Below are 57671 nucleotides of genomic sequence, written 5' to 3'. Positions count from 1 at the left end.
GGATGAGCGCCCAATCGAGCGGACCGTCCTGCGCCGCCGGCTCTTGGCTTTGCGACGGCCGGCCCACCGGTTGTCCTCAAAGCCTTGGCGATAGGCCTTTTCCAGCGCCCGGGCGATGGCGCCCGCCGTGTCGACGGCCATGCCGTATTTCCGGTCATGGCGGTCCTTGGCCACGATGTCGCGGGCCATCTCACGAAACCTGGCCTTGCGATAGGGATCAGCGGCGATTTGCGTTGATTTCTTGATCGCTTTCTTGATCACCGAGGTTCCCTTCGGGCAGGTCGCTGTCGCGCTGGCGTGTACGGATATGGGCCTAAGCCTGCGGGTGCGTGAGATGCCGATGCAATGGACAGCCTCGCTGTTTGGCTGCAAGCTGGCGCCGACTCGACTCTTCTGATTCAATCGCACAATTGAGCCATGGACAAGCTACTGAAACCAGATGGCGCGGAGTCCCATCAAGACCCGCAAGCCGCCCGGCGTCGCGACAACGGCCCGCCCGGCGAATTCGCAGGTCTGCCCGACATCGTCGATCTAGTCATGGAGATGGGACGCCCATCGCGGTCGCCGGCGCATCTCGAAGCGCTCGTCGAGACGGCAAAAGACTACGCCAAGGCCGCCAGCTCCGAAAACACGCGAGACGCCTACACCAAGGACTTTTCGCATTATTCGTCCTGGTGTCGCCGCAACGGTTTTGAGCCCTTGCCCCCAGAGGTACAAACAATCGGCCTCTATATCAGCGCCTGTGCCTCAGGCACCGCCGCCGGCGAGCCGAAACGCGGCATTCCCGCCCTTTCGGTCGCAACGATCGAGCGGCGCCTCTCCGGCCTGGCCTGGAATTTTACCCAGCGCGGATTTTCTCTCGACCGTGCCGATCGCCATATTGCCACCGTGCTCGCCGGTATCCGCAGAAAACACGCAAAGCCGCCGCGGCAGAAGGAGGCCGTCCTCGGCGATGACATCAAGGCAATGATCGCGACGCTCGGGCACGATCTGCGCGGGCTGCGCGACCGCGCTATTTTGCTCCTAGGCTTTGCCGGCGGGTTGCGGCGCTCGGAAATCGTCGGCCTCGACGTCGTGCGCGACCACAAGAGCGACGGCGCCGGCTGGATCGAGATTTTTGCCGACAAGGGCGTGCTGGTGACGCTGCGCGGCAAGACCGGTTGGCGTGAGGTCGAGGTCGGCCGCGGCTCCAGCGATTTTTCTTGCCCGGTTGTCGCGCTGGAAACCTGGATCAGGCTCGGAAGGATCGCGCGCGGTCCGCTGTTCCGGCGCATCTTCAAAGACAACAAGACCGTCGACGTCGAACGCCTTTCCGACAAGCATGTCGCCCGCCTGGTCAAGCAGACGGCGCTCGCCGCCGGCGTCCGCTCCGATCTTCCGGAAGCGGAGCGTGCGCTGCTGTTCTCAGGGCATTCGCTGCGCGCCGGCCTTGCCTCCTCCGCGGACATCGAGGAACGCTACGTACAGAAGCAGCTCGGCCACGCCTCGGCCGAGATGACCCGCAAATATCAGCGCCAGCGCGATCGGTTCCGGACCAATCTCACCAAGGCGAGCGGGCTGTAGGAACCATAAGTCCCCTGCCCTGCCGCTACTCAGTGCGTAGCAGCGGGAGTCTGCTTGTCGGAAGCTCGTCCTAGGACGACAGGGCACGGCCTCAGGCTCCCTACCTACGCGAGGCGGAGCGGCTTGCCGGCGAGGCCTGATGCTGCAAGAATCGAGGAGTTTGTGGCGCGAACGCAATACCCATCGCGCGCCCTGACCCTAGCCCGAATTGGCCAACAAATCGTAAACGCGGGAGCGCGCATCCATGGAAACCAGGATCATCGACAGCCGCAACGATTTCGCGCAATGGGCGATCGATAGGTCCAATGCGATCCTGATGGATCAGGGTTCGGAACTCGCCACCGCGGCCCGCAATGGAAACGAAGCCCAAATCGGTGAGACAGCACAGGCGCTCGGCCAGGCGATCGTCGATGCGCTGATCGAGGCCTTCGACGGTCTCGCAGGCGACGAATGAGCCACCGCTTGGCCCGCACGACTGGCTGCACCAATGGAAACGGCGGCCGGTACGCGGGCTCCCAGATCCACCAGCCATCATGAATTCGGACTGCGCTGAATCCGCTTCGGCGGCATCGCGAGAGGACCGCTCTTCGGGCGCATCTTCAAAAGACCGTCGATGTCGAGCGGCTCTGCGACAAGCACGTCGCTCGCCCGGTCAGGCAGACGCGCTCGCCGCCGGGGTCCGCTCCGATCTTCCGGAAGGGGAGCGCGCGCTGCTGTTCTCAGGGCACTCGCTGCGCGCCGGCCTTGCCTCTTGGGCCGACATCGAGGAGCGCTACGTCCAGAAGCAACTCGGCCATGCCTCGGCCGAAATCCAACCTCACCAAGGCGTCAGGGCTCTGAAAGCGCTCTCCCCTCCCCCGGTCGGGGCTGCCTCATGGTGCTCCGGGAGAGCAGGATTTTCACCTTAGCGCTTCAATTGAAATCGGGAAGTAAAACCGACAAGGTCTTCGGCGCGGGCGAGCGGCCCGATCAGGGTCTTCAGGGGCAGATCGGCGAATTCATAAGCCATTGATTCCTTTGTATCCGATTCGCGAAACGGAATCTATCTGGGCATTAACTTCCGTCACAGGCGATATCTTCCGCGGCAAAGCTAACTATCGATAATCCCCCCTTATCGATAGTGATTGAATAGTTCGCTGATTCGACTCTCAACCGCTCATATCAAGCGATTACTTCCATGTATCTGCTGCGCTATCCCCGTCCTGGCGATGGAGTGTCGCTCCTCACCTCCTCCACCACTCACCAGCCCGACGGGAATATCGCCCGCCAGCAGCTTCTCCTTGCTGAGCAGCGCGGCAACCTCAAGCGCCTCGAAATCGGGCAAATCCCGCAGGTGTGTCGAGGCCGAAGTGCAACAGGAAGGTCTTGGTCGTGACGTAGGTGTAAGGCGTGCCAAATTTGCGGGCTGGGCGGCCCGGAGGCGATAAAATCCTGCAACCGGAGCGCCCCGATCGGGTCGCGGCTGAACGCCTTCAGGGTCCAACACGGCCATTGCCGAAAGCGCAGCCTTGTGACCATCCGCCAGCATCGCTGCGACGATCGGCTCAAGCGGTTTCTGGTCGAGGGCTCTGATGACCTGTTTGGCAAGCCGCAACCCATGCGCTCGATCCCCCGTAGAGCTCGCGGTTTCCCTTTTCGAAGGTGCGCACGTATGGAGTTCGCATACTCCATCAAGGGTTAGGGTGATCGGACGCAAAGCCTTTTGGTGCTGGATTCTTGCGAGCGCTGGACCGGTCGCGGCGAAGCGGCCGCGCTTTTTTCAGCGGCCATGGTTCGCAGATCGGGCACTCAAGCGACCTCCGAATACAGCCTCTCGATTGGAGCCGACGGGCGGCTCCGCACAGGAACGCTCCCCCTTCGCGCTGCGGCCAGGTGCCATCGGAGAGCCCTCGAAACGGCCTTCATATACCATCGACGCAATCCTCTTCAGCCTGACATTGCCCGCTCAGTCTGAAGTTCTGAACGGGAGTGCTTCCGAAAAGGCATGCCCGGCAGGAGACTGAGCTCGCTGCCGGGCCGGGTACGCCTTGGGAGGTGGCGTAAGTCAATGATTCTCGCACAGTGGGAACCACTCAGTCCGCTCATTTTTCGGAAGCGTGCATGTACCGTGCCAAGGCAAAAAGCATTTAAAACGCCCGACAGTCAGCTTCCCTTACGTTGCGTACTCGACATTGTCGGCTATCGGACAATGCCGAACGTGCGTCGGCATCGACCGACGCCTGAACCAGAGCGCACCCGCAGGACGCTTCGCAGCCGTGTCGACCTGGCGAGCTGATGCGACCAAGTACTAGTTCCGAACTGTTCGACGGCTGACGCACAGGGCGGACTGTTACTTTGCAAAGAAGGAAATCTCTGTATCCGCCATTCATAAGGGCGCGGCCACGAGAGACGGCGCGGTGAATGCGGTCGCGCAGATGGTCGCGAGGATCCCTTCATTCGTCATCGACGCGGCGTTGACCAATCAGCGCTTCGGCGAGCTCGCGATGTGAGGCCCCGGCAAGCGATCCGTCGAGCGCACGAAGAACGAAGTTTAGACGGGGACCGCGTTTTTCCCGCGGAAACAAGCGGGCAGGCAGACGTTGACCCACACTTAGAGCATTGAGCCACTCGAGCGCCCTTAGGCGGTGCCTCAAAAGCTTCGCGGGCCAGATCGCCTCGGTTCGGAGACAGACAGGGTGCAAGATATCCGCGCCAGAGACGGCGAGCTGGAGCGTATGCTCGGCATTGCGAAGAAGAACATGTTGGCCCTTGCCGGGCGCCAGCAGGACCGTCGCACGACATGGCAATGCCAAGAGTTCGTACGGCGTTGTCTCCGACGATGCTGGCAGATGTTCTGCAATGACTGGCAACACATGGACGCACCAGAGCGGAGACCAGAAAACGATCGAATTTCGCCCATAAGACTCGGCGAACAGAACACCCCAGCGTAACAGGTCGCCGGCCGACGCGACCACGTCAAGCAAGGGTCGGTAAGACCAGCTATTGGCCTGCTGGCATGCAGCGGTCACATCACGCTGGAAGGCTGGCTTGCGGCGCAAAAACTCCCATGCCCTTTCGCGCGGCGTCATACCAGTGGTGTAGTCGTATGATCTTTCATCCCGCCAATCAGCCTCGACCGCGCCAGTCACGAGAACTGCAGGCACGACTGTGCCCCCTTGCCCGCCCCCACGGACGTCGAAACATCATGCCATTTGGCAAAGCACCGGCGCCGAAGCCACCAGACCTCGATGACGCCATTTCGTCGAAGCATGTGTCGTTGGCACTGTCCAGGGCAGAAGGCGCGCGTAAATAGAGACCAGGCTGTCGATCCCGCGCAGCGACAGCAAGCGCGGCCTGAGCACGCGAAGGGAGTCGCTTTGATAGGAGTGACCGGCTCCTGGGTTCCGTTCAGGACGTTCCCTGAAGACTCAGTGGCGTGGCGGTGGCTTCGACGCTGGTTGTGGGCAGGTTGTCGTAGCCCGGGCGCTATAAGCTTAGTCATCTGAGGTCTCCTGGGGGAAATTTCCGCCATTGGAGGCCAAGTTTCACGCTATGCCAGCCTGTATAGTTGTACAGGTGAAGCCGACTGGTCAGTGGACCGCAAACGAACGGGCGAGGCGCTTCTCTTTGGTGATGCTCGCGCCGCGCTTTCTTTGCGGACGGTATGGAGATGGAGCGCGGCTTGCCCCTGTAGCAGCCGATTTCACAACCAGACTTGCGCCCGCACTGCCCCTGTTGCTGCGGCATACCAATGCGTGGCGTCAGGAAGACATCGTCGACCATTAGCCGTCTCGCTGAGATACTACGCCGAGCCCGAGCTCCCCCTATCCTAGACCCTCGTATCGCATATCGGACGGCCCCACATCAGCCCAAGTTGCCATGGGGACCAGCCCCATGCGTTCGCCCGAATGCAGCTTCCTGGCTTGATCGACAGACTTCAAGGAATGCAATCAAGGGGACGGTGCAGGCCAGATTGCGGCAGGGCTTGGGCAACCATCAGGTCGCCCAAGCGGTGCCCCATCCTTCTCCTCAGAACTCCGCTGCTTCCAGCTGGCGGCTGAAACCCACAGGCGCAGCCAGCTTGGTCGCTAACCGCATCGATCGCCTCATGGTGTCTGCCATGAATCCGTGTGCGTGAAGCGCTCCAGAGCGAAGATGTTGGGCGTCAACCAAGTTCACCAATGAGCTTCACTGCTCGAGTTCTGCACGGTGTCACCGACTGGCGCCGGAGGTTGATCCGGTGATTAGGAGGAGCACTCGTTGTCGGATTCTCGACGATGTCGGACATGTGACACAACGCTTCCAGAGCGATCGCATTGTTCCGAAACGATTTTCCCAGTTGGCACGACGGTTGCGATCCTATGCGCAAAAGCCCTGCGATGCCGCACCGACTGGAAGAACTCATCAATGATCACGCTTTTCGAACATGTGGGCGCCGCTACCAACACTGAGCGTTCCCGAGCCGACGGAAGCCTCTATCCCTTCTTTCTGAAGGCTGTCCGGACATGAACGCATTTGATGTCCGTCCAACGCTGGATGCTCCCGACGACGATCCCTATCTCTGGCTTGAAGATGTAGAGGGCGAGCGGGCACTTGCCTGGGCCGCCGGCCAGTCGGCAAAGACCCTGAAGCACTTCGGTGGAACGCAGTTCGAGCGCGACCGGGCGGCTCTGACAGCCATTTTCGACAATCGCGACAACCTTCCCCTGATCGCGCGCCGTGGTCAGTACCTCTACAATTATTGGCGAGATGCCGGAAATCCACGCGGACTGTGGCGCCGGACCACCCTTGCCGCCTACATGAAGGCGGATCCCCAATGGGAGCTACTGCTCGATCTAGATGCTCTAGCGGCTAGCGACGGAGAGGATTGGATCTGGGACGGCGCGTCCGTCGAGCCGGAGAGACGGGAAAGAGCCGTTCTGCGCCTGTCGCGCGGCGGCAGCGACGCGGTCGTGCATCGCGAATTCGACCTGATCTCTCTGAGCTTTGTCGCCGACGGTTTCAATCTCCCCGAGGCCAAAGGGTACGTTAGTTGGCTGGACCCTGACACGCTTCTGCTTTCCAGTGCGCTTGGTAATGGCATGGCCACCCGCTCCGGCTATGCGCGCACCGTGCGACTGTGGAAGCGTGACGCGGATCCCCTCACCACGCCGGTAATCTTCGAGGCCGGGTTCGAGAGCCTCGAGGTGTCTGGTCATTCGGACCGCACCGGCCGCAGCGAGCGCCTTTGGTTCATTGAGAAACGGGCCTTCTACGAGAAGATCAGTTGGATCGGCGACAGGAGCGGGCCGAGGACGCAGATCGATCTTCCTCGCGACGCGTCGTGGCGGGTCTTCGGCGACTGGCTGGCGGTAAGGCCGCGCAAGCCCTGGACGGTGGGAGGCACCACCCATCCCGCCGACGCGCTGATCGTCATCTCGCTTTCCTCTTTCCTCGCAGGCGGACGCCGTTTTGAGACCCTGTTTCAACCAGGGGAAAGGCGCTCTCTGCAGTCATTCTTCTGGAATGACGAGAAGCTCATTATCTCTTACCTCGTCAATCTCGTACCGCGTTTCGAGATGTTCACTCCCGGCCACCAGGAATGGACGCGCCGAGTCCTGGACACCCTGCCCGCCGAAGGGACTGTCCACGTCTGGTCATTCGATGCGGCAGTTCACGAGACCAATGGAGAGGTCCTGGTCTGTGCTCAGGATCCGATCACGCCGCCGCAGCTCTTGCTATTCGATCTCAATGCCGCGCCGTCTCTCAGCGCTTCAGCAATCCTGAAGCGCAGCCCGGAGAATTTCGATGCATCCGGACTGGTGGTCACGCGCCACGAGGCAGTCTCTATCGATCATGAGCTGATCCCCTACACGCAGGTTGGTCCGGCGAACGGGAACGGAGATGCTCCGGTTCACCTTTCCGCTTATGGCGGGTTCGGCACATCACTCCTGCCCTACTACAACTCCCCGCTGGGCAAGCTGTGGCTCGAGCGCGGCGGCACGTGTGTGGAGGCGAACATCCGCGGCGGCGGCGAGTTCGGCACCCGCTGGCACGATGCCGGGCGCAGGGAGGGCAAGCGTCTCGCCCATGACGATTTCGCCGCCGTTGCCGCCGACCTCGTGCGAAGGGGCATCACCCTGCCGAGGCGGATTGCCGCTGAGGGCGGCTCAAATGGCGGCCTGCTGATCGCAAACATGCTGACCCGCTATCCTGAGCATTTCGGGGCTCTGTTCTGCACAGTTCCGCTTATCGACATGCGTCGCTACACCAAGCTCTTGGCGGGCGCGAGCTGGATCGACGAATATGGCGATCCGGACAAGGCTCACGATTGGGCTTTCCTGAAGGAAATCTCCGCCTATCACGCCGCGGCGCCGGGACAGCCCTATCCGCCTATCCTGATCGCCACCACGAAACGCGACGACCGCGTCCATCCGGGCCATGCGCGCAAGATGGCCGCAAAACTGCAGGCTCTTGGCTATCCCGCTTACTTCTACGAGGCCAGCGCAGGCGGGCACGGCTACGGCAAGGACAATCGGGAGCAAGCCGCATTCATCAGTCTAGGCACCAATTTTCTCCGCAGCGCAATCGGCTTCAACGATCACCTTCCGGAGATGGCGGAACGCGTTGCAACGCAAGAGGAGCGTTTGAGCTCCATCAACAATTCATTCGAGCAGGAGACGAAATAGTGCAGTGCATCCTTTCTGAACATCAAGGAGTGAATATCATGGCGAGAACGCGAATGGGCGTAGCGCGGGCAATAGCAGCGGCGGTGGCCCTGATCATCGTGGGACAGCAGGCCGTCGCCGCGGAGCCTGCGCAAACAGAGACCGTCCTGGCGGAGACGGGAGCCTCGGTCACCGAAGCGCCAAGCCCTTGGCAGGTCCGCCTGCGGGGGTTGGGCGTCGTTACGAAAGATCTGGGCTACGTTGATACGCTTCCCGGCTCCGGTCTTTCCTATTCGAACACGGTGACGCCGGAACTCGATATCTCGTATTTCTTCACCGACAACATCGCCGCCGAACTCATACTCGGTACCACCTATGCCAACATCGCGGGCCAAGGGACGATCGGTGGGTTGGGCAGCATCGGCAAAGTTTGGCTGCTGCCGCCGACGCTCACGTTGCGGTACCATTTTACCGATTTCGGCGCGTTCAAGCCCTATGTCGGCGCCGGCGTGAACTACACGGTTTTCTATAACCAGGACACCGGCAGCGCCGACGCTCTCAAGGTGAAGAATACGTTCGGCACGGCGCTGCAGGTCGGTTTCGACTACATGGTGGACGAGCACTGGGGCGTCAACTTCGACGTGAAGAAGCTTTTCCTGAAGCCGGACTTCGACGTCACGGTGGCCGGCGCGAAGCTGACGGGGAAGGCGGAGCTCGATCCCTGGCTGATAGGCGCAGGTGTCACCTACCGCTTTTGAATATCAGAGTGAAGTCTGCTTCCCGACTGCCGGTTTAAAATGAAGGGCGCCTCGCGCGCCCTTTTTTACGGTCGACACTGCAGCGCAAGACCTCATGAAGCTATGTCGGGCGGGGTTCTCTTCCGGCGGACCAAGAAGGTGCACTGGCCGACCGGCCTTGCGCCTGAGATGGAGCGCTTAGAAGCGCTTTGGATCGGGACGGGCTTTGGTATTGTGGGTGGAATGCTTCAGCCAGACTATTTGCCAGCATCGTCTCCCGGACGTCATGTCTGAGCTTCGTGTCAGCGCAAGGCGAACACGCGGCTCCTAGATGCCGACACGATGGCTGGTTCAGCCATGCTGCGACAGTTGCCTGTTTTTCCGTTCCTTTGCTGTTCGTGCGCTAGCCGCAACGCTCCATACTAGTCTCGCGTGCCTGTCCCCGTGGGGTGGGCGGCAGAATGCGATTAGCCCCGCTGAAAGCGGCGGGCCGCATCCGAAGGACCGTAACGAAGAGAAGGAGCTGAAGCGAGAGCGAAGGTTGCGGGAGGCCGCGGCGGGCCTAAAATGGGATGCCGACCAACCCCCACGCCCCAGGAAAGGCTGACAAAAACCGCAGCGGCCGACTGTCCAATAGGGTGCGCCCGCGCGAGGGCGAGCCAAATGGCAGGGGCTGCCGGGGGCCCTAAGAAAAGCGGGTTGGGTTCACGAGCCCCCGGCGCGCGCCATCAGGCCGCCAGCCACTTGGAGGGCTGGTGTATCAGGCCTGTTTGTCGGGCCGAACCAGATCCATGTGGCTGACGCCGAGGGACCAATGCCAGTTCATAGATCGTGATAATTGTCGGATTTCTTCGGCCTTTCTCCAAGCCGCTGATGTACTGCTGACCGAACCCGGAAATCTCCGCAAGCTGCTCCTGCGTCAGACGCTTCCTTTGCCTGATCCTCTGCACATTCCGTCCGACCAACTTGCGCATAACCGTCGCAATCCTTGTGGTCCTGGGCCTTCAACTTGCCTTCTCCGCGCGTGGATTCGCAGCAGACAAGCGTGATGACGCAGGCGGTCGGCATAATTGTGGATGCGCAGCATGCCGAAGCGTGACTCAACGGGCAGCTTGCGGCAGCAAGGGAGACCTTGCGGAACACTGGTTGAGTGTAGCCCGGCCGCGGGGTCCCCGGGCTGGTCTTGCCCAACGACCGAAAGCATTGCGCCACCTACCGCTCCCCATCAACCTGCGCCTTGTCAAGGAGATGCTGCTGGAGCTCGGCATTACCTTGTCCTGACGCCCGGCGAGCAAGATCTGGCTCGAACTTGGTAAAAAAGTCGTCACGTAGCGATATCTGCCATCCGACTTCGGCATTGTGACCGGTAAGTGGAGGTTCCCAAGTTTACCATTCAGAGAGGCGATTGCAGCTGACGCGCGGGGTTCACTACCACCGCGCTGTCGAGCGATGACTGACGGGCCGTTAGTGATCGCTCCGCCTGGAATGTCGCTAGAGCGTGTCTTCAGTTAGGGGATTCCCAAATCAGTGTTTGAGTGAATCATAGGTGGTCGGTTTGATTTGGGGAACCGGCCGATGCGGCGATACGGACTTCGTGACGACCAGTGGGATCGGGTCAAGGATTTCCTGCCCGCCCGTGAGGGCCATGTGGGCGGAACGGCGCAGGACAACCGGCTGTTTGTCGAAGCGGTGCTCTACCGCTACCGGGCGGGTATTCCCAGGCGCGACCTGCCACCGCGTTTCGGGGACTGGAAGATTGTCTGGCAACGCTTTGACCGGTGGGCCAAGAGTGGCGTTTTTGACCGTATCTTCAAGACTTTGGCCAGTGATCACGACAACGAGTACATGTGGCTGGACGCAACCATCGTGCGGGCGCACCAACACAGCGCCGGCGCCCAAAAAAGCGGCGAAAACCAAGCCATCGGACGCTCCCGAGGCGGACTGACCACCAAGATCCACGCCGTGGTCGACGCCTTGGGCAACCCCCTCGGCTTCTCTTTGACCCCGCCAAGCCTCCGATCTTGGCCAAGCTGGGCCGCTGCTCGACCAAGTCAACCCACAAGCCCTTCTTGCGGACGAGGCCTACGACGCCGACGCCCTCATCCAGACCCTCAAGGACCGCCGAATCACCCCGGTCATCCCACCCAAGGCCAACCGCCTCATCCCGCGCCAGACCGATTTCGCACTCTACCGCGAGCGCAATCTCGTCGAGCCGTTGTTCAACAAACTCAAACACTTCCGCGCCATCGCCACACGCTGTGACAAGACCGCGCGCAATTTCCTTGCCGCCGTCCAACTCGTCGCCATAACTTTCCTCCTCAACTGAGGACACGCCCTAGATCTTGCCGCAATCGAGCCGGTTTGCCGGCCACGGCATCGGCGGAAACGTCATTCATCGTCCCTGCGGATGAGCGCTACAGAGGGACCTACCAGCTGCACTCTTGAGCTATGATCCAACCTTGGTAATCGCTCGTCTCGCGTCACTCAGGTAGGTGTCATCGCTGATGGGCGCGGGCGCCCACTACGTCCGCAGGCTCAACAGAATCTCACACGGATCAGCGTCGAGGGCCGCAGTTACGTCGAGAAACTCAATGATATCGAGACGCCGCTCTCCACCCTCATATTTCGCCACGAAGGATTGCGGACGACCAAGCTTCTCAGCCACCTGCGCCTGCGTCAGCCCTTTGATCTTGCGCAGTGAGATCAACTGGGCCAGAAACCGCTGGTGGCGGGGAGATCGAAGAGATTTGGGCATTTAGGTGAACCGGTCAGGTAGAGACCGGCTCAGCGACTAATCCCCGTTTCGGATTATCCCATTTTGGGATATTCTGCCTTGGATCCAGCGATCAAGATGCGAGGTTCGCGGCAGACATGAATCGAACAACGGGAACAGATAGGACTCAAAGCTCAACACTGCTCGACGAAGTCCCTTGGTCAGACAGCATCACGAGCTACGACAGGCAGCATTCCACCATCTACCTGCGCATCCTCGACGCCTGCGCCGACAATGCGAGCGTAGAGGAAATGGCCGAACTGATTCTCGGCATCGACCCCGTCCTTGAACCGGTCCGGGCCCGTAAGGCTATCCGCAGCCATATAGACCGCGCGAACTGGATGATGACGACTGGCTACAAGGAACTGTTCGCCGGCTGACGCACGTAGATGGCCAGTCCTTTTCAGAGAAGAAGTCCCGGTACACGCCATTCACCACCGCGCGACACGGAGATGTCCCATGAAGCACAGCTTGGCCTCCTTGCCTTTACCTTTGCGAAGAGCCTGGCATCAGGATCGGTGGTCGAGCCATGTGTACCGTTCGACCGCTTCTGGCCATGGAAATCCGCTTCGGCGTTGCGCCCGCCGCCTTGAGCCGGCGGCTCGCCCGACGATGTCGCCCTCCAGCAACCGGTCGCGGTTATTGGAGAACACAGAATGATCTCAGGCCGCATCGTCAACGCCAATCCCGACGAACCAGCGGAACAGAAGGTCGTATTCCAGCAGCTCCATCAACAGCCGCTCCGAGCGGATCGAATAGAACGCCTGTAATGGCATCGCCCGCAGCAGCTTCTCCGGCGGGATCGCGATGGCCGTCCGATCGGCGAATACAGCACCGCGAATCCCGCTCTAGTGCCGAAGCGCTTCGCTCACGATTAACCGGATCGCCCGCAACGGATGATTGCGCCGCAGCCGCGCCTCAAGGTCGACATAGCTGAACAGTTCGCCAGTGCGATCGTCGCCGCCGCGCACTCGTCACCTCCGACCCCTTCGGTACCAGTGATGGAGTGGATGCCCCCACCCGACGGCATCGCAATGTGCCAAATTGGTGATGTCGGAATCATCCAACAAGGAGAGGGCATCCATGAAGGAAGTTAGCATTATCGCCGTTGACCTGGAAAAGCAGGCTTTTCAGATTCATGGCGCCGCGGCTGAGGGGTCGGTTGTCTTTCGCAAGAAGCAGTCGCGGTCGCAGTCTCTGGCGTTCCTGAGCCGGCAGCCGGCCTGCCTCGTGGCTATGGAAGCTTGCGTGACGTCGCATTACTGGGGACGCGAGACCATGAAGCTGGGGCACACCGTCCGGCTGATCCCGCCAATTTACGTGAAGCCTTCGTGAAGCGACACAAGAATGACGCGGCGGATGCCGAAGCCATTGCGGAAGCTGCATCGCGCCCGACCATGCGCTTTGTTGCCGTGAAGAGCGAGGAGCAGCAGGCCCGGGCGATGATCTTCCGCGCACGCGACCTGCTGGTGCGCCAACGCACGCAGTTGATCAATGCGCTACGCGTCATCTGGCCGAATTCGGCATCGTGGTGGCGAAGGGTCCCGTCCATCTCGAGAAGTTGAATGATGCGATCGATGAGTTGGAGACGGGACTGCCGCCGATGGTCCGCGGATCGGGCGGACCTATCTCGATCAAATTGCCGTCTACACTGAAGAGATCGCCGATCTTGAGAAGAAACTCCGTGCGGAAGCGGCAGGGGGTGAGGTGACGAAGCGGCTGCAGACTATGCCGGGGATCGGGCCGGTCACGGCCTTGGCCGTCGAAGCGTTTGCCCGCCGATGGAAAGCTTTCGACGCAGTCGCGACTTCTCCGCCTGGCTCGGGCTTGTGCCTCTGCAGAAGTCAACCGGCGGCAAGCAGATCCTTGGCAAGACCTCGAAATGGGTCAGCGCGACATCCGCAGACTGCTGATCGTCGGCGCCAGGGCCGTGGTGCGATGGACCGCCCGCCGCGGCGCGCCGAAGGGATCGTGGCTGGCCGGCATGATCGGTCGCAAGCCTCGCCTGGTGGTCGCCATCGCGCTGGCTAACAAGATGGCACGAGCTGTATGGGCCATGCTCACGAAGAAGGAGAATTATTGGAATCCGGTGGTGGCAGCCTGATCGGGCCAATCGTCCATCGGTGTTGCGAGGAGGTCGCGAACGGTAAGGGCAAATGATCGATCAGATCGGGATCAGGAAAGCCAGTGTGATTCACGGAGCCATGAGCTCGCCCACAGTGATTTGAAACCTGATCCGCGCATCTCCATACCTGCCCGCGGCCATGTCAACGAGCCGCAGTTGTGAGGCCTGACACATGACCGCACTCGATCGCATGCTCTGCGCTTCGAAACCAACTTGCAAAACCGGGGGCATCCACACATGAATCACCGCTGCGGTCCGCTGGCGAGTGCCTTCAGCCTGCTAGCGTTAAAGTGTAGTCTCCCACGTCAACAGCTTACATGTGTTGGCCTTCCGTAACAATCGGAGCTGCTGCAAGTCATTTGTAGGCTCCAGAGTATTCTACGGCCTTAAAGCTTCAATCTGAAGTGGCACCGGGCATCAAATCTTCTTATGGGGACAGAGCTTGATCGAGATCAGCTATAATATCCTCTGGCGTTTCCAGACCAATAGAAAGTCTAAACACTCCGTCCCCCGCCCACTTCCTGTATTCTTCCAATTCCGCACCGTGCATTTGCCAAGTCGTTTCATTGAGCTCATCTGTGGCCAACGAGCAAATAATGCTGCGCTGATGTCCGAGGGAAACAGAGTAGTGTATCACCTGTAGTCGCTTCGACAGCTGGATGCACGTATTTGTGAGATCCGCTGTCTGAAAGGAGATCATTCCGCCAAACACGTCCATTTGCCGCTTTGCGAGCTCGTGCTGCGGATGAGACTCCAGTCCCGGGTAGGTGACGGCAATAACCTTTTGATGCTCTGACAGAAACTCCGCGACTCGGAGCGCCGTGTTAGACATCATAGTTACACGCGGAAAAAGAGTATCAATACCGCGCAATATAAGCCAAGCATTTTGCGCGGAAAGTGTAGCTCCCAAATAGACGCCGCCGCTTTTGCGGATCTTTTCGACCAAATCCTTACGCCCAGATACTATACCTCCGAGTGCATCGCCGTGGCCATTCATATACTTGGTGAGTGAGTGGATAACCAGATCGGCGCCAAACGAAATAGGTCGTGTTGCGACAGGTGTGGCTATAGTAGAATCTACCACTAACATGATACCGTGGTTCCGTGCTACCTCTGAGACCGCCGCAAGGTCGGTTAGGCGTAGTATAGGATTACAGGGAACTTCAGCCAAAATTATCTTTGTATTTGGGCGTATGGCAGCCTTAAGGTCTTCAATCCTTGAAAGATTGACAGGTGTAGTTTCTACTCCGAACCTGGGCAGTTGACGTTGCGCCAGTTCGTTAGCTCCCGGATAGGAGACATCGCTGATGATAATATGATCACCGCTGCTCAGCAACGCGAAGTAGGTTGCTGCAATCGCTGCGATCCCAGTTGCAGTGGCGACAGAATCATCGGTTCCTTCGAGCGCTGCGACCCGTTTCTCAAGCTGCCTTACCGTAGGGTTCGTCCACCGAGAATACAAGTAAGGTAGCGCCGTTAAATCGTTATTTGCGCTAGCCGAAAAGTTCCCTTCCCCAGGAACCACTAAATGGTTTACCGACATCGAAATGTTGGGCCCAATGGCCCTCGTATCTGGGTCAGTGTTCAAGCCCGCGTGGAGCGCTAGGGTCTCCAGACCGAATTTTGCATTGTGACCTCTGTTTCGCTCAGACGGGGAACTTCCACCGATGGTCATATTGCGCCTCCTTTGCGTCGTGTCTAGTCACTCATCTTAATTCCGCATTGTGCGCCCTTGCCGCATTTTTTACCCCGCCTTTGCAGCAAATAGGCAATTAACATAAACTTTTGCGGTTAGATGGATGGAAAGATGAAAATGGCGCATTTTAGAAACTGTAGCAGCTGTGGTTGATTCTGAATGACCTGCTGCTCTGGTCCCTGAAAACAGAATGGTTCGAAAGTGGAATTCTCCGCGGCAACATCCCCTGGTTGGGAGGAGCGGAATACGATGAAGACATCGAAATTTTCGGACGCGCAGAAGGCGTTCATTCTGTGACCTGATGAGGTGGACGGCCTCCGCTCCCGGCATCGCAATGTGCCAAAGTGTGGCTGTCGAAAGTCACATGAGGGAGAGCCGTCCATGGAGAAGGTTAGCACAATCGGTCTGGATGTCGCCAAGCACGTGTTTCAGGTGCACGGCGTTGACGCGCAGGGCGCAGTGGTTGTCCGCCGGAAGTTGCGTCGCGACGATGTAGTCGCATTCTTTACGTCCTTGCCGGCGTGCTTGATCGGCATCGAAGCCTGCGCAACGAGCCATCACTGGGCTCGTGTCCTCACGGCTCTGGGGCATGAGGTTCGCCTGATGCCTGCGTCATACGTCAAGCCATACGTGAAGCGGCACAAGAATGATGCTTCGGATGCCGAGGCAATCTGCGAGGCGGTCACGCGACCGACGATGCGCTTTGTTCCGACAAAGAGCGAGGAGCAGCAGAGCGTGTTGATGCTGCATCGCGTCCGCGAGCTTTTGATCCGGCAGCGGACAATGCTGGTGAACGCCTTGCGCGGCCACTTGGCGGAGTTGGGCATCATCACTCGTCAGGGTGCTACAGGGCTGAGCATGCTCGTTGCGTTGGTTGAGGACGAGGGGCACGACCTCATTCCCCCGCTTGCCCGATCGGCCCTCCTTTTTTTGGTACAGCAATTGCGTGAGGTGCACGAGAAGGTCGGTGAGCTGGACCGACAGATTCACATCTGGCATCGTTCGCACGAGTTGAGCCGTCGCCTCGAAACGATCCCCGGCATCGGTCCGATCACCGCCAGCGCAATCGTTGCGACCGTGACAGATGCTTCCCTGTTCAAATCCGGCCGGCAACTCGCGGCTTGGCTTGGCCTGGTGCCGCGACAGAACTCATCCGGAGGGAAGGATCGGCTCGGGCTGATCAGCAAGCAAGGCGATCCCTACATCCGTCGCCTTCTTGTTGTGGGAGCCCATGCCGTGCTTCGCTTCTGTCGTAAGGCCAAAGCGGCACCCACTCGCTGGGCTGCCGAGCTTCTGGCGAAAAAGCCGTACAACGTCGTTGCGGTGGCCTTGGCAAACAAGATGGCCCGGATCGTCTGGGCGCTGATGACTACGGGCAAGCGCTTCGCGGATTCACCGGCGTAGTGACGTAGTCGCAGACCCGGAACCGCCGCCCACAGGCGAACTGGTCATGGACGAAGTCCAGCGACCAGCGCGCGTTCGGCTTCCTCAACCAGGATCGGCGCCCGCGTGCCGACCGCTCGTCACCGTGCCCGGCGCTTGCGCACCGTCAGTCCCTCCTCGCGGTAGAGCCGGTAGATGCGATTGACCCCTGATGCTCGCCCTCTCGCTGGAGCAGAATGAACAGGCGTCGATAGCCGAAGCGGCGGCGCTCGTTGGCGAGGTCGCGTAACGTTGTGCGCAGCTCCGTCTCCGGCGGACGCGGGGACCGATAGCGGACCATCTTGCGATCGGCACCGACGAAGGAACAGGCCGACGCTCCGACACGCCCATGACGCCTGCAGATGCGCGACGGCTTCGCGCTTGGCGGCGGGCCCTACCATTTTTTGAAAGAAGCTCGCGCAGTGCCGACGCTTCGAGCATCTGGCCGGCGAGCAGCTTCTTCAGCTTCGCGTCTCGTCTTCCAAGGCTTTCAGCCGTTTGGCATCGCAGACGTCCATCCCGCCATACTTCAGTTATACAGCGTCGCCTCGGAGATCCCATGCTTGCGCGCCAGGTCGCCCGCCTTTGCTCCCGCCTCATGCTCACGCAGAACCGCGATGATCTGCGTCTGTATTCGGTGTCCTCCAGTCAAGGCGTGACGTTCGATGCAGGTTCTTTGCTTCTGTTCGCGGTCGGCACGCAGCCGCCGGCATTATGGTCCGTGGGTCCGATCGGTTCAAAGCTCTTCGGCGTGCTCGGGAAGCGGCAACGACAGATCATGCGAACTCGTCCGGACCGCGCCCTGCATCGAGCGCTCGCTATTCCGTGGACAGCTCAGCCTAAGCTGCTGACCAACGGAAATCCTGTTCGTCAACCCACATGCGGTGAAGGGTGACTGCCATTCGTCAGCCAGGGCGACCTTCGCGCGTCGGGCACCCTGTCGATTGGCAATCTTCATTGCCCAAGCCTTCATGCTCGACCATCGGGTCGTCGGGCGCAGGATGACGTTGGCCGCCTCGAAAAAGGCCGTTCGCGTCTCACTGTCACCCACTTTGGTGATGCGACCGACCCTGTCGACTTCTCCAGACTGGTATCTTCGCGGTGTGAGGCCGAGATACGCACCGACCGACCTGGATCGGCGGAAGCGCTTGGGATCATCGATCGTTGCCCTGTAGGTGAGCGCGGTGACGGGTCCTATGCCAGGCATGGTCATGAGGCGACGGCAGATGGGATCCACTCGAACCGCTCTCAGGACGAGCCGGTGCAGATCCGCCAGGTTCTCGCGCAGACACCTGTGCATCCGCAAGAGCGGTTCAAAGATACCCAGCAACAGCCGATCCGCTCCGACCGGCTGTCGAACCCTTGCCTCGAAACGAACGCGCGTGACGGCGCCAATCTTTAGCCCCAGGGGACGCAACAAGCCTCGGATGACCTGCTCGTTGGCAGTGACCGCCCTGACGGCAGCCTTGCGCGCGGCGGTGAGCGTGCGCAGCCTCTGGCCGGCAGCGGACTTCAAATTAACTGCCTTGAACCAACCTGTGCGAACAATCTGTGCAATCCCCTGCGCGTCATTCCGGTCCGTCTTCACCGTCATCGCGCCCAGAGCCGCTTTGACATGTCGACTCTCGAGACACACGACAGGGAAGCCCTCGTCGACCAAGTGTCCGCCGATCCACTCCGATGTCGCACCGGCTTCCAAGCCAACGCGAACTAGATCGTCCCGCCATCGCTGAAGTGCAGCCGGCACAGCATCTCGCCGGTCTCGGCGATAACGCAAATAGCTACAGCGTCGAGTGAAGTATCCAGTCCTGCATAAACGCTCATGCCGATCTCCTCTTGCCAGGTCGGCTCTGAGCATCAGACAAACGTCATGATCCGAAAAGGGGCCAGGCGTTCAGCGAGCTGAACCGAATACCCCATCTCTTCCGTAAACCGCCTTCTCTTCATCAGCCCCTCCTTCAATCGAGGCCGGACTCTAATCTCAGATGGAGGAAATTACCCGTGGCAGGTCATCTGAAGCAGGGCGCGGACGGGATTCCGGTCGCGGAGATCAGTCGTCGGGCGGGGATCAGCCAGGCGACCTACCTCAACTGGAAAAAGAAATACGACGGACTGTTGCCGACGGAGATGAAGCGGCTGAAGCAGCTTGAGGACGAGAACGGCAAGCTCAGGAAGCTGGTGGCCGATCTCTCCTTGGACAAGGAGGTGCTGCATGACGTGATCCGCCTAAAACTGTGAGGCCTGGTCGCAACGCGAGCTGGTGGCGCAAACGCGTGGTGAGTGGGGCGTGTCGATCCGGCGGGCACGCCGCGTTCTCGAGTTCGACAGGTCGAGCTACCACTACAAGTCCCGCCGCCGCGATCAGGCCGGCATCGAGGCTCGGATCAAGGACATCTGCCAGACGCGGGTGCGCTATGGATACCGACGCGTGCACGTGATGCTCACCGCGCGAGGGGTGGGACATCAACATGAAGCGAACCTATCGCATTTGCAGGGACCTACGCCTGCAACTCAGGAACAAGACGCCGAAGCGACGTGTGAAAGCGAAGCTCCGGGACGACCGCCAGGAAGCCGTCGGCCCGAACGACGTTTGGGCGATGGACTTCGTCCACGATCAGCACGCGACAGGTAAGAAGATCCCCGTGCTGACGGTCGTGGACACGTTCTCACGCCACGTGGCCGTGCTCGATCCTCGGTTCAGTTACCGAGCCGAGGACGTGGTCCGAGCCCTGCAGCAGGTCTGTCCGCAGGCCGGTTATCCGAAGACGAGCCTAGCAACGAATTTGAGACGCTCGTCCATACGGTTGCACTCTGCCAAGGCACCTTTGCTCTCCTCGCAAAGGGCTAGAGTTGTAGTGCACCCCGATTCTGAGACACGAGAAGGACACCGAGTTCGTCTCGCGCGACCTCGACCTATGGGACTAAAGAAGTCAGGCTCTTTCGCAAACGAAGTCTGAATCGTCGGCATTGTGGATGTAGAAGTGGCCGACGAGGCGGCCTGCAGGGCCAAAGACAACCCAGCCGCGGCCACAGGCTGGGTCGTTCTCATCATGTCCCTCCCACTAGAATTCCGCGCAGGCTGAGCCATCGCGGGCCATATCGGACATCGAGGAAGCCCTTGAGGGCGCGAAGGGATCTCGCCATCCGCCAGACCTGTCAGACGCGTTCCGCGTCGTAGGCCTTGTCGGCGCCGATCGTGATCGCCTGTGGCCGCTCCGATCGAGGTTCGATCATGTGCAGTGCGGCCATCCGCTCAGCATGTCCGTCGGCCAGTGTCAGGCAGGCGTCGACCAGCAGGCCGTGGCGGTTCTCCATCAAGCCATGTCCCATAAAGCACAGCTTGGCCTCCTTACCTTTGCCCATGCGATAGAGCCGGGCATCTGGATCGGTGGTTGAGGCATGTGTGTCGTTCGAGCGCCTGTGGCCATGGAAGTCCGCTTCCGCGTTTCGCCCGTCCCTTCTGCCGGCGGCTCGCCCGAGCCGTCCTTCGGTTTGACGCTCTTCATCAATGCCCACGCCTCGATCAGTGTGCCATCCACCGAGAAGTGGTCCGTAGGAGACCAGCATGGCGGCGCGCTTTGAAGCGTCGGCGAAGACGGGCAAGGTCCGCAGGTTCAAGGAGTTCGTCGACGGCGCCGCCAGTTGGAGCCGCGTCGAGCGCATCATAGCGCGGGTCGAGGCCGCCGCCCAAAGTGCCGATACCCGCTTCATCGTAACCAACCTTGCAAGTGGCAAGGCCAAGGCGCTCTACGAGGATGTTTACTGCCGGCGCGGCGCTGCCCAGAACCTCATCAAGTCTTGGAAGACGCATCTCGCCGCCGACCGGACCTCCTGCACAAGAGCGAAGGCCAACCAGTTCCGGCTGTTCCTGCATGCCGGCGCCTACTGGCTCAAGTGGGGCTGCGCGCCGCGATCAGCTTCGGCGCCACTAGCGCTCCCGCTGCGCCTTCTCACCTCAAACTGGAGACCCAACCCCATGATGACCACACCCGAAACTGAACGCTGCCTGCGACAGCTGCGCCTGTCGGGCGTCCGCGACACGCTGCAGACGCGCGTGCTGCAGGCGCAGGGCGCAAACCAACTCTTCCTCGAGACCGGGAAATCCCACATCGCCAAGGCGATTGCCTATCAGGCGATCCTGCACAGCCACAGGTCCAGTATCTCGAGACCGATGACGTCTTCCACCGCCACGCTCTGAACGCCCCCGCGCAAAGCGAGGCCCGAATGCGAACAATCATCGACTGCGATCTCCTCGTGCTGGGCGATCTGTTCCTCGCACGCGCCATCTCCGAAGACGCCGGCGCATGGCTGCAAACCCTGATCCATCAGCGCTACAAACTATGGCGCAACAAACTGCGACGCGGCGTTATCGTCACTTCCAATCGGGTCGTGCAGGACTGGGGACTTATCTGCGAGGCAACACCATGAGCACGACGATACTCGATCAGCTGATGCATCATTGCCATCTGCTTGAGTTCGATGGACGCAGCTATCGCCTCAAAGAAGCCGCTGAAGCCCTTGCCCAGGGAAACAAAGTCAAATCAACATGCGGTGGCTCGATCGAGGGCTTCCTTTTCACCGAGACTAGCGATCCGACCTACCCTGCCCGATTTCCGAGTTCACTCAGCATACGAGCGACAAAGGCAGGACGCCCGCTTCGCCGCGGCTGAGCGACCACGAACTACACCTGTCAAGAACAGGACGGCGTAGTGCGCAAGCGGCTCGCACGATGGCATCGAACGGCTACTTGTCGTTTTTCGGCGACCGACAAAATGGCATCAGAATGGGCAAAGTGCCTAGCGGTTTGATCTGTCTGCTACGTTCACGTCCTCTGTTCGTCACTCCATCATAGCAACACCCAAATTGCTTGTAGGATCGTCATGACGGTTTACAAAATTGCTCTTATTGGCTTTGGCGGCGTGAACCGGGCCTTGGCAGGGCTTATCGCGACAAAAAATCCGCAGTGGGATCGCCAGCTTGGCTTCCGTTTAAATATCGTCGCTGTCAGTGATCTCTACCTGGGCTCGGTGATATCACCCAACGGGCTTGATCCGCGGATGCTCAATGAGGCCAATTTCACCAAAGGTGGATTTGGGCAGCTTTCCGGCGGCAATTCTGAGGCTGACAATGAAACTGTCATCAAGCTGGCGCCAGCAGACATTGTGGTCGAAGCGACGTTCACCAACCCGAATGACGGGGAGCCGGCTGTCAGCCATTGCCGTTGGGCGCTTCAAGCGGGGAAACATGTCGTCACCACCAACAAGGGTCCGGTAGCTCTTGCCGCCCAGGAGCTCAAGACATTGGCCAAATCTCGCGGAGTGCGCTTCGAGTTTGAGGGCGCGGTCATGAGCGGAACTCCGGTAATACGACTGGCCGCCAAAACACTTGTCGGGGCCGAACTAAAGGGCTTTGAGGGCATTCTCAACGGCACCTCGAATTTCGTGTTGGGACGCATGGAGGAGGGGCTGGACTTCTCCTCTGCCGTCAAGGAAGCCCAGGCCCTTGGATATGCCGAAGCCGATCCGACAGCGGATGTTGAGGGCCATGACGTTCGACTCAAAGTCGTGATCCTTGCAAATGAGTTGCTGGGGGCAGACCTCAAGCCCGAGGATGTCAGCTGCGAAGGGATCTCGCGATTGTCTCCTCACGACATTGAAGCGGCCGCCAAAGAGAATTGCCGGTGGAAGCTCATCGGATCCGCGGCGCGTGGCCAAGATGGGATTGTAGTTGGCAGTGTTGCTCCAAAGAGGCTAGCCCAGGAGCACCCGCTTGCAGGAGTTGGTGGCGCAACGAACGCAGTTTCGCTCAACACTGCGCTGCTTGGATCCGTGACGATAACAGGACCAGGTGCTGGAAGGGTCGAGACTGCATACGTCGTTCTGTCCGATATTGTTGCCATCCACACTGCTCAGCCGTCGAAAGATGCAAAGGAGGCTGCATAATGCGCGGCGCTGCCCTGAGCGAAATGCCCTCGACTCAAGACATCATCGTGAGAAGTCCTTTCGATGGGACCGTTGTCGGAAGAGTGCGCGAGACCAGTGCTGCTGGTGTGGGCGCACTTCTGCAACGGGCAAAGCAGGGAGCCCAGATTGCAAGAACCCTGCCGCGACATAAGCGCTCTGCTATCTTGGAAAGGGCTGCTGAGGCAATCGAGGCCAACCTGGAAGAATTCTCGCTGCTCATCGTTAACGAAGCGGGGAAAACGATCGTGCAGGCGCGCAAGGAGGCAACTCGGTGCGTCAACACTCTCAAACTTTCGGCAGATGAAGCAAAACGAAATTCGGGCGAGGTAATACCGTTCGATTCCTACCTAGGGTCGGAATCGCGCCAGGGCTGGTATACCCGGGAGCCTTTGGGAATTGTCGCCGCGATTACTCCCTACAACGATCCGCTGAACCTCGTGGCCCACAAACTTGGCCCGGCCATCGCCGGCGGCAATGCTGTGCTCTTGAAGCCGTCAGAGCTCACGCCACTTTCCGCACTCGAGCTGGTCGACACCCTGATCACAAGCGGCTTGCCTGAGGAGATCGTGACCGTTGCCATCGGTGGTCCCGAGCTCGGGAAGGCGCTGGTTTCTGCGCGCGACGTGCGCATGGTATCTTTCACAGGCGGGTTCAACACCGGCGAGGCTATTGCAAAGACAGCAGGCATCAAGAAGCTTGCAATGGATCTGGGCGGCAACGCTCCCGTCATCGTAATGGAAAATAGTGATTTCGATGCCGCCGTCGATGCTTGCGTTTCCGGGGCCTATTGGGCAGCTGGCCAAAACTGCATAGGCACGCAGAGAATTCTCATACAGAGCGCCATCTACGAACGGTTTAGGTCAACCTTTGTCGACGCCACCACAAGATTAAAGGCCGGAAATCCCCTGAATGAAACGACCGACATCGGCCCGATGATCTCGGAAAGAGCGATCTTGAGAGCTACTGCAACGGTCGATCAAGCAATCTCGGCGGGAGCCACTTTGCTCTGTGGTCATCACCGGCACGGGAATCTTTACTCGCCTACCGTCCTGGAGAATGTCCCCGCGCAGTGTGCTGTCTGGTCTGAAGAAGTGTTTGCACCGATTGTCATCCTGCAACCTTTTGGTGAGCTGACGGATGCCATCGCAATGGCTAACGAGCCCGAGTATAGTCTCCATGCAGGGATATTTACGAACGATCTGGCACACGCCCTCGATGCAGCCAGCGGAATTGATGCAGCTGGCGTGATGATCAACGACTCCTCGGACTATCGTTTCGACGCGATGCCCTTCGGCGGCTTCAAATATGGCAGCATGGGACGAGAAGGCGTTCGGTTCGCCTATGAGGAAATGACCCAGCCCAAGGTCGTTTGCATAAACAGGTTGAAACGATAGCTGGTGTCTTGCAGCTAACACCCGATTGCAATTGTTGACCGAGAGAAGGTGTAGATGGTCAAAGGTTCTATCACGGCACTTGTTACATCGTTCAACGACGGCCACGTCGATGAGGTCGCATTGGGCGACTTCATTGAGTGGCAAATCGCTGAAGGGTCATCCGGTCTGGTACCATGTGGCACGACCGGAGAAAGTCCAACACTTACCCATGCCGAACACAAGAGGGTGGTGGAAATCACCATAGACACGGCCGCCGGTCGTGTACCGATCATGGCAGGGGCCGACTTCAATAGCACAGAAGAAGCTCTTGACTCTGTGCGTCATGCTCAAGACGCCGGCGCCGACGGACTGCTCATTGTCTCTCCCTATTACAACAAGCACACGCAAGAGGGGATCTACCAGCATTTCAAGCGATTGACGCTGTCAGTAAAGTTCCAATAATTGCTTACAATGTACCAGATCGCAGCGTCGTCGATAACGAAGGAGCTCTGATGGAGAAGAAGCGACGACGACAGGTTGTTGAAGACGAGGGTATTTTATCTAACATCCAGATCGATCAGATATTTGGAAGCGCTGATAGCCTTTCCTAATCACCGATTAAGTCTTAGGATCGGCCGGCAACAGGAATGGCTGTATTCACCGAGCTCGCCGACGAGGACCGTGACGCTATTACGTCGGCTTACGGAATCGCATCGCTGTTATCTGGCATCGGCATCGCTGATGGAGACAGAGAGACAACGTATCTTTTCAGATCAAAAGACGATGAGCTTATTGTCACTTTGTTCGAAAACGGCGCTGAACCGTCTGATTTGGAGCGAGCATTTGAAACCATGGAGAGGCTCCACAAAAACGGAGTCCCGTGCCCGAAGCCAATTCGAAGCCTGCAAGGAAACGCCACTTCTCGAGCAGCTGGCAAACTCGTGGCGCTCGTAAGCTTCGTGCCTGGGTCGTCGACGTCCGATCCCGGGATACGTAAGTGTCATAGCCTAGGGAGGACCATGGCAAGGATTCACTCCATCTTGCAGCCGAAACCGAATAAATCGCCCTTTGAGCTGCCGACAGGACCGGTTCACGGAGCCCTGGTTCATCCGAACGTTTTCTTTCTCGACGACAAGGTCAGCGGTATCATCAATTTTTCGACTTCGCCATGATGATGCGCTCATTTCGGAAGTTGCAGATGTGCTTGTCGACTGGACAATTATGTCGAATGGAGACCTGGACAACGGCAGGGCTCAAGCACTCCTGGGCGGATACCAGAGTGTTAGAAGTTTGTCGAGCGCTGAGCGAGATGCGCTACCTGCCTTTGTCATGGCGGCGACGGCTAGGCGCTATGGGAGAAAAGGAGATAACGTGCATCTCCCCGATATTGCCGTAAACGCATATCGATCGGCTATCAGGATAACGCAATCAGAACTGGTTGGCTCGGCCCCCCATGAAATACCTGCTTGACCGAACGGACGAACAAATCCTGAACGAATTGAAGAACAACGCACGCATATCGCATGCTGAATTGTCCAGCAAAGTCAACTTGTCGCGAAACGCCGTTCGTGTCCGCATCGAACGGCTTGAACGGGAGGGCTTCATCAAGGGCTACACGATCGTGTCCGGTAAAGGTTTGAGCAGTGAGGCTCTCACGACTGCAATGATGTTTGTTTACAGACATGATCGGATGAGGGGTGGCGATGTCATACACGCATTGCGGCGTATTCCGGAGGTTGTTTCGTGTGACGTGATGACCGGGGACTTCGATCTTTTGGTGCGGGTCGAGTCTGTTGAGGCTGACCGTATTCGGCAAATCTGGCAGCAGATCTCCGAATTGCCAGGAGTACGAGATACCCTTACAGCGTTTGCTTTATCATCCGTCATTCGAAAATAGCACATGGGCTCTGGGGAGGCCAACTTAGGTAACATTCTCGATTGTCCGGTCCATCTTCTTTCGTGTGAGTGTCAGTGCCGGAGCAATACTCCCCATATCCAATGGAGATGCCGAAGGCGATGTCGTGCAAGCGGGTCATGCCGCGCCAGACGACCGATGTTGCCGGGGAGGCGGATCATGTGTAACCGCTGTTCTCAGGCCACGGCCTTGAGCGGCATAGGTCTGTAGGCCCAAGGCAGCAGATCGTCGATCTGGCTTCGTGGATGGCCGGCGACGATCCGGGCGATCACGTCAGCGAGGTAGGTGTGAGGCTCGACGCCGTTGAGCTTGCATGTCTCGATCAGCGAAGCGATCGTTGCCCAATGCTCGGCGCCGCCGTCGGAGCCGGCGAAGAGCGCATTCTTGCGGTTCAGCGCAATCTCGGGTTCATTCTGCCCATATTGGGCAGGAGGTCGAAGTCCATTATCGCTGGCATCCGTATTTCGGACGCCGGCTTCGCTGCGAGAACAGCGAAGAACGCGCCAACGGTCGGATCATTCATCTCGTCATCGTGCCTGGGCATGTCATTACCGCTCCGGCCTGGATGATAGATCCCGTGGCGTGCGCAGCAATGCATCTGGGATCCCCGCGCGCGTCGCTTGCATTGCTTGAACTGAACAAAGCTCTCGATCCTGCGCCGTTTCCGGCGAGGCTCTCCGGATGGTTTCATCATCGGGGAGACGCAAAATGAGAACCTTGCCGCCACCGACACTCGTGATCGTTCGTCAGCTCAGCATGCCGCTCGACTCGCACAAGCTGGTCGGGCTGAGCGCAGCGCAACGAACGATCGTGATCGCCCGGCTCGCCAATCTGCTGATGGCCGCCGCCGGCATCGTGACGGAGGAGAGCCGCGGTGACGAGCAGTAATCTGATTCCGGCCACCATCCTCAAGCGCAAGGCCGTCGTCTATGTAGGTCAGTCCACTCAGGCGCAAGTGCAGCCCAATCTTGAGAGCCAGCGTCGGCAATATGAGCTGGTCGACGTCGCGCGGCGCTGGGGATTCCGCAAGGTTGAGGTGATCGACGAGGACTTGGGACGCACCGCCAGTGGAGCTGTGGAACGTCCCGGTTTCGAACGCCTGGTCGACGATCTGTGCACCGGTCATGTGGGCGCCGTGCTTTGCCTGGAAGCGTCCCGCCTGTCTCGCAACGGACCGGACTGGCATCGGCTGCTCGAGTTGTGCGGCGAAGTCGATGCAAGGTGATCGATCTGGACGGAGTCTACGATCCGGGGCTGCCGAACGATCGCCTGCTGCTCGGCATGAAGGGGAGCATAAGCGAGTTCGAACTCGGGGTGCTGCGTGCTCGCATATACGAAGCTGCCCGCGCCAAGGCACAGCGCGGCGAACTGCGCATATCTGTGCCCTTCGGCTACGTCTAGCACCGGGATTACGGTCTAGGGTTCGATCCCGATATACGCCTGCAGGAGACCAGTCGCCTGATATTCGCGCGTTTCCGCGAACTCGGCAGTGCGCGCCAGGTCCTGACCTCGATGATTGACGATGGCGTGCATTTCCCGAGACCCTCCGACGGCAAGAAGATGGTGTCTTTCGCCTGGGTTCCGATCCGCTACCGCAACGTGATCTCCGTCCTGGAGAACCCGTTCTACGCCGGCGCTTATGTCTATGGTAAGAGCGAGAAGCGCACCGAGATCGTAGATGGCCGCGTCCGCAAGAGTTATGGTCATTACAAGCCGGCCAGCGATTGGGCGGTGGTGCTCAAGGAGCATCACGAAGGCTATATTGGATGGAGCGAGTACGAACGGAACCAGGAACTTCTCGCCGCCAACGCCTATGGCAAAGCCGGCGGCGTCAAGTCGGGCCGCGGTGGTCGCGCGTTGCTCCCGGGTCTTCTCTCCTGTGGTCGATGCGGACGAAGACTGGTTGTCACGTATGCCGGACGTGGCCAAGGCTACCCGGTCTATCGTTGCGAGCGGGGCAACACCATGATGGCGCAGGCGCGGCGCATGTCGTTCAACGGCTTTCGCACCGACGCGGTGGTGGCCCGCGAAGCCTTGGAGGCGGTTGCGCCGATGGCGATCGAGGGGGCGTTGGAGGCTGACACAGATGCAGCTGGAGAGCGAAGCCAGGCGGCGGCAGATGATCGAGATGGACCTGCAGCAGGCACGCTATGAGGCATCGCTCGCCGAGCGCCGCTATGCCGCCTGCGACCCGGAGAACCGGCTTATAGCGGCCCAGCTCGAGAGGAACTGGGAAGCTACGCTCAGGCGCGTGGAGACCTGTGAGGCCCGGCTGAGCGAAGTCCAGCGTATGGAGCCTGTCGACGCGAACCCTGACTTCACCGGCCTCGCCCAGATCTCGAAGCCGCCTGGAATGCGCCGGGTGTCGATATGCGCTGCCGTCAGCAACTGCTGCGCGCGCTCATCAAGGACATTGTGGCGGACGTCGATGACGACGCGCGCGATGTGATCCTGACCATCCATTGGCATGGGGGCCAGCATTCCCAGGTAAGGGTTCGCAAGCCCAAATCCGGAGAGTGGCCAGAGTACGCCTGAGGAGGCTCTGGCGGTCATGCGATCCATGGCAACCCGGTGGTCGGATGCCGAAATCGCCGCCACGCTCAACCGCATGGGCATGAAGACGGGTCAGGGAAAGACCTGAACGGCGCGACGCGTCCAATCGCTGCGCACGGTGCACAAGATCAGCGGCTATCGCTCTTCCGACAAGAACGGCGAGTGGCTCACCATGTCGGACGCGGCCGCGAAGCTTGGCGTGTCGCACGTCAAATCCGCCGGTTCGTCAGGGACGGCATATTGCCAGCTGAGCAGGTCATGCGCGGCGCGCCCTACCAGATCCGCGCCAGCGACCTTGAAGATGAACGGATCAAGGCCGATTTGGCGCGCAAATCTCCGCGTATCATCAACGACGATAATCAGAAATCGCTGTTTCCCGCCATTTAAAAAGGGGGTGCATAATGAATCAGTCTTCGCAATGGGACGGATGGTGCGTGTTTCGGTAATTCCCGGACACCCTTTTCGCTAAATCCCGGACAGTGATTTCGGTAATTCGCGGCAGCGATTCCGCTAAATCCCGGACAGTTTCGGGAGCGGATTTAGTGGTCGGTTCTTGGCTGCGCCGTTCTGGCAGTTTGGCCTCTGACGATGATGTTGAGAGGGGCCATGCCGAGATGGAAGCAAGCGAGACGAACGAGGTGAGGGATATCCAAGCGATCTTGCGCCTGACCCATGAGCAGGGTCTTTCGGTGCGTGAGGTGTCGGAACGGCTCAAGATCAGCAAGACGACAGTATCGACCTATTTGCTACGGGCTGGAGGCCGGGCTGTCATGCTGGCCACTGCCGCCGGGCCACGACGACGCGATGCTTGAGCGGCTGCTGTTTGGCCGTGCCGGTCGTCCGCCGCAAGCGAACCGGACTTTGCGCTGATCGCCAGGGAGCTGAAGCGCAAGGGGGTGACGCTGACGCTGTTGTGGCAGGAAGTATCGCGCCTCCATCCCGACGGCTACGGCTACACCTGGTTCTGCGAGCACTTCGCCGCTTTCGAACGCCGGACGAGCGCGACATTCCGCAATCGGCATGCGGCGGGCGCGGTGATGCAGACGGACTATGCCGGGCAGACGGTGCCGGTGATCGATCCGGCGACTGGCGTCATTTACCCGGCGCAGATTTTTGTGGCGGTGCTGGGCGCCTCCAATCTGACCTTCGCCTTTGCCAGCTCCAGCCAGAAGCTGCCGGACTGGATCGAGGGCCAGGTGCGGGCGCTCGCCTTCTTCGGCGGCGTCACCAGAGCGATCGTGTGCGACAACCTGAAGGCCGGTGTCGTCAAGGCGCTGTGGTTCGGGCCGACGCTCAACGCGACCTTTGCGGCGATGGCCGAGCATTACGACACCACCATCCTGCCGACCCGCAGCCGCAAGCCGCGCGACAAGGCCAAGGTCGAAGGCGCGGTGCTGATTGTCGAGCGCTGGATTATGGCGCGGCTGAGGAATCGATCCTTCTTCTCGATCGCCGAGCTCAACGCGACGATCGCCGAACTGCTCGAGGAGCTGAACAACCGGCCGATGCGCCATGTCGGCCAAAGCCGCCGCGAACTGTTCGAGGAGATCGAGCGGGCTGCCTTGAAGCCGCTGCCGGCGGCACCGTTCGAATACGCCGAGTGGAAGTCGGCGAAGGTCCATCCTGACTACCACGTCGAGGTCGACAAGACCTTCTAATCGGTGCCGCACCGGCTGATCGGGCGCACCGTCGAGGTGCGGCTCACGCATCGAGTGGTCGAGATCTTCCACGATCACCAGCGTGTCGCCAGCCATGTGGCCGATGCTTCGCCGCAGGCTTCGGAGGCGCTGCCGTCACCACCGCCGGCACGAACATGGATTCCGATATCGCTGCCTCACCCAACTCAAAGGCCTCGAACATCGTCCCTTACATCCACGCGCGAAAGGTGCCGCCGCTGTCAAGGTTTGGAACGTGAGGACCCGGCCGATCGAGAGGTCGGCTGTTCATTCTGATGATCGCGCATGGGTGGAGGCGGAACTGAAGGACGTCGGTGATCAAGCTCTGATGCGCGGATTGGTTACCGCATTCCCGATTGTGCGTCCGGGGCTGTTCCTATCTTCTGCGGGCGTCGGTCGATTTGCCGGCCACAAAGCGTCTGACGGGCATTCCCTGCCGTGGTCCCGCCCCCGCCCATGAGCGAGGATGTGTGTCGCGTGCAGCGACTAGATCAGGTTGCGTGCGCCTCCCTGGCAACAGCCCACATGAAGCCGACCAGTTCGCGGGCTATCGCCGTGCAGACCACTGTCGTCTTCTTGCCTCGTCCGCGCTCAACATTCGATAGCGGGCCGTCAGTCGGGCCTGCGCCTTCCAGGCGATCTCTCTCACCCCTGGCGGCGCCTGCTCCAGTCGATACAGCTTCTTCGCGCCTACTTTCGGTGCATGCCTATAGGTCCATGCGCTCTCGACCAGCATATGACGAACGCGGCCATTCCTTGCCTTGGTGATACCGCCCCGTCTGACTGTCTCTCCGGTCGACCGCTCACCAGGAACAAGGCCAAGATAGCATGAGCTGGCGCGGGCTTTCGAAACGGCGCACGTCGCCAATCTCGGTAGCAAACGTCACGGCAACGATCAGATCCACACCACGTAATGTCTGCAGCGCCCGCACGATCGGCGCCAGCGACCAGGCTGGAACGAACTCCTCGATCACACGCTCAAGCCGCTCGGCCCGCTCTTCCGAGATGCGAACCGCCTCGACCATCTCCTGGAGCGCGATCTGATGTGCGGGATGATGGAACTGCTGCGCCCGCAGCCAGCAGAGATAGCGCATAGTCCAGCCCTTTTTGCGCGGAAAGATACGTCCGTGCTTGAGCATGAAGGCGCCCACCTGTTGGCGATGGACCCGCAGCGTCTCGACCGCGGCCGCCCGCTCGCGAACGAGATCGCGCATGGCTTCGTGGTCTTCATCGGGGACGCATACCGCCGTCAGTTCGCCGGCGCGCAGCAGCCTTGCCAATGAAAGCGCATCCCGGCGGTTCGTCTTCACCCGATCGCCAGGCTTCCTTGGAATCAGCGACGGCGCAACTACGGTGCATTCGTGACCCAGCGAACGGATCAGCCGATAGCGACTATAGCCGGTCGGGCCAGCCTCGTAGCAGAAATGGACGCGATCGAACCTGTTGGCGATCCGCTGGATAACTCGGCGCATGCTCTCATCAGAGGCGTCGACCTAGCCGATAAAGCGAACTTCTCCCTCCCGGCCGGCATCCGCAATCGCGATGGCGTTCCTAAGCTTTGCGACATCGATCCCGACAAATGCTTCCCTAAAATCTGACACGGCTCGTCCTCGTGTGATGAGGATCGGGCTCGGCCCGCCCGAGCAACCCTCGAACGCGCAGTGTAGGGCGAGCCACCTCACCGGCAGAAGCGGACATACGGTCTTACAATGCATCAGCACCCCGCACAAGCTCAGCACGTTGGGCTGCCCGGCCTTGTAGCGTCCGGCCGTGATGGTTTTGGTGAATTCCGATTTTGCCTGGCTGCGCGCGGCTGTAGATAAATTCGGTCGTGTCCTGCAGGATAAGGATCGGACTTTCGCTCGCCGCAACGCGCGCCGCAGTCGCGGCGAAATGGCCGGCGAGAACGCTATGTTCGGTCACACGCGGATTGTCAAAGAAGCGGTAGGCCGCCTTCGCCGCCGCCCAGTCGCCGCAGGCCGCCGGGATTGGCTTGCCCGGCGCAGCTGACATCTGATCCAGCAACTGTTGCAGCCGGCGGACCAGACGCTTGTCGGGAAGGGCCGCCGCTCAAAGCTCTTCCTGCCAAGCGGCTTCGCGGCTGCTGGTCTGTCCCGCATCCAGTCGCCTCCGTCATTCCGCGTTACGGACAGCATCACAGCAGATTCATACGGGGCAATAGGCCCGCCGCCGACGCGGGCAATCGAAAGCCGATGAAGTCCGGTCAAGGCCGCCTTGCGAGGTTAAGGCGAACAGCGGAAGTGGAGTAGTCCTATGACGAAGCATCCGATGACGTCATCACGTCTGTTGGGCGCCCTCGGCGCTGGTCTCGCGAGGATAAGGATCGGCTCGTTGAAGCCTGCCTTGAGCCAGGGGCGGGCTCTCCGAAATTGCTCGCGCGGCTGGCATCCATGTCAGCCAGCTCTTTCGGTGGCGCAAGGAATCTGCCGGATGTAAGAGCCATCGGCGCAGACGGCGAATACGCTGGTTCCTGTGATCGTGTCCGAGGCCGTCCCTGCGAGGATGCTCCTACATCGACAGGTCTCAAGCGTCTAACTTTAGGTACTTTTTGTTCGCAAGTCATCTGGGGTAACCTCTGGTGGAATAGGGCAGCTATAGGGATGGCCGCCTGTGCGCCTTCTTAGTTCCGCCTTTGCACGTGTGATGATTTCAGGGTTGCGCAGGCAATCAGCCGCTGAAGTGGCCATGGCCTTTGCAGCTAATACCATCCCCTTGTGGGCTGCCGGCAGGTTGCCTTGAGTAACCATTTGCCAACTATGGAACATTGTACCGATTGCAAAGCAGGCTGCAAAACACTGAACGGTTGGCACAATCCAACTCACGTCGCCAACGTCTGTCGAGCCCATCGCCAACTGCTCACCACTTGATAGCGGAAGCAGCTCATCATGTAGGATCTTGTCCTTAAGCGAGATATCGAAGGGCTCAACGGTCGCCAAAACATCGTCGTCGGTCAGCGCCGCCTTCCGGAGTTCTCTTGCGAACTTGTAATCATCGGTTTCGAAGGGGGGCGGTCCAATACGGCGCATATTCTCATACATGACTCCCTGCAGCACCCTATTATTGAGAACGTTTGAACAGGCCTCAACGATTCGCACATTTACGGATGTTTCAGTCATCATGGCCGCCGCTTCAGCAATCTTACTTACACGAGCAAGCAGGCGCTCAGCGTCTCTTAGCTGCGGCGAGCGTATGGAGTACACCGACTCCGCAAAGGCCTGCACAACATTGGGCGCCTCACCGCCAGCGTTTGTAATTGCATAATGCACGCGCGCATGGACGGGCATGTGTTCTCGCATGTAGTTAACGCCTACATTCATCAATTCGACCGCATCAAGCGCGCTACGCCCTAGATGAGGATCGGTCGCCGCGTGCGCCGCGCGACCAGTGAAGCGAAAGCGAGCGCCGATAGCAGCGTTATCAGCGGTGTTCATAACCTCGTTGACCACGTAAGGGTGCCAGCAGAAGGCTACATCGAGATCGTCAAAAACGCCTGCGCGCGCCATGAAGGTTTTTCCACCGCCAGCTTCCTCTGCAGGACAACCGTAGTAACGCACTGTACCCGCGATGTCTTCTTGCGCGAGCGCGTTTTTCAATGCAGCTGCGGCAAGTGCTGAGCCGGCACCGAGAAGATTGTGACCGCAGCCGTGGCCGGGCGCACCTTTCTGGGTCGGCTCAGGTTGTAGCTTGCCGGACACTTGACCTAGATGGGGAAGTGCGTCGTATTCCCCCAAGATGCCAATGACTGGACCACCTTCACCGTATTCCGCCACGAAGGCGGTGGCAATTCCTCCGACTTGAGATGTAATTCGGAAGCCTTCGCGCTCCAGCATGGCTATTTGCTCTGAAGCAGCAAAGTGCTCGTTGAAGGCTAACTCTGGCTTTTCCCAAATCCGGTCACTCAAAGCGCAATAGTCGGCAGCCTTCGCATTGATATGCTGTACAATTTCGTTAAGACTGAGAGCGTCATTTTCCATACCTGTGCCAGCCTCCAAAGAAACTACTAAACGGGTCCGAACGGTAACTCCATTACAGAACTAAGGCTGTTAACGCTGAATCAAGCTCATGCCTTAGGCATGAACGCGCGATTCAGAGCATCGGCCAAGATCCGAGTCATATGCGCACGACGAAATTCCCACGAGCCAAGCTGTCTAAATGCTATGCCAAGAAGCGCTGCGAGATTAACGTCACTCATTCGTTCCCTAGGTTTTTAAGTTTTGTTCTGACCCATGGTAGCAGGCAAGCGTGCAGCTCAGCCGCGCAATTTCGTGCTAAGTGGTTTTTTTGCGCAAATATTGAGCTTTTTTGCGCTCTGACGTATCGTCGTTTGGAAATCCTGCGTTGCTTATGAGGCTATTGGCAGATCGAGTCCGCACCACAGTACATCTGGCGCTTTATGAGTTTCAGTCGCTTGATCTGTCCCTTCGCTTGTCCATTGGACCAACGAGAGATGATGACGTTTTAGCAGGCCGTTGAAGAAGTGTCCCGTGTGGCCTTGAGGATTGCCTCGTCGCCGCTGTGATAGACGAAGGTGATCTCGATGGAGCCGTCGTCGAGCAGTTCAGCATGGCCGTCGCCTGTGACCTCGTACATTTCGTCGAATCCGACCCATGTGAAGAAGACCATCGACGGGCCGTAGCCGAGTTCGAAGTTGCCTGCATGGCGCCGAAGGCGATCTCGCCGTGGTTGCCGGCGCCGATGGTGATCGTGGCGGGTCCATCGAGGTCGAGATAATCGCGATCCCACAGATCGACCTCGACGATGCGCCAGCGGCCGATCAGTTGGCAGCCTGGGGGCGTGGTCATATCGGCACCACCAACAACTTCGGCATTGTAGGGGCGGCCGCGAAGGAAAGGCCCAGCCGACGCGGTCGCGGCCACGGAACCGGGATTTGTCCTGTCCGGCGACCGTCTTGGTCCAGCCGAACGCCTCTTCGATCCGCTTTCTGATCCGCTGGCTGACGGCAAAGCCGCCATGGCGCGTGGTGCGCCCGTCAATTGCCGAACGACGTCCGCTCGTGTTCTGCGCCACATGCGGCGTCACCTTGATCGAGCGCAGTTCGTTGACGAAGTCTTCCGCATCATAAGCCTTGTCGGCGCCGAGCGTGATGGCCGGCGGCCGGTCCGCATGCGGCTCGATCATGTGCAGTGCCGCCACCCGCTCGGCATGGCCGAAGCACAGCTTCGCCTCCTTTCCTTTCCCTTCTTGTAGAGCCTGGCATCCGGATCGGTGGTCGAGGCATGCGTCTCGTCCGTCCGCTTCTGGCCATGGAAATCGGCTTCCGCATTGCGGCTGCCGCCATTTTCCGGCGGCTCGCCCGCCCCATCCCCCGGCTTGACACTCTTCATCGATGGCCAGGCCTCAATGAGAGTGCCGTCGACCGAGAAGTGATCGAGAGAAGCTTTTTCACTCTGGGCTGCGCCAGCACCGCGCCTAAGAACTTCGCCGCGATGTCGCCTTCCAGCAGCCGGTCCCGGTTCTTCGAAAACACCGAGTGATCCCACGCCGGCATCATCCGCGCCGATGCCGACAAACCAGCGGAACAGGAGATCGTATTCCAGCCGCTCCATCAGAAGCCGTTCCGAACCGAACAGAACGCCTGCAGAAGCATCGCCCGCAACAACTTCTCCGGCGGGATCGACGGTCGCCCGATCGGCGAGTAAAGCGCCGCAAAATCGTCCGCCAGTGACAAAAGCGCCTCGTTCACCATATGGCGGATCGTGCGCAACGGATGGTTCTGGCGAACCCGCACTTCCAGATCCACATAGCTGAAAAGCGAGCCGGTCCGCTCGTCGTTGCCCCGCATGCGCCATCCTCCGAATCCCTTCGGAGGAAATGAATCATGATCGTCACCCGACGGCGAGCGACTTTTTCAACGGCGTGTTAGCTGGCGTCAATATTTTTCTCGACATTGTTGGCAGCCAAATCGTTGTTTCCTTCGCTGCTTCGATCTGAACATCTAGTTTAAAAGGCTATGGAACAAGCGTAGCTGTTTTCAGATATTCTTGATTGGTCAAGAAACAGAACTTGATCATTCACGTGGGAGAAGGCGCTCATTGCCCGCGACATCCCGCGGCTGTGCCGGGCCCTTGCTGATATTGCGGGGAGCAGCGACGATCGTCTCAATGAATTGGTGCGGGTGCTGGTACGAGAAGTGCAAACGGACTTGGCCGAACTGACCAACGCATTGCATCCTATGATCGGCGGGTTCGGAGCTCTTTCGCAACACCGAACTATCTAGATTGTGTATTGGACTGCCTCAGTTGCTAGGTTATCATGCCGCCTTATTTTGTCGCCAACATATTTGCATGAGGTCCCAATGGAGCCCTTAGATACTTTCGATCGTGACATCCTGGCGATCGTCCAGCGCAATTGCCAAATTAAGGCGGAAGCGGTTGCAAGCATAGTTGGCCTATCGGCCTCCTCTGTTCAGCGTCGCCTAAAACGAATGCGTGACGACGGAACCATCGTGGCAGAATTGGCGGTTGTTGATCGAAAGGCAGCAGGACTCATAATGATGTTCATCGCCGGTATGGAGATAGAGAGAGAACACTACGACTCTCTCTCAAAATTTAAGGCATGGGCCTTTAAGCATGACAACATCCAGCAGGTTTATTACGTGACCGGAACCGTTGACATCGTCGCAATAATCTTAGCCAGGGACGCTGTCCATTATGACGAGATTGCGCTCCAGATCATGAGCGAGAATCCACAAATAAAAAGAATTACCACAAACGTGGTGTTGCGGGATGTAAAAATTGGGACCTACATTCCTGTGGAATCAAATATCGCTTAGCAGTAAACGCGAACGATACGTTGTTGATTTGCGTTGAGAGTGGACCCAGGAAGGCAGGAATTATTACTGAGAAGTGACTCTGACGCGTACATGGACCCCGCCCGATTGCAACAGGTCGGCTGGGTCAAGATCGTCGGTCACAACTGCTGACGTATATCCGGCTTCCTGATGCGGCTGGACCGCGCGGCGCCGCGAGCCCCGATGGATTTTCGCGCACTCCTAGATCGCATCAACAATCATGTCATGCGGCGACTTGGCGCCAGTCGCCGGCATGTCTTCGCGAAGGTCGAACGCGCGCGCTCGCAAGCCTGCCCGCCGAGCATTACGAGTTCGCCGAATGGCGGTTTGCCCGTGTCTCGACGGATTATATTATCATATCGAGTTCAAGTGCTTCTTCTACTCTGTCCCACACGCTCTCATCCGCCAGCAGGTCGATGTCCGGGCGACCGCTCGGATGATCGAGATATTCCATCGCGGCAAACGCGTCGCTGCGCATCAGCGCCGATATGCTGGGCCGCGCTATGGAACGGACCCCGCACATATGCCGAGCTCGCACCGGCGCTATGCCGAGTGGACGCCGGATCGCTTCCGGCGTTGGGCGCATCCATCGGTCCGCAGACCGTAGGGCTAATCACTGCCATCCTCGCGAGTCGGCCGCACCCCGAACAGGCTTCAGAACAGGTCTCGGGATGCTGCGCCTTTACCGCGACACCAGCGCCATAGCTTGCTGATGGTCGGGCCTGCCGGCGAAGGCCAGTCCAACAGCCGCGGCGTCGGCTGGGAATTCGTCCACGTCGCCATCGACGACGCCTCGCGCATCGCCTTCTCGCAGATACTGCCGGATGAAAGGAAGCAGAGCGCCGTCGCCTTCCTCGAGGCGGCGCTCTGCTATTATGCCGCTCTCTCGGTCGCCGTCGCTCCTTCATTCCGTAGGTGCTACGGTTCCTGCTACAGATCCAGGGTCTTTGCCAAGGCTTGCCGCAAGCACGGCCTCAAGCACGTCAGGACCAAACCCTATACCCCGAAAACCAACGGCAAGGCCGAGCGCTTCATCCAGACCGCGCTCCGCGAGTGGCCTATGCCATCGCCTATCCAACCTCAGATCACCGCGCGGCCCAACTGCCCGTTTGGCTGCACCGCTACAATTGGCACAGACCGCACGGCAGCCTAAAATCCAAAACACCAATCAGTCGCCTCAGTCTGACAATGGACAACCTGTTGAGACTCCACATCTAGGGCACAAGGCATGCCGCGAGGATTTCTCTGTCGCCTACCATCGCGTCCCCACAGGCTGTTCGCCACCCTCGCACTCGCACGCAGCGATGGTCGATATCCGAAGATCGTGAAGCTCTGGCCAGAACCAACCTGCTTATCCTCGACGATTGGGGCCCGGAGAAGCTTAGCGACGAGCAACGCCGCGATCTCTTGGAAATCGTCGAGGATCGGTACGAGAAGCGATCCACCATCGTAACCGGCCAAGTGCCTGTGGAGCATTGGTACGACATGATCGGCAATCCTACCATTGCCGACGCCTCCTCGACCGGCTCGCGTCCACAATGCTACCGCATCGAACTCACCGGCGAGAGCATGCGAATACAGAAAGCCGTGATCGCCGAGTAAATAACCCTGGCTTGACCGCGAAGCGGGTTCAAGTCAAAAAACCTAACGACCAAGAGGCACAACAGCTGTCCGGCTTCAGATCGGAATCATGTCCGGCAATTGATCGGAATGGGCGTCGGGCTTCACGTTGCAATAGCCGTTCGGCTTCATCTGAATACGCAGACAGTGTCGGCGACACATTTTGGTTTAGCGAGCAGCGCGACCTGCGGCGGCCAAGCGCTTCTTCAGAAAGGCGCTGGAGCGTCATGGCCGACCGGATCGCGTCGTCATCGACGGGAGCCAGACCAACCACGAGGCGATCGTTTCCTGCGACACCACAAATCGCTTGCAGGATCTCGCCCAGCGCCGGCTGAAGCCGATCCGGATCCGCCGGAGCGTATTTGAACAATCGGAGCGAACAGGACCATCGGCGCATCAAGCGCCGAGTCCGGCCGATGCTCGGCTTCAAATCGACGGCCACCGCCTCCACCATCCTTTCCGCCATCGAAATGATTCACATGATTGCGTAAGCAACAGGCGGGGTTCGCCGTCAATCCGAATCCATTCCTGGCCGAGCAGTTCCAAATCCTCGCCGCCTAATCAGGGCCTCTCTGTGCCCCTATTCAGCCGTTGCAACAAAACCTCTCGTGCCTCAAACGCGCTTACGGTCTGGCCCGCTGCACCTGGCGCGGTCTCGATCACTTCAAGGCTTACGTCTGGTCCTCGGTCTTGGCCTACAATCTCGTCCTCTTCACCCGCTCAAGCTGACCTGAACTGACCCCGGCATCGCAGATAGCCCGCGCCGACCCATGCCGGCAGCCATCCGCATGCCCATGATCGCGCCGATGACACTATTTTGGCGACAAACAGCGCTCTTCGACCCGTCCGTGGCCGCCAAAGGCGCTTTCAGTCGGGCACAAATCATTGTAAACGCTGCAAAACACCTACGTTTATGGACGGAAACAAGCTAGCGCCGCCGCACCGCGCCGCGTCGGCGGAGCCACCACCGGGCGGCCACCATCGCTCCACGGCAAGTCCGCCTGCGATGTACAGCATCTCGGTCGTGCCGTCACCTCCATCCGGAGCCACGCCGAAGATCCGCTCGATAAAATCCATGTTTATCTCCTTTTGGAATGAAAAATCACTACGCGTTTGTGTGTCCTCTGGGACCCACCTAAAAGCCTTACCGATACCGAGCAACTCAACGCCGGCGCTCTTGAGCGCGACGTTGAGCGCATGGACTTCTTCCTTTACAAGCGCGTCTAGCCATTTGAGCTCCAGGTCCACTTTCGACGCAATCTCGTCGGCAACCAGCTTGGCTTGCAGCGTGGGCGGCGGCGTCCGCAATGGCCACCACGTTGATAAGGTCCTTCAGCTTATCGTCCAAGCCAGGAGGATTGCGTTCATCGCTGGGCGTCCCCCGCGTCGCATCAATCAGCACTCGCTCGATCGATTCCAACTGCTCCACCAACGCTTGCATACACTGACCGAAGGACCTGTCACTATCCTGAGGCCGCTTCTGTAAACCGGTAAGCTGCCGCGCCGCAGTCCAGATAACGGCGCTCAGGCCGTCCGTCCTCAAACTCCACGGCGGCATCGATGCCAAACGCTGAGGTGCCGGATCCCAGCCGTCGAGCCTATGCCAACCCAGTAGTTGACCTTGGTCCGCACCGTCGACCGCGGGGTCACCAGATTCACATGCTTCTGATCAGCTGCCAACTCGCGCAACGGCGTGACGTCGTCGAGCATCCAAAAGGACCTCCCATGGGTGCCGGCGACAAGGTCGCTTGCCTTGATCTTGAGATCGTAGATCGGAACCACGGGGGGTTACTGGCCAAAGGAAACCAGTGCAGACCGTCGTCGAGAGTGAAGAAGACACCGGTCTCGGTGCCAGCGAAAAGCAGGCCTAGCCGCACCGGATCGGCGCGCACCACACGGGTGATCTCGCCCTTCGGAAAGTCACCAACGATCGACTCCCAGCTCTTGCCGCCATCCTTTGAGACAGGGCTGATAGTCGGCGAGCTTGTAACGCGTGGCGGCTAAATAAACCGTGTGGGCGTCATGTGGTGAGATTTCGAGGCAGCCGACATAGGCGAGCTCGGGCATGGCTTTCGGCGTGACGTTCTTCCACTGGGCTCCGTCGTTCCGCATCACATGGACGAGGCCGTCATCGGTAGACGCCCAGATCTCGCCCTTCCTGCGGGGATTCCACACCGAGGCGCAGCACCTCGGCGCCGGAATCGTCGTGAGTGAGGACGCCACCTGAATAGTCCTGTCGAGCCGGGTCGTTAAGGCTTAGATCGGGCGAGATCAAATCCAGCTCGATCCTCGTCGCGGGTGCGGAAAACATGGTTGCCCCCGACATAGAGTGTACCTGATGATGCGGCGAGAAGGTGATCGGGAAGGTCAAGGCGAAGCGGTAGCGCATATTCTTCGACGCCATACCGCTCGTCTTTTCCGGCCAGACATTGACAAGGCGAATCTGCCGGGTGCGGTGATCGTAGCGCTGCAGAGCTCCACAGTCGGCCGGCTGAAGCCAATCGCGCCGCAATAGACGATGTCGGAATCCTTGGGACTGACGACGATGAAGCCGCTCTCGCCGGTGCCCGGATAGGTGCAGTCGCAAAGGGGGATGACGCCCCATTCCGAGGCGCTCGGAACCGAGATCGAAGTGTTGTCCTGCTGGGTGGCGTAGACCCGATAGGGATAGCGGTCGTCGACGTCGATGCGATAGAACTGTGCTGTGTTCTGATTGTAGATCGACGACCAGCTCCTCCCGCCATTGAAGGTTACGCAGGCGCCGCCGTCGTTGCCTTCGACCATTCTTTTGGGATCGACCGTGTCAATCCAGAGATCGTGGTTATCCTCATGCGGCGACGTCACCTCGGTGAAGTTCGCCCCACCATCGGTTGACTTCCACAACCGTAAGTTAGTAACGTAGACCGTATCCACGTGTTGGGGGTCGGCGAAGACATGAGTGTAGTAGAAGGGGCGGTGCATCAGATCGCGGTTCTGCGAGATTTGGACCCAGCGGTCGCCATAATCGTCGGTGCGATAAAACCCGATCTTGTCTCCTTCCGCCTCAAGGAGAGCATAGACGCGCCCGCACTGCGCCTCGGAGACGGAAACGCCGATCTTGCCAAGCGCTCCGCGTGGCAACCCGTTTAGTCCGGACAACTCTTCCCAGGTGTCGCCACCATCCATCGACCGGAACATTCCGCTTCCCGGCCCGCCGCTACTGAGATTCCAAAAGCTGCGCCTCGTCTGCCAGAATGCAGCGAAGAGGATGCGTGGATTGTTAGGATGATCCATGGAGATGTCGACGGCGCAGCATCGGGATCGCGGTAGAGAACCTTCTGCCAAGTCTTACCGCCATTCCTTGGCGCGGTTCCTCGCTCGGCCCGAACACGTCGCCCAGCGCCGCGACATAAAGGATATTGGGATCGTGCGGATGAATGCAGATCCTGCCGATATGGCGGGTCTCTTTCAGTCCCAGATGAGTCCAGCTTCTACCGGCATCGGTCGACCCGTATACACCATCGCCGTAAGATACGTCGCCTCGGATCGTCGACTCACCCATGGCGGCATAGATGACGTTGGAGTCGGACCGGGCGACCGCGAGCGGGCCGACGCTGGCGCTCGTGACGAAATCGTCGGGAATGCAGCGCGAATAGACCCCGCCATCGATCGTCTTCCATACCCACCCGCGCAGGCGCCGAAATAGAACACCATAGGGTCCTCAAAATCGCCCGCGACCGACACAACACGGCCGCCTCTTGCGGGTCCAATGCAGCGCCATTTTAAAGCGTCAAGGGCTTTGGGATCAGTCAAACTAATCTGCGTCACAACTGTTATCGCTCATTGCTCGTGTTACTGCGTACTGAGTTCCTGAAGAGTCTCGAGAACTCCGCCTCCTCGCTGCTTCGGCCCTTGACTTTCCCTACGAAAAGGGCACCCTTGATATTTAGGGCGTCGACGGCGAACAATCTGTTGTGCGCGGCTCGTCATTGATCCTCTCTTAGGACGAACTCAAAGTAACCTATGACCTAGCCGCCGATCTAAGCTTACGCACCCCTCCACGTCATTGTGACGAGCCAGGCCTCAGCGTTATGACTCCAACACCGTTCTCGATGACGATTTCGGTGCCAAACGGCTTCGAGAGTTCCTGTAGACGATGCAGAATGGCCGTCGCTTGGGAAGCATGGGCCAAACGCGGGATACCCCGGTTGGCTAATCTTTCCGAGCGACCTAACTCGATGGGATAAAGCCGCAATTCAACAAGTTGATTGTGCTCAAATCGGCTGACGGCGATGACACTTTCGTAAAATATCGGGCCAGTAACCACGCATATGTACTCACCTCCCACGGGGTAGCCTTGTGATTCTTCGTCCGCAGTCACCTCAGCATCCGTGTCCACGCTCGGATCTTTGCCGTACGCTTCGAACATGTCAGCGCCCGCAGGCGTACGAAGGGCGTCTTGGAAGAAATTCGCCAGGCTATAAAAGATCGGCCGCCCTTTATAAATTTCAATACCTCGCAATAGATGCGGCCCATGACCAATATATGCGTCGGCTCCGGCATCGATCATTTTCCGCGCAAAAGATTGCTCATAGTCCGCCGGTTCGTCGCTGACCTTGTCGGGCCAATTAGGCTCGTGGCCGTGATTGGTTACAATACAAAAATCGGAAAACTGCTTGCCGCGACGAACATTCCGCAGGATATTAGCGACATCGCCTGGATAGGGTTCATAGCTATATCCAGCTTTTTCAGCCGCTTTATATGTCGTTCCGGCCAGCACTACTCGATTTGGGTCACCATTGCCGGGCGGACCGCCGGGTAGTGCGTCACGCACCTGCCTTAATGCTTCAAGCATCATGGGCGGAACCAGTATATTTTCTGTCAAACGAAGAGGGTTGAGCCCTGGCCTTCCGGGCGCCTCGCCAGCCGGGTCGCAGGCACGAGACATAGGTGCAAAACTAGTAGCCAACGACACCAACCCTACGCGACCACGCCGTGTTTCTAGGAATCGAGCTGCACCGGCTTGCGCCAAATTTTCGCCCACACCTGCATGAATGATTCCGCTCTCATCGAGAATCCGACTCGTTTCGCGCATCCCTTCAAGGCCCCAATCCAACGTATGATTAGTTGCACGACTCACTAAGTTGAACCCCATAGCTTTTAAATCAGGGCCGAGTTCTGGCTGGCTTACAAAATAGCAGCCTCCGTGCTCAACCTGCGGGCTACCTTTAAACGACCTGATATCGAAAATGAGGCTTTCCATATTGCCGAAAGTTACATCCGCATTGCGCAGGATCTTCACGATGTCATCAAAACCGGGATGTTGAAATTTCGTAAGCGGTCGGGAAAGCATGAGGTCACCAACTGCTATCATCGTGAAGCCATCGGCAACATTGGTTGCAACTGACCCGACCGTGTCAAAGTCTTCACCTTGCCGATCCAGGCGAAAACCAATTTCCTTTGAGTGTTGCTCCATGGGCTTTTCCATTGCTCTCTTTCTTGCGGTAATTTTCAAGGTTGTTTCATTTTGGGGTAACGTTCGAGATTTCCGTCTGAGTTAAGGGATCTCTGATAAGTGGGTTGCCGGACTGAAAAATCGCTGCCAAACCGGCTTCCCCGGAATCTCGCTTGCCGGAGCGCGCACATGACATGCGACGACGCGGCCGTCTGCCATCGGCACCAGGGCTGGTACGTCGATCCGGCAACGCTCGACCGCGAGCGGACAACGCGGGTGGAACGCGCAGCCACTTGGCGGATTAATCGGGCTCGGCACCTCACCTTCGACAGGCGCCTCCAGCCGAACACGTGTGGGATCCGGCACAGGTGCAGCGGCGATCAGGGCTTCCGTGTATGGATGAACTGGCTTGGCAAAGAGAGCTTCGCATGTGGCCAGTTCCACGATCCGCCCGAGGTACATGACGGCGACGCGGTGGCCGATATGCTCCACGACGCCGAGGTCATGCGAGATGAAGACGAAGGCGATGCCCATCTGCTGCTGCAGATCCAGGAGTAGGTTCAGGATCTGGGCCTGCACGGAGACGTCGAGCGCTGACACGGCCTCGTCGGCGATGATGAGCGAGGGGTTGAGCGCCAGGGCGCGCGCGATGCCGAGCCGCTGGCGCTGTCCGCCCGACAGCTCGGAGGGCAGCCTGTGCATCATCTCGGGCGACATTCCGACCTTTCGCAGGAGGTCCGCGGCAAGCGCCTGGCGCTGCCGTCGGCCGAGGCGCTCAAAGTTCTCGACAGGCTCAGTAATGATCTGTCCGGCGGTGAGACGCGGGTTCAGCGACGAGTAAGGGTCCTGAAAGACCATCTGCATCCGACGGCGCCAAGCATGAAGAGCATGCTTCTTGAGACCTGCAACGTCGGTTCCGTCGATCAGCACGCGCCCGCCCGTCGGCTCCACGAGCCGCATCAAGAGCCGCGCGATGGTGGACTTGCCGCAGCCGGATTCGCCGACGATGCAGAGCGTCTCGCCGGCCTCAACGCTAAAGGTTACATCCTCCACCGCCCGGATCACTGGGACTGTCTTCTTGAGGATACCCGAACCAAGGGGATAGTGCTTGGTCAGATTCTCGACTTTCAGTAGAGGACCGTTCATGCACCCATCACCTCTTCGGCGCGCCAGCAAGCTGCGGCGTGGCTCGACCCGACATCACGCAGGGGGGGCGTCTTCTCGCGGCAAATGTCGATCGCGAACGGGCAGCGAGGCGCAAAGCTGCAGCCGACGATGGGCTCGCGCAGGCTTGGCACGATGCCGGGAATTTCTGGAAGGCGGCGCTGTCTGCCACGCCGCGGATCAGGCATCGATCGCATCAGGCCCTGGGTGTAGGGATGCGCCGGACGCGCGAACAGATCGATTACGGTCGCCTGCTCGACGATCCGGCCAGCGTACATGACAATCACGCGTTGGCATGTCTCGGCTACAACGCCCAGATCATGCGTGATGAACATGACGGCCGTTCCCGTGCGCTCCTTTAGATCGACGATAAGCCGCAGGATCTGCGCCTGGATGGTGACGTCGAGCGCCGTCGTCGGCTCGTCGGCAATCAACAGTTCCGGCGAGCAGGCCAGAGCCATGGCAATCATGGCGCGCTGGCGCATGCCGCCCGACATTTCGTGAGGATAGTTGCTGACGCGCCGTTCCGGGTCCGCGATGCAGACGAACCGCAGCATCTCTTCGGCCTTTTTCATGGCCACCGATCGGGAAGCCTTGGTGTGGATCTGCACCGCCTCGGCGATCTGGCGGCCGACCGTATAGACCGGGTTCAGGCTCGTCATCGGCTCCTGAAAGATCATGGCGATCTGGTCGCCGCGTATCTGTCGCATCTCCCGATCAGACAGTCCAAGGACGTCGCGTCCGCGAAAACTGATCTTGCCGCCGACGATCCTGGCGGTCAGCTTCGGAAGCAGTCGAAGGATGGAGAGAGCGGTGACGCTCTTGCCGCATCCCGATTCGCCAACAATGCCGAGGGTCTCGCCTTTCTTCACCTGGAAGCTGATGCCACCCAGCGCGCGGGTGACGCTCTCTTCGCCGTAAAAGTGCGTCTCAAGATCTTGTACATCAAGAAGCACGTCATTTTCTGCCATTTGATGCATCTGCATGTCAGCGCCTCCGCTTCGCGCGGGGATCGAATAAGTCGCGCAAACCGTCCCCGAGCAGGTTGACGGCAAGGACCGTGACCGCAAGACAGATACCCGGCGCAAAGATCGTCATCGGCGCGATGGCCAGATACAGGCGCGAACTGGCGATCATATTGCCCCAGCTCGGTATCTCTGGCGGCACGCCCACGCCAAGGAAACTCAGCCCCGCCTCCGTCAGGATTGCGCTGGCGCAGACAGTTGCGCTCTGGACCATGAGCCCCGGAATAGTGCTCGGCAGGATATGCCGCCACAGCACCTTGGGCAGGCGCGCACCACCACAGAGAGCGGCCTCCACATAGGGACGCTCGCGGACACTCAGAACCACTGAACGAACGAGCCGGGCGACGGCTGGCGTCTCGGGGATCGCGATGGCAACGACGAGGATGCCGATGCCAGGCCCTGTCAGAGAAATGAGCGCAATCGCCAGCAGAATCGTCGGTATCGACATCAGGCCATCCATGACCCGCATGGCGACGTTGTCGAAGTTGCGGCTGTAGCCGGCGACAACTCCGATCAGAAGCCCGACTACGGCCGCGCTCGCCGCTGACAGCAGCCCTACAAGCAGGGAGATGCGGGCACCGAATACCGTTCGAGCAAATACGTCTCTTCCCAAATTATCGCTGCCAAACCACATTTTGGCGGAACTCGGCTGGAGGCGCTTGAACGGATCCATATTCACTGGGTCGCCGGCGTAAAGCGGGGCAGCGAGCGCCAGGACGATCAGGAGCATCAGGAGACCGCCGCCGATCAGGACAAGCGGGTGCCGCCTTGCCAGACGGGGAACGTCGGATAAGTGCAGCCGACCCATCGGCACGGCTTCAACTGGTGCGGAGAGGAGGGTCATATTAGTACCGGATGCGGGGATCGATCAGCGTATAGGTAAGATCGACCATGAGATTGATAACGACGTACAGACCCGAAGTCAGGATGAGGACACTCTGAATGATGGGATAGTCGCGATTGCTGATCGCATCCACGACCAGCCGACCTACACCGGGTATGTTGAACACCGTTTCCGTGAGGACGACTCCGCCAATCAGATAGGCAAAGCTTATGCCGATGACCGTCAAAATCGGGACGCCCGCATTCTTCAGAGCGTGGTGGAAAAGCATAGAATAGGACGAGGCGCCCTTGGCGGCGGCCGTTCGCATATAGTCTTCCGACAGGACCTCCAGCATGCTTGCCCGCGTGACCCGGGCGATGAAAGCAACGAAGCCAACACCTAAGGCCACGGTGGGAAGGATCAGGTGCACAAACCAAGGCCCCAGACCCTCAACGATCGGGAAATATCCCTGGACCGGTAGCCAGTGTGCCCTGATGGCGAAGAAGTATATGAAGAAGTAGCCGATGACAAAAACCGGGACGCAATAGCCGACTGCCGAAAACGCCGCGAGGAGGCGATCGAGCAGTCCGCCAGTTCTCCACGCGGCAAGCATACCAAATGTGACTCCGAGCGATACCGAAAGGATCATCGTCAGGATGGAGAGAGAGAGAGTCGGCTCAAGCCGCTGTGAAATGAGTTCGAGGACAGGCCGTCCCGCGAAGATCGAAGTGCCGAAATCGCCGCGGGCCATGTCGCGGACCCAGCGCAAGAACTGAATTGGCATAGGATCGTTTAGGCCCAGCCGTTCGCGGATGCTAACAATCATCTCTGCAGTGGCCGCCTTGCCGGCAATCATCGCCGCCGGATCGCCCGGTGCCAGCCTGAGAAGCATGAAGACGAAAATCCCAACCATCGCCATGACGGCGATGGTCGAAACCAGTCGGCGCAGAATGTAAACAGCCATCGCTCAGGCTCTTTTCATGTTCCACATCGGGATGACTTCGGGCATCCCAATCAACCCGGTTAGCGACTTTCGGCGCGCGATTGGCTGAAAAAATTGGCCTAGCAGCACCGTGCCGACATTGTCCCAGTATGTTTTTTGCATGCTTCGGGCTAGCGCTTGGCGCTCTTCGAGAGTTTCAAGGTTCGGCCATTTGGCTCGAAGAGCCTCATATTCCTCAAATTTTGGCCAACCGTACCAAGCCTTATCGCCATTGGCCGCCATAGTGACGTTAACATGCGGATTTGCGCGTGTTGAATTGGACTCGGTCGTACAAAATATGCTCCACCCCCCGTTTTCAACTGAGTCCTTCTTTTCTCGCCGTGCAGCAACTCCGGCCCAGTCACTTGCGGCTAGCTCGGCGTTGACGCCGATGTTACGCAGGGTGGCTGCGAGAAGTTCTGAAACGTTGCTTCCTTGGGCCCAATCGGTAGGCTGAAGGATAACTACCGGCTCGCCCGAGTAGCCAGATTCCTCGAACAGCCGTTTTGCCTTTTCCGGGTCCCCGCCTTTCTTAAACCATCCTGTATTCTCATCATTGGTGTATAATGTGCCGTTACCGAAGAACGACGTAACCGTCCTGTAATACTTCTGGTCTCCAATTGCCACCTGTAAAAACGCTTCTTGATCAACCAAGTGAAGCAATGCCTGGCGGGCTTTTACATTATTGAAAGGCTTCTGCAGGCAATTCATGCGCAGGTACATAAGTTGCCCGGATGGATCGAGAACATCCAGCGCAAGGTCTGGATCACTTTCAATTACAGACAGAAGTTCAACTGGCGGCAATTGCATAAAATCGATCTCGCCGGCTTGTAGGGCCGCAGCAGCAGTTTGGGGATCACGAATATTCTCCCAGATTACCTGATCGACTCTGACTATCTTTCCACCGGACAGTCCGTCCGACGGCTCCTTGCGCGGGACGTATCTCTCGTTCCGATCATAAGTGAAGCTCGCACCCGGTTTTGCAAGGGAATGGTTGAATTTAAAAGGGCCTGAACCTATGTTCGCGGTAACTTGTTCGGTTGCTGGTATTTCAGCATCCCGCTCGCGCATAACGTACAAATAGGTGGGCGACGCCAAAATATCGATCAGAATGCCCAGCGACTCATGGAGCTCGATGACGAATGTTTTCTCGTCTTTTTTATAGATGTTTTTAACGTGCTGCATCATAAGCTGTCCGCCAACCGACTTTTGGCTCCAGCGGCGTATTGACGCTACACAATCCGCCGCGGTTACGAGCGTGCCGTCATGCCACCCCAAGCCGTCGCGAAGCTCAAATGTATAAATCTTCTTGTCTTGGGAAACGCCCCATTTACCTACCATTTGCGGCCGCGGTAGCATTTTGGAGTCGGGCGCAAACAGCGTGTCATAGATCGCTAAACCGTGGTCTTGTGTAACGTAGTCCCAATTAAGAAAAGGATCGAACGTTTGAAGGTCTGTATCCTTGACCATGCGGACTGTTCCCGCTGCAGCGGGCGCCGCTTGCGCTCTAGATAGAACGGGGACCGATGCGGCTGCCCCAGCAGCCAAGCCCGCCTTGATAAGCTCCCGTCTTGAAATTGCCATTTCCCACTCCCTTTTTTTAAGCTCCGATGACCTGCCTCTTTTACGCAGCGATAGGCTTGGTCCCGCACGCTTATTGGCTGCGTCGGCTCTGCCTTAGGCATGAACGCACGATTCAGAGCATCGGCCAGATCCGAGTTATATGCGCACGACGAAATTCCCACGAGCCAAGCTATCGAAATGCTATGCCAAGAACCGCTGCGAGATTAACGTCACTCATTCGTTCCCTACGTTTTTAAATTTTGTTCTCACCCATGGTAGCAGGCAAGCGTGCAGCTCAGCCGCGCAATTTCGTGCGAAGTGGTTTTTTTGCGCAAATATTGAGCTTTTTTGCGCTCTGACGTATTGTCGTTTGCAAATCCTGCGTTGCTTATGAGGCTATTGGCAGATCGAGTCCGCACCACCATACATCTAGCGCTTTGTGAGTTTTGGTCGTCATCACTGCCCACCTTAAATTCCGCACAGCACGGTTTCCGGCCAGAGTGGGCAGATGCGTTCCTTGCGGCCCTTGCCAGTAAGGCGAACGCAACGTGGGCCATCGAACCGGATCGCCTTGGTGGCTGCTGCCGGTTTCGCGGACACTGAGATAAGGTGTTTGACGGAACTGGAGAGTGGGAATGCGAAGACGAAAGTTCAGCCGCGAGTTCAAGCTTGAGGCGGTGAGATTGGTGAAGGATCGGGGTGTTGCGGTTGCCCAGGCTGCCCGTGATCTGGATGTCCATGAGAATGTGCTACGCAAATGGGTGCGCGATCTATCGGGCGATCTCAGCATGCGTTTCCCGGCCACGGCCAAATGAAGCCCGAACAGCTGGAGATTGATCGGTTGCGCAAGGAAGTCGCGAAGCTAAAGGCGGAGCGCGACATCCTAAAAAAGACCGCAGCCCACTTCGCGAGGGAAGTGACATGAGGTTCGCTTTCATCGCTAGGCATCCGGGCATCTGGCCGGTGGCATGGCTATGCAGTGCGCTGGATGTGTCCCGCTCTGGCTTCCATGCCTGGCTCAATCGCCGCCCCAGCGCTCGCTCCCGACATGACAAGATTCTCGTTGCCAGGATCGACCGAAGCTTTAAGAGCAGCGACCGTACCTACGGCGCGCGTCGTGTGTGGCACGATGTTCTGGCCGATGGGTTCTCTTGCGGCCTGCGTCGCATCGAACGGCTGATGCGGGAGAACGGCCTGCGGGCATGTCCACGCCGACGCGGGCTGCCGAAGGATACCGGGCGAGCGGGCGGCTGTGTCGGACAACCTCCTCGACCGCGCCTTCGAGGCATCGGCTCCGAACTAGAAATGGGTCGGCGACTTCACCTATATCTGGACCGCGGAAGGTTGGCTCTACGTTGCCGCCGTCGACCTGTTCTCGCGCCGGGTAGTCGGCTGGGCGATGCGGGCGGAGATGACGGCACAACTGGTCACCGACGCCCTCATCATGGCGATCTGAAGGAGAGGCAAACCCGACGGCCTGCTGCATCATTCGGACCAGGGCAGCCAATATACGAGCGAGCAGTTTCAGCGGCTGATGGCAGATCACGGCATCACCTGTTCGATGAGCCGGTCCGGCAACGTCTGGGACAATGCGGCCATGGAGAGCTTCTTCTCGTCGCTCAAGACAGAGCGCACGGTACGCAAAGTTTACAGGACCAGAGATGCCGCCAGACCGGATGTGTTCGACTACATCGAGCGCTTCTACAATCCTCGGCGGCGCACTCGACACTGGGCTATCTGAGCCCGGTGGAGTTCGAGGCACGAGCTATATTAGCTTAACTTCGTGTCCGAAAAACCGGCAGCAGGCCATGGGGCACAGCTCGAGAGCCTCCTGTATCCGTGCCCTGCTGTTGTAGAGGAACGAGAGCAGCTGAGCGATCGGTGCGGGATCCTTGGTCGCGACGAAGTGAAGAAGCTGCGGATCGCGGCAAGCCTGCAGTTGCGCGTGCCGATGGTGCCGCCACGATCGTGCTCGGTGTGAGCGAGGAAGGCAGCCACCTCGCCGGCGGTCGGATCGGCCAGCGTGATCATCGCCACCTTCTTTTCCGCGCCTGTTGCGACGAACCGCAGGAACAGTCGCCAGGTATCACGAAAGGATCCTTTCCTTTCCCACAGCCTGCATTCCCGCTGCTCGAGATAATCGAGGAATCTGCGCGCGCACCTGCAGTGGTTACTGATCGCCCTCAAGTGATAGCGCTGGCCAGCCAGTACGGCCTTGAGCTCGGCGATCAGTTCTTCATTGGATTTCCGCATTATCGACTCCTCTGCTCGTCAAATATGACTGCAGAGGTTCGCCGGAAAATAATGCGGAGCAAAGCCAATGCCGAATCCGCAGAATTTCTCGATATTTACGCGCCGGGCCGACGTTCCTTTACATTACCTCCACCTCGCGATTAGCCGGCACATGGCGAGGTAGGCATATCCCGGTGAAGCCGTCGGGGTGAGCGATTGGGCGTTTGGCCTTGCTGTCGGGCGCATAGACATAAACGACGCCCGGCGGGTCGCTTCCCTGCCATGGCCGGTCATCGCGGGCGTAGGCGCAGAGTTGGCCTGTCTTCGTCTGCCGCGGCCCGTATCAAGAACCGGCGCCGTCGTCTCGTTGGCGAAGGTTTTGGTGAGGACTTCAATCCCGCAAGCAGCCGCTGAACCGGACCAACGGTCTTTCACCGATGTACGCCAGCGGATTGTGTGAGCTCATGCGCTGGCTCCAGCCGTCCCACAACGCATCGTATTTGAGGAGACGGGAGCATATCACCGCCTGCTCGACCGAACCCTGCCCAGTCGAGACGGCTCCGTGCCTTGGGCTGATCCGCCGTGCACGAACCATCTTGCGATGCAAAACCGGCAAGCGCCACAGGTTGCCTATGCGCCAAAGTTCGCAAACGGTGTGATCGACCAACCGATTAGATCGGCAGCATGCTGAAGTATCGCCCTGATTGGGCGAACACGGCATGCGCGGACTGACTTCAATGACGACAGGCCCACGCTTCGTCCACCGGAATTCAATGTTCGTCGGCCCCCAGCCAAGGCCGAGAGCTCGCAAACAGTTTTGCGAAACATCTACGATGTGGTCACGCTCATCATCCGTCAGCGGGGCCGGTAGAGTTAATTCACGAAAGACGAAATGCGGTGGGGGCCGAACTCTCCGGCGTAAATCCCAATGACCTCATTTCCTATTATGTCTGTGCAATAGAAGGGGCCTTGTGCGAATTCTTCCACCAGTATCCTTGGCGAAGAACGCCATATGTGGTTCCCGCCTAGCAAATAGGTCGTACGCTCGGCCAACTCATCGACGCGCGGCACAATCGGACACCGATGCTGCCGCTGCCCAGGGCCGGCTTAAGAACCACCGGCAGGCCGATGCGGCGGCAAAGCTTTCCACCTCCGTCGCGTTCGATGCCACGCGATAAGCAGGAACTGGAACGCCAGCCTCCGCGAAAACCTTTCGTTGAGCGAATTTGTCGCAGCATCTAGACAACACATCAAGCTGTGGACGTGCCGCCAAGAAGACCAAGCGCTACCCGTCCGATGTGACGGACGAGGAGTGGGAACAGATCGCTCCGCTGATCCCCAAGCCTGGGCGTCGCGGCCGGCTGTTGATGGTCAACCTCACCCCCGCCGACATCTCCGACAGTGCCGAGGCTCAGGCGATCCTGGATGGCATCCGCAAGCGCAGGCTCTCGGTGAAGCATCTGTTCGCCGACGGCTCCTATGACCGGCTGAAGCTCATGGAGAAAGCCACCTATCTCGATTTCGTGGTCAAGATCTCCGCCGATCCGACGACCAGAAGGGCTCCGAAGTCTTGCCCGCCGCTGGGTTGTCGAGCGCACCTTCGGCTGGACGACGCGGTGGCGGAGGCTCGTGCGCGACTACGAGAAGCGCATCGACGTCTCTCATGCCATGATCTTGTCGCTATGGGCAATATCATCCGCAGGAACGCTCATCCCTGATTTTCAAAACAGATGGGGTGATTGGGTCTCGACCGAGCCAGATGATGGCGGCTGCTCCTGTGGAAATGTGAAAACGTGGTCGATGTGAGTGGCCACAAACATAGGAAGGAGCAGCCATGAAGTACTTTGCCGGAATGGACGGTGCGCCGTGGCGGCGCGGGAGGTGAACATGGAATAGCCACCTCTCAAGCTTGCTGATTTTCGACCGGCGGCTGCAATGCCGCCCCGCCTGCAGGAGCGGCGGGCCGAAGGGGGCCGAGAAGCTCGACCGGGCGTCGCCGGTTGGGTGAATTTGCAGATCGGGCGGAACTGTACCGGGTGCGAACCATCCACCGCAGGCCGGGCTACGACAGTGTATATGGCGAGACAACGAAGTGAGCGCCGGAAGCCTCGGATTCAACCGGTAACGCCTCCAATCGCCAAAATGGCAATGGGAGGTAAGAAGCGATCAGACGCGGTGGGCTCGTGTATCTCCGCTGCGGGCGCGTTGAACGCGCCAAAGACGGGGGAGGCTCACATGGCCCTGTCTTCCGCATCGCCTGATAACGGCGGGGGGACACCATCGAGGGCTCGCTGACTTCTTCCGCTTATTCAACTGAACTCAGCCACCCATATTGGTAGGTTCAACTAGCTTGGGGACAAGGTAAATTTCGCGCAGAACAGGTGCCCCGCCCATCCAGTGATCCGTCGACCTGAGCGCGGAGAAGTATCCCGGTTTGGCTGGCGCGGTATGGGAGGCGAGGGTGGAGATGGTTATCTGGAATTTGGAGAGCCTCGGTGATAGCTGCGACAAGGAGGTTTGCGACGAAGCCGGCGGGCGTAATAGGGGATTCGGGAAGAGTTCTTACCTTCAGCTTATTTGATGTCCATGTTACCGGCGAAGTACGCGTTCGCTTACGAACGGGCCGAAGGGGCAAGTACGGCCCTATAGTCCATGCTCTGCACCAAAGGAGTCGCACACGATGACAGAAAAGTTATTTGACCGCACTAACTCTATTTACATCATGAACATACCGCAAAAAGGCCGTGGTGTATTTGCGAATATTCCATTCAAACGTGGAGATTTACTTGAGCGAGCGCCCACATTTGGACTTGATAGAGCGACAGCAAAGATATTAGATAGCACTGCTCTTTTAGCATACTACTTTGGACGGCATGACATGCCTCTTGCATCTGAATCCTTGGCTGGATATGTTGTTTTCGGATTTGCCTCGATAGTAAACCACTCTTGGAATCCCAATGCCAAAATAGTTTGGGACGACGAAGAAACCGGCGCATGGGTCAGCGTTGTGGCAATAAGAGACATAAAAGTCGGCGAGGAAATAACACACCGGTATACGGACATCTCCGCCTTTCCTGATACTTTCATTGACTGAAGTTCTAAAGCAGGGATCGGATGGCATCCGATGCGCGCTGCGCAGTTGCGTCAAGGCGATCGGCGCCAAAACGTCTTTCCAGACCGATGAGGCCGACATATGCACGGTATCCCTGTTCCGAAAGGGGTCGGAACAAGAGTAGTGCGAAATCGATGGGATGGAAGGCTCCCGCTCCGCCGGTGCTAGGTTGGCATCGGTTAGGATGGATAAACGGGAGCATACGAGTGGAAGAGATTTCTACCGTTGGCATCGACTTCGCGAACTCGGGGTTTCAGATTCATGCGATTGATAGCCCCCGCAAAGTCGTCGTCCGGCTCCAGCTGCGCCGCCAGCAGATGTTGAAGTTTTTCGAGCAGCTACCACCCTGCCTCGTCGGAATGGAAGCGGCGGCACTGCCCACTTTTGGGCGCGCGAGCTGTCGGCCTTTGGGCATGATGTGCGGCTGATGCCGCCGGCCTATGTGAAACCCTACGTAAGACGGCAGAAAATGGGATGGTTGCCGCCCTCCCCAGACGGCATCGCAATGTGCCAAGGTCGTGGTGTTCAACGCCACGAAAAGGAGAGGACGGCAAATGGAAGATACAATGATCGGTGTGGACCGGGCGGAGAACGTTGCGACCTGCAAGTCGCGTGAGTTTCTGTTTTCAGGAGGAAATATTGCCTGAGGAAACCGGCTGTTCCATCAGCCGTACCCTACCCGGACATGCCGAGCGGGTAACAGCTCGGTGTGTGAACCTCTGGGGACAACGTAGCGGCCGGATATTCGGTCGGCGAGGCAAGGCGGAATCTGCCAGCAGGAAGGCGGAGAGGAGCAAGAGATGGGCGGATACGACCAACGTATGTGAACTTCCGATAAACGTCGTGATCTTTGACAAGCCAAACGTGCTGACAGGCTTGAACCAAAACGGTACGCGGTGTGGAGTGGTCTTTGAAAACTTGGACACCATGGACGACCAGCCGCCGGCGAAGAGGAAGGGTCCGCCCCGCTCGGAGACTTATGCGGAACAGGGTAATGCTGCCGGCAACGGCAGGCGGACCATAAGGAACGCTGTTGGCGGTGTGGGTAAAGGACTGCGGAAAAGCGAACGCCCGACTGTGATGGACGGGATACGGGCTGAAACATCGCCCAATGCGAAGGCGGGCAGACTTCTGCGCGGTCATTCATGGCGAGGCACTGCGCATATGTGGGCCAGGCGAACTGGTGCACATTCAGGCAGAGGTGAAACGACTTCAGGTGCGCATCGCCAAGGCACCCCGGAAGGCCGAAGGAAGGTGAAGCATTGCAACGTCTGTTGACCCGCTCGCATAGCGGCAAGATGTTGGCCGTGAAACGGGTGACGGAGAATCGCGGTAAAAGAACGCCGGGGTGGACGGTAAGATTTGGTCATCCCCTGCGGCCAGATGGAACGGGATGATGTCACTTCGACATCGCAGCTTTCGCGCGATGCCCCTGCGACGTGTTTACATTCACAAGAGTAACGGCAAGAAGCGTCCGCTGGGAATTCCCTGTATGCGGTGCCGGGCGATGCAGGCGTTGTGGAAGCTCGCTCTGGACCCAGTGGCAGAGACACTGGCGGACCCGAATTCATATGGGTTCCGGCCCGAACGCTCGACTGCCGATGCCCATCGAGCAGTGCTTCATCACTCTGGCGAAGCGAGCTTCGCCAGAGTGGATTCTGGAAGGTGACATCAAAGTCTGTTTCGACAGCTTCAGCCACTTCTGGCTTCTGGAGCACGTAGCGATGGACAACCACGACTTGCGTGACGTCGCATTACTGGGGACGCGAGACCATGAAGCTGGGGCACACCGTCCGGCTGATCCCGCCAATTTACGTGAAGCCTTCGTGAAGCGGCACAAGAATGACGCGGCGGATGCCGAAGCCATTGCGGAAGCTGCATCGCGCCCGACCATGCGCTTTGTTGCCGTGAAGAGCGAGGAGCAGCAGGCCCGGGCGATGATCTTCCGCGCACGCGACCTGCTGGTGCGCCAACGCACGCAGTTGATCAATGCGCTACGCGTCATCTGGCCGAATTCGGCATCGTGGTGGCGAAGGGTCCCGTCCATCTCGAGAAGTTGAATGATGCGATCGATGAGTTGGAGACGGGACTGCCGCCGATGGTCCGCGGATCGGGCGGACCTATCTCGATCAAATTGCCGTCTACACTGAAGAGATCGCCGATCTTGAGAAGAAACTCCGTGCGGAAGCGGCAGGGGGTGAGGTGACGAAGCGGCTGCAGACTATGCCGGGGATCGGGCCGGTCACGGCCTTGGCCGTCGAAGCGTTTGCCCGCCGATGGAAAGCTTTCGACGCAGTCGCGACTTCTCCGCCTGGCTCGGGCTTGTGCCTCTGCAGAAGTCAACCGGCGGCAAGCAGATCCTTGGCAAGACCTCGAAATGGGTCAGCGCGACATCCGCAGACTGCTGATCGTCGGCGCCAGGGCCGTGGTGCGATGGACCGCCCGCCGCGGCGCGCCGAAGG

At 59.0% G+C, this 57671-nt stretch carries 38 protein-coding genes and 27 pseudogenes (1 of these 65 cut by a window edge); 35 read left to right on the top strand and 30 right to left on the bottom strand.

All coding sequences use genetic code 11. The features are described from left to right. A protein-coding gene (locus tag EN857_RS14045; RefSeq protein WP_206519863.1) for a hypothetical protein crosses the window boundary here: on the bottom strand, window positions 1–67 show its start. The gene continues 317 nt to the left of window position 1, outside the view; only the first 67 of its 384 coding nucleotides appear in the window; it begins with the start codon at window positions 65–67; its stop codon lies beyond the left edge, outside the window. A 470-nt stretch (window positions 68–537) separates the two neighbouring features. Between EN857_RS14045 and EN857_RS14040 the strand changes: the two genes are divergently transcribed. The 3 genes and pseudogenes from EN857_RS14040 to EN857_RS35630 all read left to right on the top strand — a co-directional run. Beyond that, on the top strand, window positions 538–1563 hold the full coding sequence (locus EN857_RS14040; protein ID WP_245460615.1) for a tyrosine-type recombinase/integrase: 1026 nt from the start codon (window positions 538–540) through the stop codon (window positions 1561–1563). Window positions 1564–1807: 244 nt separating this feature from the next. After that, a complete protein-coding gene (locus EN857_RS14035) occupies window positions 1808–2017 on the top strand; it encodes a hypothetical protein (RefSeq protein ID WP_065010175.1) in 210 nt (69 codons plus the stop codon). Window positions 2018–2116: 99 nt separating this feature from the next. Next, window positions 2117–2372, top strand: a pseudogene (locus EN857_RS35630) (integrase); the annotation flags it as partial. 347 nt (window positions 2373–2719) lie between these two features. Here EN857_RS35630 and EN857_RS35625 read toward each other — a convergent pair. Then, window positions 2720–3027: pseudogene (locus EN857_RS35625) on the bottom strand (hypothetical protein); the annotation flags it as partial. A gap of 662 nt (window positions 3028–3689) precedes the next feature. Beyond that, window positions 3690–4631: pseudogene (locus EN857_RS35620) on the bottom strand (DUF2285 domain-containing protein). A 1416-nt stretch (window positions 4632–6047) separates the two neighbouring features. On the opposite strand from EN857_RS35620, the gene EN857_RS14015 reads away from it, so the two are divergent. Both EN857_RS14015 and EN857_RS14010 read left to right on the top strand, forming a co-directional pair. Further along, window positions 6048–8210 (top strand): prolyl oligopeptidase family serine peptidase, encoded by a 2163-nt coding sequence (locus tag EN857_RS14015; RefSeq protein WP_126057749.1) that lies wholly within the window; start codon window positions 6048–6050, stop codon window positions 8208–8210. A gap of 38 nt (window positions 8211–8248) precedes the next feature. Beyond that, window positions 8249–8947: an OmpW family protein gene (locus tag EN857_RS14010; RefSeq protein ID WP_135858780.1), complete on the top strand. Its 699-nt coding sequence runs from the start codon at window positions 8249–8251 to the stop codon at window positions 8945–8947. A 739-nt stretch (window positions 8948–9686) separates the two neighbouring features. Here the strand turns inward: EN857_RS14010 and EN857_RS14005 are convergent. After that, window positions 9687–9900: pseudogene (locus EN857_RS14005) on the bottom strand (helix-turn-helix transcriptional regulator). A gap of 601 nt (window positions 9901–10501) precedes the next feature. Here EN857_RS14005 and EN857_RS14000 point away from each other — a divergent pair. Beyond that, a protein-coding gene (locus EN857_RS14000; protein ID WP_128187360.1) for an IS5 family transposase occupies window positions 10502–11252 on the top strand; the annotation gives its coding sequence in 2 pieces (ribosomal slippage) (window positions 10502–10935 and window positions 10934–11252; 753 coding nt in all). Between the two features lie 195 nt (window positions 11253–11447). On the opposite strand, the gene EN857_RS13995 is transcribed toward EN857_RS14000, so the two are convergent. Then, the gene (locus EN857_RS13995) at window positions 11448–11681 is read right to left on the bottom strand and encodes a helix-turn-helix transcriptional regulator (RefSeq protein WP_128187362.1); all 234 of its coding nucleotides are present in this window, start codon (window positions 11679–11681) and stop codon (window positions 11448–11450) included. Between the two features lie 116 nt (window positions 11682–11797). Here EN857_RS13995 and EN857_RS13990 point away from each other — a divergent pair, with 116 nt between their 5' ends. After that, window positions 11798–12079, top strand: coding sequence for a DUF2285 domain-containing protein (locus tag EN857_RS13990; protein ID WP_128187364.1), 282 nt, complete (start codon window positions 11798–11800; stop codon window positions 12077–12079). 72 nt (window positions 12080–12151) lie between these two features. On the opposite strand, the pseudogene EN857_RS13985 reads toward EN857_RS13990, so the two are convergent. Beyond that, window positions 12152–12670 (bottom strand): annotated as a pseudogene (locus EN857_RS13985) (transposase); the annotation flags it as partial. Between the two features lie 112 nt (window positions 12671–12782). On the opposite strand from EN857_RS13985, the gene EN857_RS35615 reads away from it, so the two are divergent. The 4 genes from EN857_RS35615 (at window position 12783) to EN857_RS35605 (ending at window position 13803) form a co-directional block, all read left to right on the top strand. After that, the gene (locus tag EN857_RS35615; protein WP_245511321.1) at window positions 12783–13034 is read left to right on the top strand and encodes a hypothetical protein; all 252 of its coding nucleotides are present in this window, start codon (window positions 12783–12785) and stop codon (window positions 13032–13034) included. Next, complete coding sequence (locus EN857_RS35610; protein WP_189397860.1) at window positions 12944–13264, top strand: transposase; 321 nt, start codon at window positions 12944–12946, stop codon at window positions 13262–13264. Before EN857_RS35615 ends, EN857_RS35610 begins: the two co-directional genes overlap by 91 nt. A gap of 216 nt (window positions 13265–13480) precedes the next feature. Continuing rightward, window positions 13481–13612, top strand: a complete 132-nt coding sequence (locus tag EN857_RS36315) for a transposase (protein ID WP_210235138.1) — start codon at window positions 13481–13483, stop codon at window positions 13610–13612. Continuing rightward, window positions 13582–13803 carry a hypothetical protein gene (locus EN857_RS35605; RefSeq protein ID WP_245511302.1) on the top strand — a complete coding sequence of 74 codons (222 nt, stop codon included), beginning with the start codon at window positions 13582–13584 and terminating at the stop codon, window positions 13801–13803. Before EN857_RS36315 ends, EN857_RS35605 begins: the two co-directional genes overlap by 31 nt. 448 nt (window positions 13804–14251) lie before the next feature. On the opposite strand, the gene EN857_RS13975 is transcribed toward EN857_RS35605, so the two are convergent. Beyond that, window positions 14252–15499: an aminotransferase class I/II-fold pyridoxal phosphate-dependent enzyme gene (locus EN857_RS13975; protein ID WP_135858776.1), complete on the bottom strand. Its 1248-nt coding sequence runs from the start codon at window positions 15497–15499 to the stop codon at window positions 14252–14254. Between the two features lie 402 nt (window positions 15500–15901). Between EN857_RS13975 and EN857_RS13970 the strand changes: the two genes are divergently transcribed. Beyond that, window positions 15902–16924, top strand: a complete 1023-nt coding sequence (locus tag EN857_RS13970) for an IS110 family transposase (protein WP_128187368.1) — start codon at window positions 15902–15904, stop codon at window positions 16922–16924. A gap of 13 nt (window positions 16925–16937) precedes the next feature. Here EN857_RS13970 and EN857_RS13965 read toward each other — a convergent pair. Together EN857_RS13965 and EN857_RS13960 are read right to left on the bottom strand one after the other, a co-directional pair. After that, window positions 16938–17594 (bottom strand): annotated as a pseudogene (locus EN857_RS13965) (transposase); the annotation flags it as partial. 187 nt (window positions 17595–17781) lie between these two features. Beyond that, window positions 17782–18766 (bottom strand): annotated as a pseudogene (locus EN857_RS13960) (IS110 family transposase). A 177-nt stretch (window positions 18767–18943) separates the two neighbouring features. Between EN857_RS13960 and EN857_RS13955 the strand changes: the two are divergent. Beyond that, window positions 18944–19861: pseudogene (locus EN857_RS13955) on the top strand (transposase); the annotation flags it as partial. Window positions 19862–19872: 11 nt separating this feature from the next. Here the strand turns inward: EN857_RS13955 and EN857_RS35600 are convergent. Continuing rightward, window positions 19873–20102, bottom strand: a pseudogene (locus tag EN857_RS35600) (hypothetical protein); the annotation flags it as partial. Window positions 20103–20110: 8 nt separating this feature from the next. Further along, a pseudogene (locus EN857_RS13945) lies at window positions 20111–20496 on the bottom strand (IS5/IS1182 family transposase); the annotation flags it as partial. On the opposite strand from EN857_RS13945, the pseudogene EN857_RS13940 reads away from it, so the two are divergent. The 7 genes and pseudogenes from EN857_RS13940 to EN857_RS13910 all read left to right on the top strand — a co-directional run. Continuing rightward, window positions 20428–20840, top strand: a pseudogene (locus EN857_RS13940) (transposase); the annotation flags it as partial. The pseudogenes EN857_RS13945 and EN857_RS13940 sit on opposite strands and share 69 nt — an antisense overlap. 78 nt (window positions 20841–20918) lie before the next feature. Beyond that, window positions 20919–21468, top strand: a pseudogene (locus EN857_RS13935) (ATP-binding protein); the annotation flags it as partial. 354 nt (window positions 21469–21822) lie between these two features. Further along, complete coding sequence (locus tag EN857_RS13930) at window positions 21823–22884, top strand: homoserine dehydrogenase (RefSeq protein WP_135858772.1); 1062 nt, start codon at window positions 21823–21825, stop codon at window positions 22882–22884. Continuing rightward, window positions 22884–24299 carry an aldehyde dehydrogenase family protein gene (locus tag EN857_RS13925; RefSeq protein WP_128187372.1) on the top strand — a complete coding sequence of 472 codons (1416 nt, stop codon included), beginning with the start codon at window positions 22884–22886 and terminating at the stop codon, window positions 24297–24299. The genes EN857_RS13930 and EN857_RS13925 overlap by 1 nt, the downstream gene beginning before the upstream one ends. Before the next feature lie 54 nt (window positions 24300–24353). Next, window positions 24354–24775 (top strand): annotated as a pseudogene (locus EN857_RS13920) (dihydrodipicolinate synthase family protein); the annotation flags it as partial. Window positions 24776–24925: 150 nt separating this feature from the next. Next, a pseudogene (locus EN857_RS13915) lies at window positions 24926–25748 on the top strand (phosphotransferase). Further along, window positions 25732–26175 carry a winged helix-turn-helix transcriptional regulator gene (locus EN857_RS13910; protein WP_128187374.1) on the top strand — a complete coding sequence of 148 codons (444 nt, stop codon included), beginning with the start codon at window positions 25732–25734 and terminating at the stop codon, window positions 26173–26175. Before EN857_RS13915 ends, EN857_RS13910 begins: the two are co-directional and overlap by 17 nt. 194 nt (window positions 26176–26369) lie before the next feature. Here EN857_RS13910 and EN857_RS13905 read toward each other — a convergent pair. Beyond that, window positions 26370–26594: pseudogene (locus tag EN857_RS13905) on the bottom strand (transposase domain-containing protein); the annotation flags it as partial. Window positions 26595–26901: 307 nt separating this feature from the next. Between EN857_RS13905 and EN857_RS13900 the strand changes: the two are divergent. The 3 genes and pseudogenes from EN857_RS13900 to istA all read left to right on the top strand — a co-directional run. Further along, window positions 26902–27081 (top strand): hypothetical protein, encoded by a 180-nt coding sequence (locus EN857_RS13900; RefSeq protein WP_128187376.1) that lies wholly within the window; start codon window positions 26902–26904, stop codon window positions 27079–27081. Continuing rightward, a pseudogene (locus EN857_RS35595) lies at window positions 27068–29133 on the top strand (recombinase family protein). Before EN857_RS13900 ends, EN857_RS35595 begins: the two are co-directional and overlap by 14 nt. Before the next feature lie 219 nt (window positions 29134–29352). Then, a pseudogene (istA, locus tag EN857_RS13890) lies at window positions 29353–30503 on the top strand (IS21 family transposase); the annotation flags it as partial. A gap of 410 nt (window positions 30504–30913) precedes the next feature. On the opposite strand, the pseudogene EN857_RS13885 reads toward istA, so the two are convergent. From EN857_RS13885 to EN857_RS13865, 5 genes and pseudogenes are all read right to left on the bottom strand, one after another. Further along, window positions 30914–32023, bottom strand: a pseudogene (locus tag EN857_RS13885) (IS110 family transposase). 103 nt (window positions 32024–32126) lie between these two features. Further along, window positions 32127–32447 carry a transposase DNA-binding-containing protein gene (locus tag EN857_RS13880; protein ID WP_245511301.1) on the bottom strand — a complete coding sequence of 107 codons (321 nt, stop codon included), beginning with the start codon at window positions 32445–32447 and terminating at the stop codon, window positions 32127–32129. 533 nt (window positions 32448–32980) lie between these two features. Continuing rightward, window positions 32981–34417 carry an amidohydrolase gene (locus EN857_RS13875; protein ID WP_135858768.1) on the bottom strand — a complete coding sequence of 479 codons (1437 nt, stop codon included), beginning with the start codon at window positions 34415–34417 and terminating at the stop codon, window positions 32981–32983. A 484-nt stretch (window positions 34418–34901) separates the two neighbouring features. Beyond that, the gene (locus EN857_RS36170) at window positions 34902–35033 is read right to left on the bottom strand and encodes a hypothetical protein (protein ID WP_281035923.1); all 132 of its coding nucleotides are present in this window, start codon (window positions 35031–35033) and stop codon (window positions 34902–34904) included. A 208-nt stretch (window positions 35034–35241) separates the two neighbouring features. After that, a pseudogene (locus EN857_RS13865) lies at window positions 35242–36246 on the bottom strand (IS5 family transposase). Window positions 36247–36759: 513 nt separating this feature from the next. Between EN857_RS13865 and EN857_RS13860 the strand changes: the two are divergent. Then, window positions 36760–37236: an Lrp/AsnC family transcriptional regulator gene (locus tag EN857_RS13860; protein WP_128187380.1), complete on the top strand. Its 477-nt coding sequence runs from the start codon at window positions 36760–36762 to the stop codon at window positions 37234–37236. Between the two features lie 364 nt (window positions 37237–37600). On the opposite strand, the gene EN857_RS36165 is transcribed toward EN857_RS13860, so the two are convergent. Continuing rightward, window positions 37601–37732: a hypothetical protein gene (locus EN857_RS36165; protein ID WP_281035922.1), complete on the bottom strand. Its 132-nt coding sequence runs from the start codon at window positions 37730–37732 to the stop codon at window positions 37601–37603. A gap of 258 nt (window positions 37733–37990) precedes the next feature. Here EN857_RS36165 and EN857_RS13850 point away from each other — a divergent pair. The 3 pseudogenes from EN857_RS13850 to EN857_RS34680 all read left to right on the top strand — a co-directional run. Then, window positions 37991–38472 (top strand): annotated as a pseudogene (locus tag EN857_RS13850) (integrase core domain-containing protein); the annotation flags it as partial. Continuing rightward, a pseudogene (locus EN857_RS13845) lies at window positions 38469–38856 on the top strand (ATP-binding protein); the annotation flags it as partial. The pseudogenes EN857_RS13850 and EN857_RS13845, both read left to right, overlap by 4 nt. A 161-nt stretch (window positions 38857–39017) precedes the next feature. Then, a pseudogene (locus EN857_RS34680) lies at window positions 39018–39435 on the top strand (transposase); the annotation flags it as partial. Between the two features lie 321 nt (window positions 39436–39756). On the opposite strand, the gene EN857_RS13830 reads toward EN857_RS34680, so the two are convergent. From EN857_RS13830 to EN857_RS13790, 9 genes are all read right to left on the bottom strand, one after another. Further along, window positions 39757–40182: a hypothetical protein gene (locus EN857_RS13830; RefSeq protein ID WP_128187382.1), complete on the bottom strand. Its 426-nt coding sequence runs from the start codon at window positions 40180–40182 to the stop codon at window positions 39757–39759. An 820-nt stretch (window positions 40183–41002) separates the two neighbouring features. Further along, window positions 41003–41278, bottom strand: coding sequence for a hypothetical protein (locus EN857_RS13825; RefSeq protein WP_128187384.1), 276 nt, complete (start codon window positions 41276–41278; stop codon window positions 41003–41005). Further along, window positions 41242–42147: a sialidase family protein gene (locus tag EN857_RS13820; RefSeq protein ID WP_135858760.1), complete on the bottom strand. Its 906-nt coding sequence runs from the start codon at window positions 42145–42147 to the stop codon at window positions 41242–41244. The genes EN857_RS13825 and EN857_RS13820 overlap by 37 nt, the downstream gene beginning before the upstream one ends. 769 nt (window positions 42148–42916) lie before the next feature. After that, window positions 42917–44329, bottom strand: a complete 1413-nt coding sequence (locus tag EN857_RS13815; protein WP_128187398.1) for a CapA family protein — start codon at window positions 44327–44329, stop codon at window positions 42917–42919. A gap of 81 nt (window positions 44330–44410) precedes the next feature. Then, complete coding sequence (locus tag EN857_RS13810; RefSeq protein WP_128187388.1) at window positions 44411–45454, bottom strand: oligopeptide/dipeptide ABC transporter ATP-binding protein; 1044 nt, start codon at window positions 45452–45454, stop codon at window positions 44411–44413. Continuing rightward, window positions 45451–46458: an ABC transporter ATP-binding protein gene (locus EN857_RS13805; protein ID WP_128187390.1), complete on the bottom strand. Its 1008-nt coding sequence runs from the start codon at window positions 46456–46458 to the stop codon at window positions 45451–45453. The genes EN857_RS13810 and EN857_RS13805 overlap by 4 nt, the downstream gene beginning before the upstream one ends. Before the next feature lies 1 nt (window position 46459). Beyond that, on the bottom strand, window positions 46460–47341 hold the full coding sequence (locus EN857_RS13800; protein ID WP_128187392.1) for an ABC transporter permease: 882 nt from the start codon (window positions 47339–47341) through the stop codon (window positions 46460–46462). 1 nt (window position 47342) lies between these two features. Further along, window positions 47343–48284 (bottom strand): ABC transporter permease, encoded by a 942-nt coding sequence (locus EN857_RS13795; RefSeq protein ID WP_128187394.1) that lies wholly within the window; start codon window positions 48282–48284, stop codon window positions 47343–47345. Window positions 48285–48287: 3 nt separating this feature from the next. Further along, entirely contained in the window at window positions 48288–49886 is a 1599-nt protein-coding gene (locus EN857_RS13790) for an ABC transporter substrate-binding protein (protein WP_128187396.1), read from the bottom strand. 614 nt (window positions 49887–50500) lie between these two features. Between EN857_RS13790 and EN857_RS13785 the strand changes: the two are divergent. Next, a pseudogene (locus tag EN857_RS13785) lies at window positions 50501–51644 on the top strand (IS3 family transposase). On the opposite strand, the gene EN857_RS13780 reads toward EN857_RS13785, so the two are convergent. The 3 genes and pseudogenes from EN857_RS13780 to EN857_RS35590 form a co-directional block, all read right to left on the bottom strand. Next, window positions 51636–52118, bottom strand: a complete 483-nt coding sequence (locus EN857_RS13780; RefSeq protein WP_210235139.1) for a hypothetical protein — start codon at window positions 52116–52118, stop codon at window positions 51636–51638. The pseudogene EN857_RS13785 and the gene EN857_RS13780 overlap by 9 nt on opposite strands. Window positions 52119–52284: 166 nt before the next feature. After that, window positions 52285–52478: pseudogene (locus tag EN857_RS13775) on the bottom strand (transposase); the annotation flags it as partial. Between the two features lie 325 nt (window positions 52479–52803). Continuing rightward, a pseudogene (locus EN857_RS35590) lies at window positions 52804–53343 on the bottom strand (ATP-grasp domain-containing protein); the annotation flags it as partial. Between EN857_RS35590 and EN857_RS36160 the strand changes: the two are divergent. The 7 genes and pseudogenes from EN857_RS36160 to EN857_RS36305 all read left to right on the top strand — a co-directional run bounded on the left by EN857_RS36160 (window position 53324) and on the right by EN857_RS36305 (window position 57617). After that, window positions 53324–53815 (top strand): annotated as a pseudogene (locus tag EN857_RS36160) (transposase). The pseudogenes EN857_RS35590 and EN857_RS36160 overlap by 20 nt on opposite strands. A gap of 962 nt (window positions 53816–54777) precedes the next feature. Next, window positions 54778–55191 carry an SET domain-containing protein-lysine N-methyltransferase gene (locus EN857_RS13760; RefSeq protein WP_135858756.1) on the top strand — a complete coding sequence of 138 codons (414 nt, stop codon included), beginning with the start codon at window positions 54778–54780 and terminating at the stop codon, window positions 55189–55191. 224 nt (window positions 55192–55415) lie between these two features. Continuing rightward, window positions 55416–55678: pseudogene (locus EN857_RS13755) on the top strand (IS110 family transposase); the annotation flags it as partial. A gap of 793 nt (window positions 55679–56471) precedes the next feature. Then, entirely contained in the window at window positions 56472–56606 is a 135-nt protein-coding gene (locus tag EN857_RS35570; protein ID WP_348630788.1) for a reverse transcriptase N-terminal domain-containing protein, read from the top strand. Then, on the top strand, window positions 56603–56878 hold the full coding sequence (locus EN857_RS36310) for a reverse transcriptase domain-containing protein (RefSeq protein ID WP_348630787.1): 276 nt from the start codon (window positions 56603–56605) through the stop codon (window positions 56876–56878). Before EN857_RS35570 ends, EN857_RS36310 begins: the two co-directional genes overlap by 4 nt. After that, entirely contained in the window at window positions 56811–57269 is a 459-nt protein-coding gene (locus EN857_RS35215; protein WP_245511300.1) for a transposase, read from the top strand. The genes EN857_RS36310 and EN857_RS35215 overlap by 68 nt, the downstream gene beginning before the upstream one ends. Window positions 57270–57485: 216 nt before the next feature. After that, complete coding sequence (locus EN857_RS36305; protein ID WP_210235138.1) at window positions 57486–57617, top strand: transposase; 132 nt, start codon at window positions 57486–57488, stop codon at window positions 57615–57617. Window positions 57618–57671: the final 54 nt, after the last annotated feature.

The organism is Mesorhizobium sp. M4B.F.Ca.ET.214.01.1.1, assembly GCF_004791545.1.
Lineage (GTDB): Bacteria > Pseudomonadota > Alphaproteobacteria > Rhizobiales > Rhizobiaceae > Mesorhizobium > Mesorhizobium abyssinicae.
The sequence above is the reverse complement of the archived record's forward strand: the minus strand, read 5'-3'. Positions and strand labels throughout refer to the sequence as shown.

Excerpts from the sequence above, each read along its gene's own strand:
- EN857_RS14040 (WP_245460615.1), top strand. The coding sequence starts at position 538 with ATGGAGATGGGACGCCCATCGCGGTCGCCGGCGCATCTCGAAGCGCTC.
- EN857_RS14035 (WP_065010175.1), top strand. The coding sequence starts at position 1,808 with ATGGAAACCAGGATCATCGACAGCCGCAACGATTTCGCGCAATGGGCG.
- EN857_RS14015 (WP_126057749.1), top strand. The coding sequence starts at position 6,048 with ATGAACGCATTTGATGTCCGTCCAACGCTGGATGCTCCCGACGACGAT.
- EN857_RS14010 (WP_135858780.1), top strand. The coding sequence starts at position 8,249 with ATGGCGAGAACGCGAATGGGCGTAGCGCGGGCAATAGCAGCGGCGGTG.
- EN857_RS13995 (WP_128187362.1), bottom strand. The coding sequence starts at position 11,681 with ATGCCCAAATCTCTTCGATCTCCCCGCCACCAGCGGTTTCTGGCCCAG.
- EN857_RS13990 (WP_128187364.1), top strand. The coding sequence starts at position 11,798 with ATGAATCGAACAACGGGAACAGATAGGACTCAAAGCTCAACACTGCTC.
- EN857_RS35615 (WP_245511321.1), top strand. The coding sequence starts at position 12,783 with ATGAAGGAAGTTAGCATTATCGCCGTTGACCTGGAAAAGCAGGCTTTT.
- EN857_RS36315 (WP_210235138.1), top strand. The coding sequence starts at position 13,481 with ATGGAAAGCTTTCGACGCAGTCGCGACTTCTCCGCCTGGCTCGGGCTT.
- EN857_RS35605 (WP_245511302.1), top strand. The coding sequence starts at position 13,582 with ATGGGTCAGCGCGACATCCGCAGACTGCTGATCGTCGGCGCCAGGGCC.
- EN857_RS13975 (WP_135858776.1), bottom strand. The coding sequence starts at position 15,499 with ATGACCATCGGTGGAAGTTCCCCGTCTGAGCGAAACAGAGGTCACAAT.
- EN857_RS13970 (WP_128187368.1), top strand. The coding sequence starts at position 15,902 with ATGGAGAAGGTTAGCACAATCGGTCTGGATGTCGCCAAGCACGTGTTT.
- EN857_RS13930 (WP_135858772.1), top strand. The coding sequence starts at position 21,823 with ATGACGGTTTACAAAATTGCTCTTATTGGCTTTGGCGGCGTGAACCGG.
- EN857_RS13925 (WP_128187372.1), top strand. The coding sequence starts at position 22,884 with ATGCGCGGCGCTGCCCTGAGCGAAATGCCCTCGACTCAAGACATCATC.
- EN857_RS13910 (WP_128187374.1), top strand. The coding sequence starts at position 25,732 with ATGAAATACCTGCTTGACCGAACGGACGAACAAATCCTGAACGAATTG.
- EN857_RS13900 (WP_128187376.1), top strand. The coding sequence starts at position 26,902 with ATGAGAACCTTGCCGCCACCGACACTCGTGATCGTTCGTCAGCTCAGC.
- EN857_RS13875 (WP_135858768.1), bottom strand. The coding sequence starts at position 34,417 with ATGGAAAATGACGCTCTCAGTCTTAACGAAATTGTACAGCATATCAAT.
- EN857_RS36170 (WP_281035923.1), bottom strand. The coding sequence starts at position 35,033 with ATGTACGAGGTCACAGGCGACGGCCATGCTGAACTGCTCGACGACGGC.
- EN857_RS13860 (WP_128187380.1), top strand. The coding sequence starts at position 36,760 with ATGGAGCCCTTAGATACTTTCGATCGTGACATCCTGGCGATCGTCCAG.
- EN857_RS36165 (WP_281035922.1), bottom strand. The coding sequence starts at position 37,732 with ATGCGCAGCGACGCGTTTGCCGCGATGGAATATCTCGATCATCCGAGC.
- EN857_RS13825 (WP_128187384.1), bottom strand. The coding sequence starts at position 41,278 with ATGGCGTCGAAGAATATGCGCTACCGCTTCGCCTTGACCTTCCCGATC.
- EN857_RS13820 (WP_135858760.1), bottom strand. The coding sequence starts at position 42,147 with ATGGATCATCCTAACAATCCACGCATCCTCTTCGCTGCATTCTGGCAG.
- EN857_RS13815 (WP_128187398.1), bottom strand. The coding sequence starts at position 44,329 with ATGGAGCAACACTCAAAGGAAATTGGTTTTCGCCTGGATCGGCAAGGT.
- EN857_RS13810 (WP_128187388.1), bottom strand. The coding sequence starts at position 45,454 with ATGAACGGTCCTCTACTGAAAGTCGAGAATCTGACCAAGCACTATCCC.
- EN857_RS13805 (WP_128187390.1), bottom strand. The coding sequence starts at position 46,458 with ATGCAGATGCATCAAATGGCAGAAAATGACGTGCTTCTTGATGTACAA.
- EN857_RS13800 (WP_128187392.1), bottom strand. The coding sequence starts at position 47,341 with ATGACCCTCCTCTCCGCACCAGTTGAAGCCGTGCCGATGGGTCGGCTG.
- EN857_RS13795 (WP_128187394.1), bottom strand. The coding sequence starts at position 48,284 with ATGGCTGTTTACATTCTGCGCCGACTGGTTTCGACCATCGCCGTCATG.
- EN857_RS13790 (WP_128187396.1), bottom strand. The coding sequence starts at position 49,886 with ATGGCAATTTCAAGACGGGAGCTTATCAAGGCGGGCTTGGCTGCTGGG.
- EN857_RS13780 (WP_210235139.1), bottom strand. The coding sequence starts at position 52,118 with ATGCGGAAATCCAATGAAGAACTGATCGCCGAGCTCAAGGCCGTACTG.
- EN857_RS13760 (WP_135858756.1), top strand. The coding sequence starts at position 54,778 with ATGACAGAAAAGTTATTTGACCGCACTAACTCTATTTACATCATGAAC.
- EN857_RS36310 (WP_348630787.1), top strand. The coding sequence starts at position 56,603 with ATGATGTCACTTCGACATCGCAGCTTTCGCGCGATGCCCCTGCGACGT.
- EN857_RS35215 (WP_245511300.1), top strand. The coding sequence starts at position 56,811 with ATGCCCATCGAGCAGTGCTTCATCACTCTGGCGAAGCGAGCTTCGCCA.
- EN857_RS36305 (WP_210235138.1), top strand. The coding sequence starts at position 57,486 with ATGGAAAGCTTTCGACGCAGTCGCGACTTCTCCGCCTGGCTCGGGCTT.